At 35.7% G+C, this 57,671-nt stretch carries 54 protein-coding genes (1 of these 54 only partly in view); all 54 read right to left on the bottom strand.

Annotated features, from left to right (window positions below; genetic code table 11):
- Positions 1-828, bottom strand: the 5' portion of a protein-coding gene (locus tag CW357_RS02750; protein ID WP_119414359.1) for a 2-oxoacid:ferredoxin oxidoreductase subunit beta. 39 nt of this gene lie to the left of the window's left edge; the window shows 828 of its 867 coding nt (coding positions 1-828); it begins with the start codon at positions 826-828; the stop codon falls past the left edge of the window.
- Complete coding sequence (locus tag CW357_RS02745) at positions 815-2,566, bottom strand: 2-oxoacid:acceptor oxidoreductase subunit alpha (protein WP_119414358.1); 1,752 nt, start codon at positions 2,564-2,566, stop codon at positions 815-817. Before CW357_RS02745 ends, CW357_RS02750 begins: the two co-directional genes overlap by 14 nt.
- Before the next feature lie 466 nt (positions 2,567-3,032).
- Positions 3,033-3,299 (bottom strand): stage V sporulation protein S, encoded by a 267-nt coding sequence (locus CW357_RS02740; protein WP_119414357.1) that lies wholly within the window; start codon positions 3,297-3,299, stop codon positions 3,033-3,035.
- Positions 3,300-3,386: 87 nt separating this feature from the next.
- Positions 3,387-4,184: a TIGR00282 family metallophosphoesterase gene (locus tag CW357_RS02735; RefSeq protein WP_119414356.1), complete on the bottom strand. Its 798-nt coding sequence runs from the start codon at positions 4,182-4,184 to the stop codon at positions 3,387-3,389.
- A 132-nt stretch (positions 4,185-4,316) separates the two neighbouring features.
- On the bottom strand, positions 4,317-5,870 hold the full coding sequence (gene rny, locus CW357_RS02730) for a ribonuclease Y (protein ID WP_124217362.1): 1,554 nt from the start codon (positions 5,868-5,870) through the stop codon (positions 4,317-4,319).
- Positions 5,871-6,193: 323 nt separating this feature from the next.
- Positions 6,194-7,249: a recombinase RecA gene (gene recA / locus CW357_RS02725; RefSeq protein ID WP_119414355.1), complete on the bottom strand. Its 1,056-nt coding sequence runs from the start codon at positions 7,247-7,249 to the stop codon at positions 6,194-6,196.
- 175 nt (positions 7,250-7,424) lie between these two features.
- On the bottom strand, positions 7,425-8,681 hold the full coding sequence (locus tag CW357_RS02720; RefSeq protein WP_124217279.1) for a competence/damage-inducible protein A: 1,257 nt from the start codon (positions 8,679-8,681) through the stop codon (positions 7,425-7,427).
- Between the two features lie 121 nt (positions 8,682-8,802).
- Entirely contained in the window at positions 8,803-9,381 is a 579-nt protein-coding gene (gene pgsA, locus CW357_RS02715) for a CDP-diacylglycerol--glycerol-3-phosphate 3-phosphatidyltransferase (RefSeq protein WP_124217278.1), read from the bottom strand.
- Positions 9,382-9,428: 47 nt separating this feature from the next.
- Positions 9,429-10,349, bottom strand: a complete 921-nt coding sequence (locus CW357_RS02710; protein WP_119414352.1) for a helix-turn-helix domain-containing protein — start codon at positions 10,347-10,349, stop codon at positions 9,429-9,431.
- Between the two features lie 17 nt (positions 10,350-10,366).
- On the bottom strand, positions 10,367-11,167 hold the full coding sequence (locus CW357_RS02705) for a DUF3388 domain-containing protein (RefSeq protein WP_124217277.1): 801 nt from the start codon (positions 11,165-11,167) through the stop codon (positions 10,367-10,369).
- A 181-nt stretch (positions 11,168-11,348) separates the two neighbouring features.
- Positions 11,349-11,606: a DUF3243 domain-containing protein gene (locus CW357_RS02700; RefSeq protein WP_124217276.1), complete on the bottom strand. Its 258-nt coding sequence runs from the start codon at positions 11,604-11,606 to the stop codon at positions 11,349-11,351.
- 42 nt (positions 11,607-11,648) lie between these two features.
- Positions 11,649-12,377, bottom strand: coding sequence for an elongation factor P 5-aminopentanone reductase (gene ymfI / locus CW357_RS02695; protein WP_119414349.1), 729 nt, complete (start codon positions 12,375-12,377; stop codon positions 11,649-11,651).
- Entirely contained in the window at positions 12,377-13,708 is a 1,332-nt protein-coding gene (gene yfmH / locus CW357_RS02690) for an EF-P 5-aminopentanol modification-associated protein YfmH (RefSeq protein WP_119414348.1), read from the bottom strand. Before yfmH ends, ymfI begins: the two co-directional genes overlap by 1 nt.
- The gene (yfmF, locus tag CW357_RS02685; RefSeq protein ID WP_124217275.1) at positions 13,708-14,976 is read right to left on the bottom strand and encodes an EF-P 5-aminopentanol modification-associated protein YfmF; all 1,269 of its coding nucleotides are present in this window, start codon (positions 14,974-14,976) and stop codon (positions 13,708-13,710) included. Before yfmF ends, yfmH begins: the two co-directional genes overlap by 1 nt.
- A 180-nt stretch (positions 14,977-15,156) precedes the next feature.
- On the bottom strand, positions 15,157-16,116 hold the full coding sequence (locus CW357_RS02680; RefSeq protein ID WP_119414346.1) for an ABC transporter permease: 960 nt from the start codon (positions 16,114-16,116) through the stop codon (positions 15,157-15,159).
- A 1-nt stretch (position 16,117) separates the two neighbouring features.
- On the bottom strand, positions 16,118-17,164 hold the full coding sequence (locus CW357_RS02675) for an ABC transporter permease (protein WP_124217274.1): 1,047 nt from the start codon (positions 17,162-17,164) through the stop codon (positions 16,118-16,120).
- A complete protein-coding gene (locus CW357_RS02670; RefSeq protein ID WP_124217273.1) occupies positions 17,164-18,702 on the bottom strand; it encodes an ABC transporter ATP-binding protein in 1,539 nt (512 codons plus the stop codon). The genes CW357_RS02675 and CW357_RS02670 overlap by 1 nt, the downstream gene beginning before the upstream one ends.
- A gap of 282 nt (positions 18,703-18,984) precedes the next feature.
- Positions 18,985-20,049 carry a BMP family lipoprotein gene (locus tag CW357_RS02665; RefSeq protein ID WP_124217272.1) on the bottom strand — a complete coding sequence of 355 codons (1,065 nt, stop codon included), beginning with the start codon at positions 20,047-20,049 and terminating at the stop codon, positions 18,985-18,987.
- Between the two features lie 65 nt (positions 20,050-20,114).
- Complete coding sequence (locus CW357_RS02660) at positions 20,115-20,843, bottom strand: GntR family transcriptional regulator (protein ID WP_119414342.1); 729 nt, start codon at positions 20,841-20,843, stop codon at positions 20,115-20,117.
- Positions 20,844-21,132: 289 nt separating this feature from the next.
- Positions 21,133-23,472: an FtsK/SpoIIIE family DNA translocase gene (locus CW357_RS02655; RefSeq protein ID WP_124217271.1), complete on the bottom strand. Its 2,340-nt coding sequence runs from the start codon at positions 23,470-23,472 to the stop codon at positions 21,133-21,135.
- Positions 23,473-23,623: 151 nt separating this feature from the next.
- A complete protein-coding gene (locus tag CW357_RS02650; protein ID WP_124217270.1) occupies positions 23,624-25,291 on the bottom strand; it encodes a ribonuclease J in 1,668 nt (555 codons plus the stop codon).
- Between the two features lie 120 nt (positions 25,292-25,411).
- Positions 25,412-26,302 carry a 4-hydroxy-tetrahydrodipicolinate synthase gene (dapA, locus tag CW357_RS02645; RefSeq protein ID WP_124217269.1) on the bottom strand — a complete coding sequence of 297 codons (891 nt, stop codon included), beginning with the start codon at positions 26,300-26,302 and terminating at the stop codon, positions 25,412-25,414.
- Positions 26,303-26,315: 13 nt separating this feature from the next.
- Positions 26,316-27,356 carry an aspartate-semialdehyde dehydrogenase gene (locus CW357_RS02640; RefSeq protein WP_124217268.1) on the bottom strand — a complete coding sequence of 347 codons (1,041 nt, stop codon included), beginning with the start codon at positions 27,354-27,356 and terminating at the stop codon, positions 26,316-26,318.
- A 79-nt stretch (positions 27,357-27,435) separates the two neighbouring features.
- Positions 27,436-28,023, bottom strand: coding sequence for a dipicolinate synthase subunit B (locus CW357_RS02635; RefSeq protein WP_124217267.1), 588 nt, complete (start codon positions 28,021-28,023; stop codon positions 27,436-27,438).
- A gap of 1 nt (position 28,024) precedes the next feature.
- Entirely contained in the window at positions 28,025-28,825 is an 801-nt protein-coding gene (locus CW357_RS02630) for a dipicolinate synthase (protein ID WP_119414336.1), read from the bottom strand.
- Positions 28,822-29,091 carry a YlmC/YmxH family sporulation protein gene (locus CW357_RS02625; protein WP_119414335.1) on the bottom strand — a complete coding sequence of 90 codons (270 nt, stop codon included), beginning with the start codon at positions 29,089-29,091 and terminating at the stop codon, positions 28,822-28,824. The genes CW357_RS02630 and CW357_RS02625 overlap by 4 nt, the downstream gene beginning before the upstream one ends.
- Before the next feature lie 81 nt (positions 29,092-29,172).
- Positions 29,173-30,402 carry a M16 family metallopeptidase gene (locus CW357_RS02620; protein WP_124217266.1) on the bottom strand — a complete coding sequence of 410 codons (1,230 nt, stop codon included), beginning with the start codon at positions 30,400-30,402 and terminating at the stop codon, positions 29,173-29,175.
- A gap of 110 nt (positions 30,403-30,512) precedes the next feature.
- Complete coding sequence (pnp, locus tag CW357_RS02615; protein WP_119414333.1) at positions 30,513-32,621, bottom strand: polyribonucleotide nucleotidyltransferase; 2,109 nt, start codon at positions 32,619-32,621, stop codon at positions 30,513-30,515.
- Positions 32,622-32,827: 206 nt separating this feature from the next.
- Positions 32,828-33,097, bottom strand: a complete 270-nt coding sequence (rpsO, locus tag CW357_RS02610; protein WP_119414332.1) for a 30S ribosomal protein S15 — start codon at positions 33,095-33,097, stop codon at positions 32,828-32,830.
- Between the two features lie 161 nt (positions 33,098-33,258).
- Positions 33,259-34,206, bottom strand: a complete 948-nt coding sequence (locus tag CW357_RS02605; RefSeq protein ID WP_119414331.1) for a bifunctional riboflavin kinase/FAD synthetase — start codon at positions 34,204-34,206, stop codon at positions 33,259-33,261.
- An 11-nt stretch (positions 34,207-34,217) separates the two neighbouring features.
- Entirely contained in the window at positions 34,218-35,132 is a 915-nt protein-coding gene (gene truB, locus CW357_RS02600; protein ID WP_119414330.1) for a tRNA pseudouridine(55) synthase TruB, read from the bottom strand.
- Positions 35,133-35,252: 120 nt separating this feature from the next.
- Entirely contained in the window at positions 35,253-35,603 is a 351-nt protein-coding gene (rbfA, locus tag CW357_RS02595; protein ID WP_119414329.1) for a 30S ribosome-binding factor RbfA, read from the bottom strand.
- Between the two features lie 19 nt (positions 35,604-35,622).
- Positions 35,623-35,901 carry a DUF503 domain-containing protein gene (locus tag CW357_RS02590; RefSeq protein ID WP_124217265.1) on the bottom strand — a complete coding sequence of 93 codons (279 nt, stop codon included), beginning with the start codon at positions 35,899-35,901 and terminating at the stop codon, positions 35,623-35,625.
- Positions 35,901-38,174, bottom strand: a complete 2,274-nt coding sequence (infB, locus tag CW357_RS02585; RefSeq protein ID WP_124217264.1) for a translation initiation factor IF-2 — start codon at positions 38,172-38,174, stop codon at positions 35,901-35,903. The genes CW357_RS02590 and infB overlap by 1 nt, the downstream gene beginning before the upstream one ends.
- 14 nt (positions 38,175-38,188) lie before the next feature.
- Positions 38,189-38,500 carry a YlxQ family RNA-binding protein gene (locus CW357_RS02580; RefSeq protein WP_119414326.1) on the bottom strand — a complete coding sequence of 104 codons (312 nt, stop codon included), beginning with the start codon at positions 38,498-38,500 and terminating at the stop codon, positions 38,189-38,191.
- Entirely contained in the window at positions 38,497-38,775 is a 279-nt protein-coding gene (gene rnpM / locus CW357_RS02575; RefSeq protein WP_119414325.1) for an RNase P modulator RnpM, read from the bottom strand. The genes CW357_RS02580 and rnpM overlap by 4 nt, the downstream gene beginning before the upstream one ends.
- A gap of 74 nt (positions 38,776-38,849) precedes the next feature.
- Positions 38,850-39,995, bottom strand: a complete 1,146-nt coding sequence (gene nusA / locus CW357_RS02570; RefSeq protein WP_119414324.1) for a transcription termination factor NusA — start codon at positions 39,993-39,995, stop codon at positions 38,850-38,852.
- 20 nt (positions 39,996-40,015) lie between these two features.
- The gene (gene rimP, locus CW357_RS02565; protein ID WP_119414323.1) at positions 40,016-40,498 is read right to left on the bottom strand and encodes a ribosome maturation factor RimP; all 483 of its coding nucleotides are present in this window, start codon (positions 40,496-40,498) and stop codon (positions 40,016-40,018) included.
- A 129-nt stretch (positions 40,499-40,627) separates the two neighbouring features.
- The gene (locus CW357_RS02560) at positions 40,628-44,962 is read right to left on the bottom strand and encodes a PolC-type DNA polymerase III (RefSeq protein WP_119414322.1); all 4,335 of its coding nucleotides are present in this window, start codon (positions 44,960-44,962) and stop codon (positions 40,628-40,630) included.
- A 121-nt stretch (positions 44,963-45,083) separates the two neighbouring features.
- On the bottom strand, positions 45,084-46,790 hold the full coding sequence (locus CW357_RS02555) for a proline--tRNA ligase (RefSeq protein ID WP_119414321.1): 1,707 nt from the start codon (positions 46,788-46,790) through the stop codon (positions 45,084-45,086).
- A gap of 39 nt (positions 46,791-46,829) precedes the next feature.
- Complete coding sequence (gene rseP, locus CW357_RS02550; protein ID WP_119414320.1) at positions 46,830-48,089, bottom strand: RIP metalloprotease RseP; 1,260 nt, start codon at positions 48,087-48,089, stop codon at positions 46,830-46,832.
- A 40-nt stretch (positions 48,090-48,129) separates the two neighbouring features.
- The gene (gene dxr / locus CW357_RS02545) at positions 48,130-49,275 is read right to left on the bottom strand and encodes a 1-deoxy-D-xylulose-5-phosphate reductoisomerase (protein WP_124217263.1); all 1,146 of its coding nucleotides are present in this window, start codon (positions 49,273-49,275) and stop codon (positions 48,130-48,132) included.
- 14 nt (positions 49,276-49,289) lie between these two features.
- Positions 49,290-50,084 carry a phosphatidate cytidylyltransferase gene (locus tag CW357_RS02540; RefSeq protein WP_119414318.1) on the bottom strand — a complete coding sequence of 265 codons (795 nt, stop codon included), beginning with the start codon at positions 50,082-50,084 and terminating at the stop codon, positions 49,290-49,292.
- Between the two features lie 6 nt (positions 50,085-50,090).
- Positions 50,091-50,876: an isoprenyl transferase gene (locus tag CW357_RS02535; RefSeq protein WP_119414317.1), complete on the bottom strand. Its 786-nt coding sequence runs from the start codon at positions 50,874-50,876 to the stop codon at positions 50,091-50,093.
- Between the two features lie 282 nt (positions 50,877-51,158).
- The gene (gene frr / locus CW357_RS02530) at positions 51,159-51,716 is read right to left on the bottom strand and encodes a ribosome recycling factor (protein WP_119414316.1); all 558 of its coding nucleotides are present in this window, start codon (positions 51,714-51,716) and stop codon (positions 51,159-51,161) included.
- On the bottom strand, positions 51,716-52,441 hold the full coding sequence (pyrH, locus tag CW357_RS02525; RefSeq protein WP_119414315.1) for a UMP kinase: 726 nt from the start codon (positions 52,439-52,441) through the stop codon (positions 51,716-51,718). Before pyrH ends, frr begins: the two co-directional genes overlap by 1 nt.
- 92 nt (positions 52,442-52,533) lie before the next feature.
- Positions 52,534-53,418, bottom strand: a complete 885-nt coding sequence (gene tsf, locus CW357_RS02520; RefSeq protein ID WP_119414314.1) for a translation elongation factor Ts — start codon at positions 53,416-53,418, stop codon at positions 52,534-52,536.
- A 96-nt stretch (positions 53,419-53,514) separates the two neighbouring features.
- The gene (rpsB, locus tag CW357_RS02515; protein WP_119414313.1) at positions 53,515-54,240 is read right to left on the bottom strand and encodes a 30S ribosomal protein S2; all 726 of its coding nucleotides are present in this window, start codon (positions 54,238-54,240) and stop codon (positions 53,515-53,517) included.
- Between the two features lie 151 nt (positions 54,241-54,391).
- Positions 54,392-54,913, bottom strand: a complete 522-nt coding sequence (locus CW357_RS02510) for a hypothetical protein (RefSeq protein WP_119414312.1) — start codon at positions 54,911-54,913, stop codon at positions 54,392-54,394.
- Between the two features lie 8 nt (positions 54,914-54,921).
- Positions 54,922-55,230: a hypothetical protein gene (locus tag CW357_RS02505; RefSeq protein WP_119414311.1), complete on the bottom strand. Its 309-nt coding sequence runs from the start codon at positions 55,228-55,230 to the stop codon at positions 54,922-54,924.
- Between the two features lie 90 nt (positions 55,231-55,320).
- Positions 55,321-56,094 carry a FliA/WhiG family RNA polymerase sigma factor gene (locus tag CW357_RS02500; protein WP_299509659.1) on the bottom strand — a complete coding sequence of 258 codons (774 nt, stop codon included), beginning with the start codon at positions 56,092-56,094 and terminating at the stop codon, positions 55,321-55,323.
- A gap of 88 nt (positions 56,095-56,182) precedes the next feature.
- Positions 56,183-56,536: a hypothetical protein gene (locus tag CW357_RS02495; protein ID WP_124217262.1), complete on the bottom strand. Its 354-nt coding sequence runs from the start codon at positions 56,534-56,536 to the stop codon at positions 56,183-56,185.
- Positions 56,536-57,036 (bottom strand): chemotaxis protein CheD, encoded by a 501-nt coding sequence (locus CW357_RS02490; RefSeq protein ID WP_119414308.1) that lies wholly within the window; start codon positions 57,034-57,036, stop codon positions 56,536-56,538. Before CW357_RS02490 ends, CW357_RS02495 begins: the two co-directional genes overlap by 1 nt.
- A gap of 1 nt (position 57,037) precedes the next feature.
- Positions 57,038-57,670 (bottom strand): chemotaxis protein CheC, encoded by a 633-nt coding sequence (locus CW357_RS02485; RefSeq protein ID WP_119414307.1) that lies wholly within the window; start codon positions 57,668-57,670, stop codon positions 57,038-57,040.
- Position 57,671: the final 1 nt, after the last annotated feature.

The raw sequence follows: 57,671 nt of genomic DNA, 5'->3' as shown, positions 1-57,671 counted from the left end.
TTTAATCATGATATCAGCTTTATTTAATGGTTCTTCATGATATCCAATTACTTTTTCTTGGTAAGAAAGTTCATCATCATTTTGATAAATGATTCCAGTAACAAGACCTTCGTGTTCCATTACTGTTTTCATCGCTTCTGCACGATTTGATGAATCGTAGCCTTCAATACTTGAAAGTTTTGTAATATGTTCTTTGAACCAATCATATGTGTTCACTTTATTGTAAGTTACGCACGGGCTAAATACATTGATAAATGAGAATCCCTTATGCTTCATACCTGCTTCAATAATTGCTGTTAGTTCTTTCAAGTCTGTTGAGAAACTTTGTGCAACAAATGTAGCTCCAGAAGAAAGTGCTACTTCTAATGGTTTTAATGATGGTTCAATTGCACCACCTGGTGTTGATTTTGTGACAAAGCCAGCAGCTGAACGAGGTGATGTTTGACCTTTTGTTAATCCGTAGATTTGGTTATCCATCACGACATAAGTGATATCGATGTTGCGTCGGATTGAATGGATTGTATGTCCCATACCGATTGCAAAGCCATCTCCGTCACCACCTGTAGCAATAACGTTTAAATCACGATTTGCCATTTTTAATCCTTGTGCGATTGGTAATGCACGACCGTGGATACCGTGTAAGCCATATGAATTGATATAGCCTGATAAACGACCTGAACAACCTATGCCTGAAACTACTGCTAGTTCATGTGGTTGAATGTCAAGATTTGCTGCAGCACGTTGAATTGCTGCTTGCACTGAAAAATCACCACATCCTGGGCACCAGTTAGGTTTAACTGTATTACGAAAATCCTTAAATGTTACCATCAGTTAGCAACTCCTTTACGCGGCCAAGTAATTCCAATGGTAGGAATGGTGTACCGTCATATTTTGTTAAGTTTATAATTTTATCGTGGTGTCCCATGTTCAATTTCATAATATTAGCTAATTGGCCAGTTGCATTATTTTCAACAACAATAACTTTTTTAGCATGATCGATTAATGGTTTCATTTCTTCAACAGGGAATGGATGGATCAATCGAATATGTGCATGATTTGTTTTAATACCTTCAGCATCTAGCATTGGGCGAATTTCTTCAATTGCACCTTTGGTAGAACCAAAACCTACTAAAAGAACATCAGCCTCTTCGTTTGGTGCATCAGTAAATACCGGTGTATCAAAATGAACATATTGTAATTTACGGAAACGTTTGTCCATTTGTTTCTTACGATTTCCAGCTGCTTCAGAAGGTTTTCCTTCTTCGTTATGTTCTACCCCTGTAACATGGTGAATACCATATTTTTGACCAGGAACTACACGTGTAGAAATACCATCTTCCGTTACTTCATATCGTTTGAAGTATTGTTTATCTTCTAATTCTGGAAGTTCATCCAAGTTTAATTTACCACGGTTAATCTTGATTTTAGAGTAATCGAACGGTTCTACTGTTTGTTTACCAAGTGAAAGTTGTAAATCTGAAAGAACAATTACTGGTAGTTGTAATTCGTCTGCAATATTGAATGCTTGAATCATATCGTAAAACGCTTCTTCACCAGTTGACGGTGCAATAACGACTTTTGGAATTTCACCATGTGTACCATACAACATAGCCATTAAGTCAGATTGTTCTTGTTTTGTTGGAAGACCAGTTGATGGACCACCACGTTGTGTATCTACAACAACAAGTGGTGTTTCTGTCATTCCTGCTAAGCCAAGCGCTTCCATCATTAATGATAAACCAGGACCTGCAGATGCTGTAAATGCACGTACACCACCGTAGCTAGCACCAATGGCCATAGTAGCAGCTGCAATTTCATCTTCTGTTTGAATCACAGTACCACCAAATTTAGGTAACTTTTTAATTAGGTATTCCATAATTTCAGAAGCTGGTGTAATAGGGTATGCACTCATTATACGAGAGCCTGCAGCTAATGCACCTAGAGCAATTGCTTCGTTACCAATCATAAATAATCTGTGTTTACCATCGCCAGGTTCAAGTTCAAATTTACCAACTTGTTCCTTTAATAACTCATTCATCATTTGATGACCTTTTGCAATTGCTTCCATATTCTTTTGAACTACTGCTTCACCTTTACGGCCAAAGATTTCGTTAACAACACTTTGGAAAACTTCATCTTTAAGGTTCATAAGGGCTGCTGTTGCACCTATTGCAACCATGTTTTTCATAAGTGAAGTTCCTAGTTCAGTTGCAATTTCAGTAAATGGAACAATATATAGTTCTGCTAGGCAATCTTCAGGTTTTACAGGTTTAAATTTAGCATCTGCTAAAATAACACCATCTTTTGTTAGTTCTTTATAGTTAACCTCGATTGTTTCTTGGTCAAATGCTACCAAAATATCTAAGTCATCTGGAATCGTATGTACAGTTGACGTACGTACGTTAATTTTATTATTCGTATGGCCACCTTTAATGCGGGAAGAAAAGTGACGATAACCATATAAGTGGTAACCTAAACGGTTCATCGCTGTAGAGAAAATTTCTCCAGTACTTTCAATACCTTCCCCTTGTTGCCCACCGACTTTCCAAGAAAGCTGATGTAACATCGATCAACATCTCCTTAATATATCACGTATAAGCTTTTTATCCTTCATAAGTTTATCACGAACATGCAGATGAAACTATTGTTATTAAATGATTTCTCCTAAAATCAGACCTTTGACGGAAAAGTCCGTTCATAAATTTTCAATAAACTACTTTCTTTTTATGTATTATTTTTAATCAAAAACAGAAAAAAATACCGAAGTAATTATCCGGTATTTTTATTTATTATTTAATTCAATTTTATCATGTAATATTTTTCATCATTTTGAACCAATGAGAATTCACATTAAGTGTATTTATGAATGCGCTTTTTAAGTAATGATCATTCTTACTATAAAATTTTTCACAATTTAGCGGCTTGCACCTCGTGTCAATTTGCTCCCTCATTCGAAAGAATAAAGGAGCTTTCGACTCAGGCAATCCAGTGCTCTTCAAATCAGAGCAAGCCGCCTTCTCTTTTATTATTTACTATCGTCCTTTTTTTTCGACGAGCAATTTTAATGCTGTACGATCTTCACCAGCTATTAAAATATCCGTAAATGCTGGTGAACATGTTAAATCAGTACCACTCGGAGCTACAAAGCCTCTCGCAATTGCGATTGCTTTCACAGCCTGATTGAGGGCACCTGCCCCAACTGCTTGCATCTCTGCATATCCTTGCTCTCTAATCACTGCCACTAATGCACCTGCTACGGAATTTGGGTTGGAGCGAGACGATACTTTCAATGAATCCACAACTATTCCTCCCTTAGTTTGAAAAATCGGGGACATTTTGATTGTCCATGAAGCATTGTATGCTCACCCTGCATAAAATAGACTAGTTTAAGGAACGAAAGGATAATCAGCATTTATATAAATACGTTCAAAGTATTTAGCTTTACCAGATTTGTTATCAAGTTCAACATAAAAGCCACTAAATACTTCTCTGCCTTGTTTTGGTACTTCAAATCGTGTTGGCATATTTGTTTTAAAACGATATATAACTTTATCTTTGTTCATGCCCAGTACTTCATCGTACGGTCCTGTCATACCTACATCAGAAATAAATGCAGTTCCCCCTGGGAAAATACGAGCATCAGCTGTTTGAACATGAGTATGTGTACCAACTACTGCTGAAGCTTTTCCGTCTAAATTCCATCCTAATGCAATTTTTTCACTAGTTGTTTCTGCATGAAAGTCTATGAAAACAAGCGGAGATATTTTTTTTGCTTCCTCTACTAATTCTTCTGCTTTAGCGAATGGATCTCCATGAGGCGGTAAAAATGTTCGACCATGCAAATTAATGACTGTTATCGTTTCGTTATTTTTTGTGACAGATACCATTCCTTTACCTGGTGCTTCATCCGAAAAATTAGCTGGTCGAATTAAATAATCTGCATCATCAATAAAGTCGAAAATTTCTTTTTGGTCCCATGTATGGTTTCCCATTGTTATTACATCTACGCCCATCATAAGTAAATCTTGATAAATTCCTTTAGTTATACCTCTACCTGCAGCTGCATTTTCACCATTTGCTATAACAACATCTACATTATATTTTCTTTTTAGGCGAGGTAAGTATGATTCAACTGCATCTAAGCCAATATCCCCTACGATGTCTCCAATAAATAGTACTTTCATTTCATCCACTCATTTCCATAACAAAAGGCTTCTCGACCGTAGTACTAAGAAGCCTTTTGTCCATTAAATTATATAAATATACAAAATCATTGATTTTGGCTTTTAAATATACAAAACTTGAAGTACTAAATTCTACTTAGCATATTCAACAGCACGAGTCTCTCGAATAACTGTAACTTTAATATGCCCTGGATAATCTAGCTCATCTTCAATTTGTTTACGAATATCACGGGCTAAGCGATGTGAAGCTAAGTCGTCAATTTGATCTGGACGTACTATAATACGAATCTCACGTCCTGCTTGAATAGCATATGACTTTTCTACGCCTTCATAAGATTCTGAAATTTCTTCCAATTTTTCCAATCGACGAATATAATTTTCTAATGTTTCACTACGTGCACCCGGTCTTGCTGCTGATAACGCATCGGCAGCAGCTACTAAAACTGCTATAACAGATGTTGGTTCTGTATCACCATGATGCGAAGCAATACTGTTAATAACTACAGGATGCTCATGATATTTTGTTGCTAATTCTACACCAATCTCAACATGACTACCTTCTACTTCATGATCGATGGCTTTACCTATATCATGGAGTAAGCCTGCGCGTTTTGCTAAAGTTACATCTTCACCTAATTCAGCTGCCAATAGTCCTGCTAAATGAGCAACTTCTATAGAGTGTTTTAAGACATTTTGACCATAACTTGTCCGATACTTCATTCTACCAAGAATTTTCATTAAGTCTGGGTGTAAATTATGAATTCCAACTTCAAATGTAGTTTGTTCCCCAGTTTCGCGGATTTGTTCGTCTATTTCTCGACGAGATTTTTCCACCATTTCTTCAATACGAGCTGGGTGGATACGACCATCTTGTACAAGTTTTTCTAATGTAAGACGAGCAGTTTCGCGTCTAATAGGGTCAAATCCTGATAGGATAACTGCTTCTGGCGTATCATCGATTATTAAATCGATACCAGTTAATGTTTCAAGTGTGCGGATATTACGTCCTTCACGTCCTATAATTCGACCTTTCATCTCATCGTTTGGTAAGTTAACGACAGATACAGTCGTTTCTGCAACGTGGTCTGCTGCAAAGCGTTGAATGGCAAGTGATAAAACTTCCCTTGCTTTTTTATCAGCACCCTCTTTTGCACGTGTTTCAGCTTCTTTTGTCATTACGGCAATATCAGTTGATAACTCGCTTTCTACTTGTTTAAGAATAATTGCTTTTGCTTCATCACGAGATAATGCTGAAATGCGTTCAATTTCGGATTGTTGTTTAGCAACAAGTTCTTCCACTTTGCTTTCCATCTGTACAATATGCTGTTGTCTTTCAGTTAGAGCTTCTTCCTTACGCTCTAATCCTGTTTCTCTCTTATTCAGAGCGTCATCCTTGCGATCAAGATTTTCTTCTCTTTGCAATAACCGATTCTCTTGTTTAATAATTTCAGACCGGCGTTCACGGATGTCATTTTCTGCTTCAGTTCGAAGTTTGTGAGTTTCATCTTTTGCTTCAAGTAGTGCTTCTTTCTTAAGAGCTTCTGCTTCTCTCTTACCTTCTTCAATAATAAGTTCTGCAGCACTCTTTGCACCGTTCACTTTTGATTCATTCACTTTTTTCATGACGAAATAGATAACAGCGGCACCGACGATAATTGCTAGCAAAGCGGAGAAGATGATTTCCATCATACAAATACCTCCTCTTGCTGTTTTCATACTCTGTTTCAGTCGGCTTTACATTGATCATTCAATATAGTGCCAATTTCATTTCAATTTTAGAAATAATACAATTTAATTGTATAGTTGATATATTGACCTGTCAAGGATTCACAGTTTTTGGATGTATTCTAATCTATCTGTATCAACTTTTGAATCTTTATGTAGCATAAAGTTGTTATTTAAATCAATTAAAAATGTAACGAAAATTTTAAATTATCAAACTTAAAGGAGTGCATAAAGATTTTCTTTCTAAAAAAGGTCCTTCAAATTTGAAGGACCTTTAGAAAAATCTATTCTTCATCAAATAATGTTGGATCAACTTCAGAGTCTTCTAAGTTAGCGTCTGTAATCTCTCCATTTTCAGCAATACCTGATGCAACACGGATTTTCTGAGCTATTTCTTCTCTAATTTCAGGATTTTCTTTTAAGAATTGTTTTGCATTTTCACGTCCTTGACCTAGGCGTTCATCATCATAGCCATACCAAGATCCGCTTTTTTGTACAATATCCTTTTCTACACCGATATCAAGAATTTCGCCTTCTTTTGAAATCCCTTCACCATACATGATATCCACTTCTGCAGTTTTAAATGGCGGTGCTACTTTGTTTTTCACAACTTTAATCTTTGTACGGTTACCAACCATTTCGTTACCTTGTTTAATGGTTTCTGCACGACGAACTTCTAAACGTACAGATGCATAGAATTTTAGTGCACGTCCACCAGGAGTAGTTTCAGGGTTACCAAACATAACACCAATTTTCTCACGGACTTGGTTGATAAAGATTGCGATCGTATTTGACTTATTAATAATCCCTGATAGTTTTCGTAAAGCTTGTGACATTAAGCGTGCTTGAAGACCCATATGGGAATCACCCATTTCGCCTTCTATTTCTGCCTTTGGAACGAGTGCAGCAACTGAGTCGATAATAATAATATCAATCGCTCCACTTCGTACTAATGCTTCTGCAATTTCTAAAGCTTGTTCACCAGTATCTGGTTGAGATAATAATAATTCATCAATATTGACGCCAAGTTTAGAAGCATAAACAGGATCAAGGGCATGTTCAGCATCTATGAATGCTGCTTGTCCTCCATTTGCTTGTACTTCTGCAATTGCATGTAATGCTACAGTAGTTTTACCTGAACTTTCAGGTCCATATATTTCAATGACACGACCACGAGGGTAACCACCAACTCCAAGTGCTGTATCAAGCGCTAAAGAACCACTTGAAGATGTAGAAACTCTACGGTCTGCCTGTTCTCCTAATTTCATAACAGACCCTTTACCAAATTGCTTTTCAATTTGCTTAAGGGCCATATCCAATGCCGCTTTACGTTCGTCCAATCTAGTTCCTCCTTTAAAATGAGTTGTCTTATATTTCTGTTTCTACTATACTTCTTTTTTGAGAAAAACACAAGAAAAAAGCGAACGTTTATTCGTCAAAATTAAATTACTATTTAATAATGATTACTTAAAAATTCACGAAATACATATTTTAATAGTCTTTTTAATATCGAATTTATTTTTTGACATATCCTTTTTCTGCTAACAGATGGATTAAATAATGGAATGCAAATTTAACAGCACGTAGGCGATTTGTATTACGCATACCCGTCAATTGTAATTTGTAAGTAAGAGGTGGGTCTTGGTCAATCGCAATACCAATCCACACTGTTCCTGCAGGTTGATCGCCATGAGCTTCAGGTCCTGCAGCACCTGTTAAACCTACACCGATATCCGTGCTAAATTTTCCTTTAACAAGTCGTGCCATTTCTCCAGCACATTCAGCACTTACAACACCATAGTTTTCTAAAATTTCTTTTGGCATTCCTAATTGCTCTTGTTTAACCTGTTCTGTATAGGTTACCATCCCACCTAATAATGATTGGCTAATTCCCGGATTTGCAGCAAGCTCTGATTGGAATAATCCAGCTGTTAAACTTTCTGCTGCTGAAATTGTTAAATTATTCGCAATGAGCATTTCTGCTGCTTTGCTTGATAAAGAATCATCATCTTCCCCGTACAGATAATCTCCAACTCGCTCTATGATTTCATTTTTAGTTTTATTGATCAATAACCAAGCTTTTTCTTCATTTTCAGCCTTTGCAGTAATACGCAATGTTACTTCACCATCAGATGCAAGAGGCGCAATTGTTGGATTTGATTGTTCATCTAACAAATCTTGTATACGCACTTCCAATTCTGCTTCACCAATGCCATAAAAACGCAGTACATGTGATACTATTTTGTTATCTTCATGTAGGCGCTCTGCAAGCTTTGGTTTTGCTTCGAATTGAAACATTGGCTCAATCTCTTTTGGTGGTCCTGGTAACAACATATATATTTTGTTATGAACGTCATAAATCATACCCGGAGCCATTCCGTTCTTGTTAGTCAATACTTGGCTTCCCTTTAAAACTAAAGCTTGTTTGCGGTTATTATCAGTCATAATTCGATTTTGTTTTGCAAAGAAATCTTCAATAGATTTCATCGCCTCTTCGTCTTCTACGAGATCTACATTCAAGTGTTTTGCAATTGTTTCTTTCGTTAAATCATCCTTAGTAGGTCCTAAGCCACCAGAAAAGATAAGTAGGTCTGAACGGGATTCCGCAATTTGAATCACTTCTTTTAAACGTGCTGCATTATCCCCCACAACCGTATTATAATAAACATTAATACCCAATTCTGATAATTGACTCGAAATAAAGCGCGCATTTGTATTGACAATTTGCCCCAACAACAATTCTGATCCTACAGCAACAATTTCCGCATTCATCAATTATTCCCCCTTTTGTGTAGAAAAAAATGGCTCATTCGTTTGAATAAATCAAACGCCACAAAAGTGGTTGCGAAACGAAAATATTATCTTTCGTCATGCAAAATGAGCCAATATTACTTTATTTTGATTCTAATAAAATTTTGCGGTTTAACCAGAAGTAATCAACACCTGACCAAACTGTAAAGAATAATGCTACATATAGCATAATTGTTCCGAATGGAATACCCCTCATTGCAAAGATAATGTTATCCATTAATAAGGATGCAATTGCAATGATTTGTGTCCATGTCTTAATTTTGCCGAGTTGGTTAGCGGCTACAACTTCACCTTGTTCCGCACAAATTAAACGTAAGCCTGTTACAGCAAATTCACGGCTAATAATAATGATAATGACCCATGCTGGTGAAGCGCCCATTTCTACTAATAAAATGAAAGCAGATGAAACTAGCAATTTATCTGCTAATGGATCTAAAAACTTCCCTAGGTTTGTAACTAAATTGTACTTTCGTGCATAATGTCCATCAATCCAGTCTGTTACAGAAGCGATGATAAATATCAAAGCACCTACAAAATGTTCAACTGGTAATGTAGCACCTAATATAGACATATTACCCCAGCCAAAGTCTAACACCATCATCAATACGAAAATAGGTATTAAACAAATTCGAGAGACTGTGATTCTATTAGGAATATTCATTTGTTTCACCTTTCTTAACAAAGGAAAAAGTCATCCTGTTCAGATGACTACTTTTCTTCCTCAAATTTAATAACGATATTTTGAGTATAACGTTCTGCAGGAGTTGCTGCAAATTTTATCTTTTCATCATTTACATATACTGTACCATTAGCTGAAGCTCCAAGTCTAACACGAACGCTTTTCTTACCTGTTGCATCTACGTCAATCTCGTCACCATCACTATACATTTGATCAGCCTTAAATGAGTCAGATTCACTTGAGATCTCTTTACCTGTTTCATCTTGAATACCAACCCATGTACTACCCATAACTTTTACTTTCACCTTAAAGTCTTTCGCGCCTGTAAGAGTATAAGTAGTTGTTACACTATCATTTTCTAAAACACCTTTCGAAATTTTTTGTTTAGTTTTTTCTTCTGGTGAATCAGTTTTATCGGTTGTTTTTTCTTTTGCGCTAGTTTCCGTTTTAGTAGCTTCTTTATCCTTATTACTATTTGTCTTGACGTTTGTTGATTCTACCTTAACATCTTCTTGTTTAGGCTCATCCACAACTTCACTGCTTGAATTATGTTGTTTTAAAAACCAAATTGCAGCAATAATAATGATGATAAATAAGGCAACAATGATTTTTGGCATCCAATCAGAACTTTTCTTAGCTGTCTTTTTTGCTAAAGTTCTACGTTGTTGTGGCTGTTGAATGTTAGTTGTTGCAGTTACATTTTGCACTGTATTATTGGCCGGAATTTCCGATTTAAACGTTTCTAATAATTCATTACTATCTAGTCCTACTGCTTCCGCATATTGCTTAATAAATGCACGAACATAAAATGTTCCTGGCATAATACTATAATTACCTTCTTCAATAGCTGATAAATAGCGCTTTTGAATTTTGGTAATTTCTTGTAAATCATCCAGACTATAGCCTTTTGACACTCTCGCTTCCTTTAAACGAGCTCCTAATTCTGTCAATTGTAAACACCTACCTGTTAAAAATTAAATCCTCCAAAACCACCGAAACCATCCGAATCTTGTAAAAAGCTATTATTTCGCTCTAATACTTCGTATGTAATTTCTTCATCTGGATGATGTCTTAATTCGATAATATAATCAAAGTCATCTATTGTATATTCGGAATGCTGCACAAACATATCAGGGTGCTCAATCACGATAATCGCTGGCAATTGCATAATTTCACGAACTAATTGTTGATGTCGCTCGTCCGATGAACGTCTAGTAACAACACCATCTAATATAAATACGTTATTACTATTAAATTCATCTCCAAGTAGTCTATTGCGCACTGTTTGTTTAATCATAGTTGATGATAAAAATAACCAGCGCTTATTTGCACAAACACTTGCAGCAACAATTGATTCCGTTTTTCCAACTCGAGGCATTCCACGAATTCCTATTAACTTACGACCTTCTTTTTTATAAATTTCAGCCATAAAATCGACAAGAATCCCTAGTTCATCTCGCACAAAGCGAAATGTCTTTTTTTCATCTGCTTCTCGTTGAATATATCTGCCGTGTCGAATAGCTAAACGATCTCTTGTAGTAGGTTGTCGAAATTTGGTGACTTTAATCATTTCCATTGTCGAAACAATACTTCTAAATCGTTCAATTTGTTCCTCTTTTTCAGCTCGTAGAAGCATACCTCTTCGAATTTGGTCGACACCATTTATCGTAACTATATTAACCCTAAGCATACCTAATAATGATGCGATATCACCTAATAATCCGGGGCGATTGATTTGTATTTCATATTCAAAATACCATTCTCTCACATACAACGATCCCTTCTATTATAAAACGCATAAAACATATATATGTTCCATAATAGCTGATTTTTCTATAGATGAAAAGGGAAAAAGAAACGGGATGCATTAAAAGTTTAAAAAACACTTTTAATCATTCCCGAGACTTTTATAAAGACAATTTATTTTAACTCTTATATTAAATAAGTTTTTACTGCAAATTTTTATTTTGAACTAATTTAACGACACAATTCGCCAATGCTTCTTTCTCATTTTCAGAAGCAACGCCCCATAAATCAGAAAGTACACGTTCTTGTTCATTTTTCGGATCAACATTGTTGGCTAAGTATTCACCAATTTGTACCGCTGCTTTTTGAATTACTTGATTTGTCATACCAGATTGTTCAGCTTGAGCCACATTTTGCCCTAAAAACGATGTCCATTGTTGCCAATTTTCTAAAATAGGCATAGAACCCCTCCTTTACACAATAAGTATGTGTAAAATCAGTTGTTATATGTACCAGCCGCCGTTAATTCTCAAGATTTGTCCTGTTATATAATCAGCCTTTCCAGATTGTAAAAAGGCTACTAGGTGTGCTACTTCTTCAGGAGATCCAGCACGTTCTAATGGAATTTCAGCCAAGAGTTCACGCATTTCTTCGTCATTTAAATGTCCATTCATTTTTGTATCGATTAATCCCGGAGCAATTGCATTTACACGGATTCCATTAAAAGATACCTCTTTTGCATAAGCTTTCACAAAAGAGTGAATGGCTCCTTTAACGGTAGAATATAGTGTTTCTCCCGCTCCACCTGCTTCACCCCATATAGAACCAATCATTGTAATATAACTTACTTGATGTTGTCTTAATTTTGCTGACAACATACCAATAATTTGTATAGGTGTCTGAACATGTACTTTCCAAAGTTCAGTCATTTCTTTAACAGTTGTATCTTCCACTAGTTTATAAAGCGCTTGACCACTAGCTATGACAATTGCTTCTAATGAAAACACAGACTGTACAATCGTAGTTGCTGCTGATTCGGATGTTAAATCTGCCTGAATAATCATGAATTCTTGTTCCGGATAAGACTGCATCATTTCTTCAAGTAAACTTTGCACAACTTCACTATGGTGATTGTACTGCAAATAGAGTGACCAACCATTTTCCGCTAGTTCACGACAAATGGCACTTCCGATTGCTCCGGAAGCGCCTAATACTAATGCAAATTTTTTCATTATGCTTTTTTACCTTCTGCCTTTGAATTGTTTTTAGTATTATTGGCTAGTGGTAAAATTTTAAAGACTGTTTGTTGAGATTCTCCTTGCAGAGATTTAAAAGCTTGTTGGACGTCAGCTAAAGTTAGTTCTTCAATTGCCGAAACAGAGTCAAACAGGTTCATATCATTGAATTTATAACGTGTAAATTGATTTGCTATATATTCAATGGAGTTAAGAGCTCTTAAATTAAAGCCTATTCTACGGCGTTTTACACGTTCCAATTCCTCTTCACCAAATGGCCATTTCTCTTCTGTTTTCTTCAATTGCTCTTTTATAGCTTGTATCAATTTGTCAGGTTGATGTGTATCTGAACCTATCATTGCAAAGCCAAATCCATGTTCTAAAGAAAAATCGTAAGAGTAAGATTCATCGATTAAACCTTCTTCATACACTTTTGTATAAAAATCTGAGGATCTTCCAAATAAGATATCCAATGTCAAACTAATTGCAAGCTCATGTTTTAACATTTCTCGTCCTGATAGATTTGTTTCCTTTGCTTTAAGTCCTACAGAAACTTTTGCTTTCGAAACATCCATATTCAATGTACGTTCAGGTATAGCAACTTCAGATGGTTCATCTACTTCAATCCGCTTAATCGGAGTAGGCTTTGCAAATTCTTTCTTATCTTGGTTTTCACGAATAACTTGCATCATTTTTTCAGGTTCTAATGAGCCAATTGCAAATAGCAACATGTTTGAAGGATGATAGAAAGTATGATAGCAAGTATATAAATGTTCTGCCGTAATTTTATCTATCGATTCGACAGTTCCTGCAATATCAATTTTTACAGGATGTTCTTTAAACATATTTTCGATAGTGCCAAAATATAAACGCCAATCAGGTTGATCGTCATACATCGTAATTTCTTGACCAATAATCCCTTTTTCTTTGTTGACGGTTTTTTCTGTAAAATAAGGTTCCTGTACAAAATTTAATAATGTCTCAGTACTTTCATAAATATGATTCGTTGAAGAAAATAGATAAGCAGTTCTTGTAAATGAAGTAAAGGCATTTGCTGATGCACCATACTCACTAAACTTTTGGAATACATCTCCATCCTCTTTTTCAAACATTTTATGTTCTAAAAAGTGTGCTATGCCATCTGGAACTGTAATTGCTTGTTGTTCACCAAGCGGAACAAAAGAACGGTCTACAGATCCATACTTAGTTGTAAATGTGACAAATGTTTTTGAGAATCCTTTTTTCGGCAAAATGTAGACGTCTAACCCATTTTCAAGCTTTTCATAATATAATGTTTCATCTAGTTGATCAAAGCGAATTGTTTCCATTATTTTTCGTCCTCCATTCCACTCAAGAAATAGACGGTTTCTTTGTGCATTTGTTTAGCCATAGCCACAACGTCTTCTTTCGTTACAGCCTGCCATTTCTTTTGCCAATCTTCTACATTGAAATCTTCATCCAAATCTTTATATTGGTCATATATTTCAATTTGACCACGTGCAGAATCTAATGCTTCTTTTAATTGGTTTTGAAGCATTGCTTTTGTTTGTGTCAGTTCCAAATCTGTTATTTCGCCATTTTGCATAGAGGCTAATTGGTCATCAATCAATTGAATCACTTTCTGCTCATTTATAGCATCAATTCCAGACGTTACATAAACTAAACCATATTGTGCAGAATATGAACTTGAACAATAATACGCCATACTTTCTTTTTCACGAACATTCATAAACAATTTAGAATGTGGATATCCTCCAAAAATACCATTAAAGATTTGCATTTTTGGAAAATCTGCATCTTTGAAAAATACCGGTATTGAATAGCCAATATGCAGTTTTCCTTGTCGCATATCTTGCTTTTCTTTCACATAATCATCAGTTGGTTCAATTTTTGGTAAATCTTTTAGTTTAAATGTTGTTTCTCGCTTTCCAAATGGTAGTGCTTTTTTTAGATCCTCTACCATTTTATCTTCATCTATATCTCCCACTACGTAAATATCAATCGCATCTTCTGTAAGCATACGGTGATATGTATCAGTAAGTGATTGAGGTGTAATCGCTTCAATAGCTGGAATTGTACCATTAGCAGAAATAGATGCTGGGTGATTTGGCGCTAAAATTTTTGTTAAGCGATTTTGTGCATAGCGTGATTTATCATCAAATATAGATTGAATACGTTCCTTGACCATTTCTTTCTCACGAGAAACGATATTCTCTTTAAAAGTTCCACCTTCTAAATTCGGCTCAAATAGTACTGTATGCATTAAATCTAATACTTTACCTAGTACATCACCTTGTTTTAAGTATTGGTCATTTACCGTTTCAACATTTAAAATGACAACATGTTCGTTTCCTTTTTTACTTGTATCTAAATACAAAACTGTTCCATATAAATCATCTAAATACATACGCATACTAGCAGTAGATGGGAATTTGGCATTACTGTGTTGCAATACATTTGTTAAAACAGTTCTTTCCGCTGCCTCCTCTACCTCTAAAGGTCTTCTAAATTTCAGTGAAAAATTCACTGTTTTAAATTGATCAGTTACTCTTGTATGAATATGAACGTCTTTAGCTACTTCTATAGTGTTAAACATTCAAACCCCTCCTATCTACTTAATATAACAAACCATTACCCCAACTATACATGTCAATTGAATAAAATTGCAACTAAAGTAAAAGCAAGTCAATGCATGGCCCTTTAGACATAACAAAAAAGGCCGAGAAGTTGGCTCGGCCTTTTCATAATAATTAGTGATTGCACATGAATTGAAAGATTATCGTTTACCTTTAATATAAGGTTCACCTGATGCTTTTGGTGCTCTTGCTTTACCGATAAATCCAGCTAAAGCAAAGATTGTTAAAAGATAAGGTAAGATTAACAATATCACTTCAGGAACATCTTTGATCACAGGAATAGAAGCACCAGCAATACTCAATGATTGTGCTAATCCAAAGAATAATGCTGCACCTAGAGCACCAAGTGGATGCCATTTCCCAAAAATCATTGCTGCAATGGCAATGAAACCTTGTCCGCTAATAGTACTCTGACTAAAGTTACCTGCAATTGCTTGTGCATAAATTGCACCGCCAATACCACCAAGTGCACCAGAAATCATAACAGCTACATAACGCATTTTCGTAACGTTAACACCCATTGTATCTGCAGCCATTGGATGTTCCCCTACAGCTCGTAAACGCAAACCAAATGGTGTTTTGTAAATAATGTACCAAGCTATAAACGCAACAACAATCGCCAAAATAGACGTACCATAAACATCTGTGAAGAACATTTTCCCTAAAATTGGAATGTCTTTCAAGACTGGGATATCAAATCGTGAAAAACGTTCTGCTATAGAATCTGTTTGACCTTTGTCATAGATCATTTTTACACTAAACACTGCTACAGCTAGTCCCAACATGTTTAGAGCGACACCAGCAACCGTTTGATCTGCTCGGAATGACACAGCTGCAACAGCTAGAATTAAAGAAAATACAATTCCGATTACCATTGCTATAACTAAACCAATCCAAGGTGTAAGTCCACCAAAAGTATCTGCAAATGTTAAGTTAAAAACGATACTACTGAAGGCTCCTATAATCATTACGCCTTCTAGTCCGATATTAACTACACCTGATCGTTCCGTGAATACCCCGCCTATTGCAGTCATAATTAATGGAGCCGCATAGAAGATAGCAGAAGGAATAATGAAATATAACACTTCTAAAAAACTCATGTTATTTTTCCTCCTTTTTTTTCTTACTTATACGTTCAAGTGCTACTCGAATGATATAACCTGAAGCAACAAAGAAAATTATCAATGCGATAACGATTGATACAATTTCTACTGGAATCCCTGCTTCATTTGGCATATTTAGACCACCATTTTTTAATGAACCAAAAAGCATTGCTCCAAGCAATACACCAAATGGTTGGTTAGCACCAAGTAAAGCTACTGCGATTCCATCAAAACCGATACCAGTAAACGCCGTCATCTTCGAGATATTACCGAAAGTACCTAACGCTTCCATCGCGCCGCCAAGACCAGCGAAAATACCTGAAATCACCATTGCTAGAATAATATTTTTGCTAACATTCATACCCGCATACTCTGATGCATGTTGGTTAAATCCAACAGATTTTAGTTCGTAACCGCGAGTTGTCTTTTCTAATATGAACCACATGATAATAACTGCTAAAATTGCAATGATAAAACCCCAATGCAAACGGGAGTAGTCTGTAATAGATTCTAAAAATGGCGAGCGTAATGAAGCAGTCTCATGGATTTTCTCTGTTTTTTCGCCATCAGATAACGTTGCAATAGTTGCATTTACAACATGTAATGCGATATAGTTCATCATAATCGTCACGATTACTTCATGAACTTGTAATTTTGCTTTCAATAAGCCTGGGATAAATGCCCATAATCCCCCAGCAACTGCTGCTGCTAATAATGCTAGTGGGATATGAACAATCTTAGGAAGATCAAATGCATAACCAACATATGCAGCTGCTAACCAACCTACCATTAACTGTCCTTCCACACCAATATTAAATAAACCTGTGCGGAATGCAAAAGCTACTGCCAAACCAGCAAATACATATGGCGTAATTTGACGAATTGTTTCACCAATATTATAGGTGTTACCAAAAACACCATTCCATAATGCAATATAACCATCTACTGGGCTAAATCCACTAATAGCCATTACAATTGCTCCAACAATAATACCCAATAAAATTGAGATAAGAGGGACTAGAATATTTGTCAATCGTTTAGACACTATTCGTCACCTACCTTTTTTGAATCTTGATGTAATTTTTGTCCAGCCATTAATAAACCGAGTTCTTGTTCTGATGTTTCGTGCGGTAGCACTCTATCAATAATTGACCCATCATGGATGACAGCAATACTGTCTGATACATTCATCACTTCATCTAATTCAAATGATATTAATAACACTGCTTTTCCTTTATCCCGTTGTTCAATAAGACGTTTATGAATAAATTCAATCGCCCCTACATCTAAACCACGCGTTGGCAATGCTGCTATTAATAATTCTGGGTCTCGCTCAATTTCACGACCGATAATTGCTTTTTGTTGGTTACCACCTGACAATGCACGTGCAAGTGTCATCTCGCCTGGTGTACGCACATCATATTCATGAATAATTTTTTTTGCAAAATCATTTACTTTCTTATAATCTATAATACCTGCCTTAGAAATAGGTTTTTGATAGTACGTTTGTAAAACTATATTATGGCTAATAGGAAAATCGAGTACAAGTCCATGCTTATGTCGATCCTGAGGAATATGACCGATTCCTGCCTCTGTAATTTTACGAGGTTTGAAACCAGTTATATTCTTACCTTTTAAAGTGATTGTTCCTTTTTTCACCTTGCGAAGACCAGTAATTGCTTCGATTAGCTCTGACTGACCATTTCCGTCTATCCCAGCAATCCCAACAATTTCTCCAGCTCGAACGGTAAGATTTAAATTTTTAACCTTGTCGACACCACGATTGTCTGCAACAGTTAAATTTTGGATATTTAATACAACATCAGTCGGTTTTGCTTCCACTTTTTCAGTCTTAAATACAACTTGTCTTCCAACCATCATTTCGGCAAGCTGATCTGGATTTGTATCAGCAGTTACAACTGTACCTATCCCTTTACCTTTGCGTATTATTGTAACGCGATCTGAAACTTCCATAATTTCTTTTAATTTGTGAGTAATTAAAATGATAGATTTGCCTTCATCAATAAGACGTTTCATAATCTGCATCAATTCTGTAATTTCTTGAGGTGTTAGTGATGCTGTAGGTTCGTCGAAGATTAAAATTTCAGCGCCTCGGTATAATGTTTTTAAAATTTCCACACGTTGTTGCATACCGACTGAAATGTCTTCAATTTTAGCATTTGCATCTACATTTAAACCATATTTTTCAGATAGTTCTTGTACTTTTTTTGCCGCATCTCGAATATTGATGGAACCCATCTTCGTAGGTTCACTACCTAAAATGATATTTTCTGTCACCGTAAAATTCTCAACTAACATAAAATGTTGATGAACCATTCCGATTCCAAGATCATTGGCTTTGTTAGGGTCAGTAATCTTAACTTCCTTGCCATGAACTTTAATGGAGCCTGCTTCTGGTTGATATAAACCAAAGAGCACATTCATCAACGTCGATTTCCCTGCACCATTTTCTCCTAATAGTGCATGAATCTCTCCTTTTTTTAGCTGAAGGGTGATGTTATCATTTGCTACGAAATCCCCGAATTGTTTTCGAATTCCAAGCATTTCTATCACATATTCCAATGTGTTCACTCCCTTGGACACTATAAATTTATGGTTGTCATTAATAAATTAACAAAGGTTAAAAAAATTAACACAAGAAGGACTTAAATACACAAATAATTTTTCAGAATATTAATCCAAAACTATATTTTAGAACAACTACATATAATCGTGAATAAGATGGTATATTCTAAAAATTTACTATAATTTAAATTCCTTCGTCTGTTAATTAGAAACTAAAATACATCATAAAGACTAGCATAAGCTAGTCTTTATGATGATGTTAAACCTGATGGTTAAACCTTATTTTTCTGGTTTTTCAGGAACTGTAATTTCACCTTTAATAATTTTTTCTTTGTATTCATCGATTTTCTTTTGTGTATCACTAGTAATTACACCGTGAGAATCTGCTAAATCAACACCATTATCTTTTAAGCCCAAAGTAATAGTTTTACCGCCTGGGAATTTGCCATCTTTTGATTGTTTTGCAACATCTTCTGCAGCAATATCAACACGTTTTAATACAGAAGTGAAAGTAACATTTGTTTTGTCATCTACTTTACCTTCATCGTATTGGTCACGGTCAACACCGATTACCCAAACATCAGCTTTCGGATCTTTTTTCTTACGTTCTTTTGCTTCAGTGAATAAGCCATTACCTGTACCACCTGCTGCGTGGAAGATGATATCAGAACCTGAATCATACATACGTTTTGCAATAGCTTGACCTTTTGCAGCGTCGCCAAATGAGCCTGCATATTGAACATCAACTTTTACTTTTGGATTTGCAGCTTTAGCACCTGCTACGAAACCAGCTTCGAATCCATCAATAATGTCACTTTCCATACCACCGATGAAGCCGATTTTGCCAGTTTTAGATTGTAATGCTGCAGCAGCACCTGCTAAATAAGAAGCTTCATTTGCTTTGAACATAATAGAAGCAACATTATCTTGTCCTTCAACTACTGAGTCGATAATAGCGATTTTAGCATCTTTTTGTTGTTTAGCTACTTCAACTACTGAATCATGTAGTTGGTAACCTACTGCAAATACTAAATCAAAATTACGGCGAACTAAGCTATTTAGGTTAGTGTTGTAATCACTTTCAGATGCAGATTGTAAGTAATCATAACCATTGTTACCTTTAGATAATCCATTATCTTTACCGAATCTTTCGATCCCTTCCCAAGTAGATTGGTTAAATGAACGGTCATCAATACCGCCAGTATCAGTTACCATTGCTACTGAGAATGACTTTTTATCATCCTTTTTAGTATCGCTTGCATTGTCGTCATTACCACATGCTGCTAATAAAGTACCAGAAGCTAGAAGTGCAGAAAGAGCTAAACCAATTTTACGCTTTTTCACTTGAAATCCCCCTAAAAAGTAAAGTTAATTTGTAGATTCGATAGCAGGAATGAGTACGTGTTTTTTTACACACGTTTTCGAACCACATGGAAACTGAATTTATCAGCTCTGAAGTAGTTACGTGAATACAGCACCACACGATCGTTATCATCATAATGGAGCTGTTTTAAAACTAAAAGCGCTGTTTCACGCCCACATTGTAATATTGGAGATACTTGATTGTGATAGCCAATTGGATCTATAAATGTAACAGCGTATGCTACATGTATATCTCCTGACTCTTCTAATGCTGAAAAAATAGAAGAATTATGTCGAGACGAGAAGTTTTTAGGCAAATATTTTGCAGGTACTTGGTCCACACAATACACAACAGGTTCTCCATTTGCTGTACGTACACGTTCAATCGATATTAAAGGTTCATCTTCATCACATTGGAAACGTTTAATATCCTCTTCTTTTGGAAGCAACTCAGTCGTACTAATATAGTTTGTACCAGGCTGCATTCCCGCCTCCTCAATCATAGAGGAGATACTTGATAGTTGTTCAATTCCAGACGTAAATAATGGTTTTGGATTTACAAATGTACCTACACCATGTCTTCGAACAATGATATTTTCTTCTTCCAACAATCTAAGTGCTTCACGAAGTGTTGCACGGCTTACTCCAAGTGATTTGGATAATTCAAATTCTGAAGGCAGTTTTTCATTTTCTTTATATACACCTTGTTCTATATCTGCTTTTAAATGATCAATCACTTGAAGATAGAGATGACGATGATCAGACTTTATTGTCAAACAAACCACCACCAGAAATTAAAGATCAGACATCAGACGTAAAACATTCCTACTAATCAGAAACTACTATACCATTTTTTTTTCTTTAAATAAATAACTTTTGCGAAAACTGTGTTAAAACAGATATTTTTTTTCATTGCTTGTAGTAATTTTTGATAACAGTTTAATAAATAAATGATAAATTATACTTAAGTCTCACATAATGGAATTTTTATCGTCTTCTTTAATTTCCTTTTAACCTTGTGTTTTCTTTATCCATAAAATACTTTGTTAGCTAACGATATAGTAATTATTTACCAATCAATACTTCCCTTGGCTTACTCTTTTCAGCAGGTCCAACAATACCTCTTTCCTCCATTTGATCCATAATGCGAGCAGCTCTAGCGTAACCTATTTTGAGCTTTCTTTGTAAGAAAGAAACGGAAGCCGTATCTTGTGCAGCCACTAATTGTACTGCATCTTCATATAATTCATCTGTATCATCTAAATCTGGAACTTCCTCTTCATCAGAAGGAATCATTTCTTCTTGATACTGTGCCTTTTGTTGTGCAATAACAAAATCTACTATTTGTTCAACTTCATGATCAGAGACAAATGCCCCCTGTACACGTACCGGTTTCGACTCACCAGCAGGTAAAAATAGCATGTCCCCTCTACCCAACAAACGTTCTGCGCCACCCATATCTAATATGGTACGAGAATCAATAGCAGAAGAAACAGCGAAAGCGATTCTTGATGGGATATTCGCTTTAATAATACCTGTAATAACATCAACACTTGGTCTTTGTGTAGCAATGATCAAATGAATACCTGCAGCACGAGCCATTTGTGCAAGTCTTGTAATCGAGTCTTCTACATCACTTGAAGCAACCATCATCAAATCAGCCAATTCATCTACAATTACTACGATAAATGGCATTTTCGGGTGTTTTTCTCCATTTGCTTCATTAAATCTATCAATATGCTCGTTATATCCCTCTATATTACGTGTTCCTGTATGTGAGAAAAGATCATACCGTCTTTCCATTTCTGCAACGACCTTTTTCAATGCTTGTGATGCTTTGCGAGCATCTGTTACAACTGGAGCTAGTAAATGAGGAATACCATTATAGACGTTTAATTCGACCATTTTAGGGTCAATCATCATCATTTTAACTTCATGTGGCTTTGCTCTCATCAAAATGCTTATAATAATTGCATTGATACAAACGGATTTACCACTACCAGTCGAACCAGCAACTAGTAGGTGAGGCATTTTGTTCAGTTTTGCCAATTTCGCGTCACCAGTAATATCTCTACCTAGACCGATTAATAGCTTTTCATCTGGTCTATTATTTTGTTTAGATTCTAATACTTCCCTCAGACTGACAATAGCGACTTCTTTATTTGGCACTTCTATTCCTACTGCAGACTTGCCTGGAATTGGCGCTTCAATACGAATATCTTTTGCTGCAAGTGCTAAAGCTAAATCATCTTGTAATCCAACGATTTTGCTAACTTTAACACCTCGATCAGGTAAAACTTCATATTCAGTTACTGCTGGACCAAGATGAACTTGTGTTACAGTTGCTTTGACACCAAATGATTGAAAAGTTTGCTCCAATTTACGTGCATTTCCCTGTATTAACTCAAACTCACCACTTTGGTCAGTATGTGGTGGAAGTTTTAAATTATTCATAGACGGTAATTGATAGGATTCGTTTTCGATTACATCAGATGTAAGTATCGATGACGATTCTACTGGTTGCGCAGTTTCCTCTTGTTCATGAGAGCTTGTAGGTTCTGAGTCTACAACTTCTTGTTGAACTCTTTGTGAGAATGCTGAGATAATTGGTTCTCTTCGTTCTTCTATAACTGAGTCGACTGCAGTTGCTGCTTGATGCTCTTCATCAGGAATACTGGTTTCAGATTTCGCTTTTTTCCTATTTTTACGTGTATTTTCTTTTTTCTCATTCTTTTTCTTCTTGGCTTCTTTGCGTCGACTTACCGTATTATTAGATTCTTCTCTCATTTGTAAAATTATTTTTTTGATTGTTGGCCATTTACTAGCTAAATACGGAAGAAGCGCTTTTCCGGTAATCAATACAATACCTATTAACACCATTAACCAACCTGCAATATTGGCTCCTGCAGAATCAAATAAAGCGTAAAAACAAGCGAATAATAAAGCGCCTATTATCCCTCCGCCTAACGCATGGCTATGCTTTACAATTCCATCACTGGTGATTAAAATCCGCCAAGTTTCTTTTAATACAGAATTACTTTGAATAGCATTTCCCTTGTACAACTGTTCAAACAATGCAATATGGCTAAACAAAGTTAAACCACCAGTTATTAATAAAATCCCTATAATTAGTCGATTTTTCAGACTCGGTACTGTTCTTTTGACCATTAATAATAGAGCGCTTACCACCAATAGAAATGGAACAATGACTGCCCAGTTTCCAAAGAGGAATAAGGATAACCATTGTAATGACTTACCAACAATTCCGTATTCAAAAAATATAATGATAGCAAATCCAATTAGTATTAACCCAATAATTTCATACTTCAAAGGATGAGTTTCCTTTTTTGCTTTTGATGTTGACGCTTTTTTTGTTTTAGCTGTCCCCTTTTTTGCTATTGTCATGACTCCACCTACTTTCTTTCGTTCTATCAAATAGCTCTGTAGAACTTCAAAGAATCTATTGAATCCCTTTCATCAAATATTTTATATATTGAAAGGAAAAAAGGATTTCCTACCAAAGAGAGGTAAGGAAATCCTTTTCGTCCGCTTAATTTTAATATTCCATAATAATAGGGATAATCATTGGGCGGCGCTTTGTTTTTTGGAATAAATAAGAGTTAAGCGTGTCACGGATTTCTTGTTTTATATTTGTCCATTCATATGATCCTTTATTCACATATTTTTCGACAACTTCTTTAACTAAATTAGAAGATTCACTTAATAACTCTTCAGATTCTCTTACATAGACAAATCCACGTGATAAAATTTCTGGGCCTGATGCAATTTTCTTAAGTTGGCGGTTAATCGTAACAACGACGATAAATATACCGTCTTGACTAAGTAACTTTCGATCACGTAATACAATGTTACCAACATCTCCAACGCCAATTCCATCTATAAGTACATTGCCAGCAGTAACTCGTCCACTCATACGCATTTTACCGCCTTTATATTCGACGATGTCTCCCTTATCAGCAATAAAGATTTGTGACTTAGATAAACCTGTTTGTTGTGCTAATTTAGAGTGAGCGATTAGCATGCGATATTCGCCTTGAATCGGGATAAAATATTTTGGCTTCATAAGATTTAACATCAATTTCAAATCTTCTTGGGCTCCATGTCCTGATACATGTACTTTTTTATCTGCAGATAATACTTTAGCGCCTAGCTTTGCAAGACTATTCATCGTATCTGCAATTTGAACTTCCATACCTGGCGAAGGTGTAAATGTTATTAAAACGGTGTCTGTAGATTTAATACGGATATCACGGTGGTGTTTACGGATAATTTTTTCTAATCCTTCTAGTGGTTCACCTTGGTTACCAGTAATTATTGCTACAATTTCATCATCTGGATAATCATTCATTTTGTTGACAGAAATAATTCGATCCTGATCTACAGAAAGATATCCTAAACGCATTCCTATTTCAAAGGCATGTTCTAAACTACGACCGACAACAGCTATTTTACGATCAGCTGCTGTAGCCTGGTCAAATACTTGTTGAATTCTTATGAAGTTTGATGCATAAAGTGCAACTAAAATTCTTCCTTCAGCTTTATGGAAAGTTTTTGCTAACTTTTCTCGAATGACAATTTCAGGAATTGTATATCCTGGTCGTTCAGCTTCAGTAGAATCAGACATTAAGATAAATACACCTTCTTCACCCAAATTAGCCATTTTAGCTATATCCGGTTTATATTTACCTTGTGCTGATTGGTCAAATTTGAATTCTCCAGTGTGTACAATCGCACCTTCTGAAGTATGGAAAGCAATACCTAATGAGTCTGGAATACTATGAGTTGTATGGAAGAATGTCGCATAGGTAGATTGGAAATTCATACGACTCTTACTTGTCACTTCAAAGAATTTTACAGGATATGGTGCAGGTAAATCTTTTAAATGTTCTTTAGCTAATGCGATTGTTAACTTAGAACCGTATACAGGTGCACTAACTTTTTGTAAAAGATATGCTATTGAACCAATCGCATCTTCATGCCCATGAGTAAGGAAAATACCTTTTACACGAGATTTGTTTTCCTCTAAGTATGTCATATCAGGAATAACGTAATCTATTCCTAACATTTCATCCTCAGGAAACATAAGTCCACTATCAACGACAAATAGCTCTTCATCGATTTCAACGACATACATAGCTTTGCCGATTTCACTAACGCCACCTAGTGGAATGACGCGAATAACTTCATTTTTTGTTTTTGCCACTTGATTTCCTCCTAAAATAATCCCGAACACAAACCACTTACTCCCATTATATAGATAGTTGTGAGTTTTCACAAACAAAAAAAAAGAATGGGCTAAGTTGCCCATTCCAAAAAAAATTTTCTAAAATTGTTTTTGTCTTTCCAGGTATTCATGCCATGCAAAATCGTAGGCTGCTTTTTCCTCATCAGTTAACTTAGCAATTGGTAATCTGACATATTCTGAGCCAATTCCTAATTTCGTTAATGCATATTTAAGAGTGGATGGACTTGGTGTTGCAAATAATGAACGAATTAACGGTAATAATGCTTGGTGAATAGTAGCTGCTTTTTCAAGCTGACCTTCTTTAAATGCTTTGATCATTTTTTGCATATCATTTCCAACTATATGTGCGGCAACGGAAACAACACCGTCTCCGCCTATGGAGAGTAATGGTAAAGTCAAACCATCATCACCTGAATATACTTGAAAATTCTTTGGTGTATTAGAAATAATCTCAGCCATCTGATCTAAACTTCCGCTCGCTTCTTTAACAACTTGAATATTTGGAATTTTACTTAACTGTATAATTGTCTGCGTTTGTATATTCACTACTGAACGTCCCGGAATATTATATAGCATAACAGGAAGTTTTGTTGAATTGGCAATAGCTGCAAAATGCTCATACATGCCCCGTTGACTAGGTTTGTTGTAATATGGTGCAACTAACATAATGCCGTCAACACCAGCAATTTCAGCCTCTTTTGTTAAATCTATTGAAGCTTGTGTATGATTACTTCCAGTACCTGCAATAATAGTGGCTCTATTATTGACTTTCTTAACAGTAAAATCAAATATAGCTACCTTTTCATCATGTGATAATGTCGGTGATTCACCTGTCGTACCACAGACTACTATGCAATCCGTTCCATTAGCTATTAAATGTTCAATAACATCTGAAAGCATTTCAAAGCTGATAGTGCCATCTTCACGAAACGGTGTAATCATAGCAGTAGCGATATTACCAATATCCACTTATTTTGCCTCCTTAGATTAATCCATCTTCAATCATTTTTTCGGCAATTTGAATAGAGTTTAATGCTGCTCCTTTTAACAAGTTATCTGAGACAACCCAAAGATGGAACGCATTATCTTTTGCTAAATCTTTTCGGATACGTCCTACAAATACTTCATCTTCGCCTTCCGTAAAAATAGGCATTGGATATACTTGAGCTGTTATATCATCTTGTACAATGATACCAGGCGCTCCTTGAAGAACATTTTTAATATCTTCAGTAGTAACACCTGATTGTTCGATTTCAATATAAACAGACTCTGAATGTCCAGCTACTACAGGGACACGTACACAAGTTGCTGCAACTGGAAGATCTTGTGCGTGCATAATTTTTTTTGTTTCATTTATCATTTTCATCTCTTCATAGGTGAACCCGTTTTCCGTGAATACGTCAATTTGAGGGATAACATTACGAGCGATTGGATAATGTTTTTTATCACCTTTTACAGGTAGAATATGTGCTTCAACATCTTTTGGATGATCAAATTTCAAGCTTTGTTCTTTTAGTTCTTCTATTGCACTTATACCTGATCCTGATACGGCTTGATATGTAGAGACGATTAAATTTTTTAGACCATACGCTTGACGAATCGGCTCTAAGGCTGCAACCATTTGAATTGTTGAACAGTTTGGATTTGCAATAATTCCTTTATGTTCGGCAATATCTTGTGGGTTTACTTCTGGAACTACTAAAGGAACTTCCGGATCCATACGGAACGCACTTGTGTTATCTATAACAACTGCTCCACGTTCTGCTGCAGCTGGTGCTAATGCCTTTGAAACTGCTCCCCCTGCACTAAATAAAGCAATATCTACTCCTTCAAATGCTTCTGGAGTAGCTTCTTCAATAGTGTATGTTTGACCATTAAATGTTAGTTCCTTACCAGCAGAACGCTTAGATGCTAATAGTTTTAACTTACCTACTGGAAAATTACGCTTAGCAAGTTGTTCCATCATTTTTGTTCCTACTGCACCTGTAGCTCCAACTACTGCTACTGTATATTCTTTAGTCATCATACATCTCTCCTCAACTAATCTTTCGATAATGGCGCTATTGTATCACAATTTATAGAATATTTATATAATTTTTAAATTATTTAGTATATTGAATTATTAAAGGCTGTAATTGTTTCTTTTCTAAAGATGCCTTTACTGTGTCAGCTAACTGTGTAAAATCCGAAATCAACGAATTCGGCTTGTTAATAGGATCATCTTGACCAAAAGGAATAAAAAAGATATTTTTTGTATTTAATAATTTCATAACATTTACTCCATTTAAACCAAGAGCATCATTTGTCGAAATTCCTAATACTACAGGACTCCCATTTCTTAATGTTGCTTTTGCTGCCATCAATACTGGCGAATCTGTTGATGCATTTGCAAATTTACTAATAGAATTCCCAGTCATAGGTGCTATGACCATACAATCTAATGGATTTGAAGGTCCAAAAGGTTCTGCTTCTACTATACTTTTAATGACTTTATGCCCTGCTAGCTTTTCGATTTTCTCAATCCACTCGTCACCTGTTCCAAAACGTGTTGCTGCCGTTAGTACCGAATGCGTAATAATCGGTACAACCGTTGCTCCTAAATCAGTTAGCGAGGTGATTTTAGGTATAACATCAGCATAAGTACAGTGTGATGCAGTAATTCCTAGTCCTACGCGTTTTCCATCTAACATATCATCCCTCCCTTAATTCGTTGTTTTTTCGTATGATTACTTGTGCCAATAAATCCGCTGCATCCTGTGGAAAATACTTTCCTGGTAGTCCTGGTAATAATGTATAATTGATATCACTTTCTATATTTAGACATCCTGGTGCTGAAGCTAAATCAAAAATCTTAGTTTCTTCATCTAATTGTTGATGGAAATCTTCATTTAACCATTTATTTGGTATTGTATTGATTAAATAATAATGTTCTTTAATATTTTCAGGGATTAGTTGGGAAGCAACATAACCATAAGCAATTGCTTCTTGAATTTGACTATTTGAACGTGCTAAAATATGCACATTTGCGCCTAATCTGTGTAACATGAATGCGAGCATTTTAGCGACTCTTCCAAATCCCGTAATATAAAAGGATTTTCCATAAACAGAAGCGGATTCAAGTTCATAAAAAGCACAAAGCATCCCTTCTGATGTTAGTCTTGCATTTAGCCATATATAAGATTCATCTTGTAAATAATGGATAATATGTTTCTCATCTAAATATCGAAGTTCTTGCTGTAAACTTTGATTGCTTTTTCCAACGAATATCGCTGTCTCTTTTGGTAATGATTCAAAAGCAAATTTAGGTAAATCAACTGCATGGATCGGCAATACAATTCTCTCTGGCCTTTCCGTCATTATTATTTGCTGTATCTCATCATTCCATTGATCTGTATATTTATAAATAACATTATTGAAATCCAGCGAAAGTTGTAACGCTAACTCTTTAAAACGTAAATCCTTTCCTAATATCAGCCATGATTCTGTACTCATTTTGTATACCCCGATGTTAAAGGTTGCGTCTTATTAAATAAGATACGGTCTTCACCAATCAACGAAATTTCCGTCCATGGAATAAACGATTGCGCCTTAGGTTCTTTTTGTTTAAAAGGTAGTTTAACACCTTTATTTACTAATTCAAAACCATAGATTTGCCCTGTTTTCGCATTTAGTAAACATTCGGTCTCTGAGAGCAACCCACATCGTACACCATCTTTAATCTGAATCAACTCTTTCTCTGCAAGCTCTGATAAGAGCATTCAATCCCTCCTTTTTCCCGTATTAACAGTGTATGAAGTCGAAGCTTTTCCCGTGCATAAAAAAAGCTAAGGAGATAATTCTTATATCCCCTTAGCTGGTTGAATAACTGATCGAGCAAATGGTTTTGTTAAAAGCCTTTGTATCACACGATTTACACTTTCTTCATCTACTGCATATAACTCTTTTAACGTTTGCTCTACAGTTTTTTCTTCACCATAAAGCAGCTCGTTTTTAGCGTTGCGATTCATAAAGTCATTTGATGTTTCGAGCCCTAATAATAAATTACTTTCTAACTGTTCTTTAGCATACTGTATTTCGATTGGTGATACTCCGTCTTTTACCATCTTCTCTGTAATTTTTAGTATTGTTTCCTCAAGCACCGTAAGTTTTTCTGGTGAAGTCCCCCCATAAATCATAAAAGCACCTGCATGTTCATATGCAGAATAATAAGAGAAAATGGAGTATGCTAATGCTTGCTCCTCTCGAATTTGCTGAAATAATCTAGAGGATGTTGTATCACCTAAAATATTGTTTACGACTAGTAAGCTTACTAAATCCGGATCTTTTACTGTTAAACCTTCAAATCCAATCGCTATATGTGATTGCTCTGTATTACTTTCTTTTTCTATATTCCCTGCTCTAAATACAGGTGGCGCTTTAAGAACTTTCGAATGATGGCTTTTGTTTTGAAATTGGTCAAATAAAGAGATGATTTTATTGACTAGATCATCTGATACATTTCCCGCAACAGAAATTACAACTTTATCTGGCGTGTAATTTTCGTACATATAAGATTCAATCTTTTCTTTCGTAAATGTTTCTAACGTTTCTTCTGTTCCAAGTATTGGTGCGCCTATTGGATGATTAGGATACATAGTATTCCAGAGGCGTTCATCTACATCATCATCAGGTGTATCTTCCACCATTGCCATCTCTTCAAAAATAACTTGTCGTTCTTTTTCAATATCCGCATCAGTAAATTTCGAATGGAAGAACATATCTGCTAATATTGTAATGGCTTCCTCAGCATGATGATCAAGCGTCACTGCATAATAGCAAGTATTTTCTTTCGATGTAAAAGCATTTAATTGTCCTCCAATTCGATCAAAGGATTCTGCAATTTCTTTAGCTGTTCTACTATATGTACCTTTAAATAGCATATGTTCGATAAAATGGGTAAGCCCATTTTCTTCTGGGCTTTCGTTTCCAGATCCAACATTGACCCAAATCCCCATTGATACAGAACGCACATAGGGTAACTTTTCCACTAAAATACGTACACCGTTTGGACATGTATATTTTTTTACCATGTAATATCCTCCTTAATGTAAAAACGAGGCTGCAGTAGTAGAGTTCTATTACTGGCAACCTCGTGATTTTATTTTGTAATGATGATGCGATAGCTATAATATTTCCGCTATTATTTTTCTTGACGTTCTTTTTCTTCTTTAAGCACTGCTTTACGAGATAAATTAACGCGACCTTGGCGATCGATTTCGATGACTTTTACTAATAATTCATCGTCAATTTTCAATACATCTTCCACAGCTTTTGTACGTTCTTCTTGAATTTCAGAAATGTGAAGTAAACCGTCTTTTCCTGGGAAAATTTCAAGGAATGCGCCGAATTTTTCAATACGTTTTACTTTACCCATATAGTATTCGCCAACTTTTGCTTCGCGAACAATATTTTCAATGATGCCTTTTGCACGTGTAATCATTTCTTCATCTGAAGATGAGATGAAAATAGTACCATCTTGTTCAGTATCAATCTTCACGCCAGTTTCTTCGATAATTTTATTGATTTGTTTACCACCAGGTCCGATAACATCGCGGATTTTATCTGGATTAATATGAATACTTTTGATTTTTGGTGCATATTTTGAAAGATGTTCTCTTGGGCCAGAAAGTGTTGCAAGCATTGAATCGAGAATAATCATACGACCACGTTTTGCTTGAACTAAAGCTTCATGGAGAATTTCACGAGAAAGTCCATCAATTTTAATATCCATTTGAAGTGCAGTTACACCTTTAGCAGTACCTGCTACTTTAAAGTCCATATCACCAAGGTGATCTTCCATACCTTGGATATCTGTTAAGATTGAATAATAATCGCCTTTTTTGACAAGTCCCATTGCAATACCAGCTACAGGCGCTTTAATTGGAACACCTGCATCCATAAGTGCAAGACATGAGCCACAAATACTTGCTTGTGAAGTAGATCCATTAGATTCCAACACTTCAGATACACAACGAATAGTGTAAGGGAAGTCTTTTTCATCTGGAATAATTGCTGATAATGCACGTTCACCTAGAGCACCATGACCAATTTCACGACGACCTGGTGCACGAATTGGACCAGTTTCACCTACAGAGAATTGTGGGAAGTTATAATGGTGCATGAATCGTTTAGACTCTTCAACTCCAAGACCATCAATAATTTGTACGTCGCTTAATGCGCCTAAAGTACAAATAGATAACGCTTGAGTTTGTCCACGAGTGAATAAGCCTGAACCATGAGCACGTGGTAGTAAGCCTACTTCAGAAGATAATGGACGAATTTCATCCAATTTACGGCCATCAGGGCGGATTTTTTCTTCTGTGATTAAACGACGCACTTCTTCTTTTACCATTTTATCTAAAATTTGATTTACTTGTTTTAAAGTATCTTCGTCTGCTTCTTGTTCTTCAAATTTCGCTACAACTTCTGCTTTAACAGCTTCAATTGCTTCATCACGAGCATGTTTTTCGTGAGTTTGGATAGCTGCATTCATTTTTTCTTCATATTCAGAAGTAATAGATGCAGTTAGTTCTGGATCTAATTCATGAAGAACTACTTCGATTTTTTCTTTACCAGCTTCAGCAGTTACTTTTTCTTGGAATGCGATCAATTTTTTGATTTCTTCATGACCGAACATGATTGCTTCAAGCATAGTTTCTTCTGGTACTTCTAACGCACCGGCTTCAACCATATTAATCGCATCTTTTGTACCTGCAACTGTCAAATTGATGACAGAGTCTTTCCATTGTTCAACTGTAGGGTTCACAATGAATTCGTCATTAATCATACCTACTTGAACGCCAGCAATTGGTCCATCAAATGGAATGTCAGATACCATAAGCGCTAATGATGATCCAAGCATTGCTGCCATTTCAGTACTACAATCAGCATCTGCTGACATTACCATAGAGATTACTTGTACTTCGTTACGGAATCCGTCCGGGAAAAGAGGACGAATTGGACGGTCAATTAATCGAGATGTTAATATTGCTTTCTCAGAAGGACGTCCTTCACGTTTGATAAAGCCTCCTGGAATTTTACCAGCAGCATATAATTTTTCTTCATAGTTAACTGTTAATGGGAAGAAATCTGCTTGTTTAGGTTGTTTAGACATCGTTGCATTACATAATACAGCCGATTCTCCATAACGAACCATAACCGCCCCATTAGCTTGTTTTGCGAGCTGACCAACTTCAATTTGTAAAGGTCGTCCTGCCCATTCATAGGTAAAAACCTTTTTTTCGTCCATGTATTGAACTCCTCTCTTAAAAAGAAAACCTAATGACATATATATTTATGTTATGTAGTTACTTGTAGTTTATCAAAAATTATTATGCATTGCGAAACATTTCTCTAAATTCAACTTCTATTAGGATCTAGGAGGTTGTATTTATAGATGGAATTATAGAAGCATAAAGAAAAAGCGGGACAAGCCCGCTTTCACAAAAGTGCATTTTATCGACGTAAGCCGAGTTTTGTAATGATTTCACGGTAACGTGGTACGTCATTTTCACGTAAATATTTTAATAAGTTACGACGACGTCCAACCATTTTGAATAAACCGCGACGAGAGTGGTGGTCTTTTTTGTGAACACGTAAATGTTCGTTTAAGTTGTTAATCTCTTCCGTAAGGACAGCGATTTGAACTTCTGGTGAACCAGTATCACTTTCGTGTGTACGGAATTCAGCAATGATTTCGTTTTTACGTTCTTTTGTTAGTGCCATCCTATTCACCTCCTAAAAATTGAAATATCCCCAATTACTGAGCAACACGTTGGTGATTCGATGTGCCAAGTAAAGGTTTAGTGATATGCGCAAACAAATCACTTTAAAAATATTAACATAAAGATGATGCTCATGCAACTATATTTAATTGGTTAAGTGAATTAGCAATGACTTAAATATTCCATTGCACTTTCTTTATCTAATTCAATTTGTGCCTTTAATGAATCTATCCCATCAAATTTTTTCTCGCCACGAAGATATTTATACCAATCCACTTTAACTTCTTCACCGTAGATATTCTTATCAAAGTTATTAATAAATACTTCAATAGTTAAATTCTTTTCATCAGGATTTTTAAATGTTGGTTTATACCCTACATTACATACGCCATCATGCCATTCATTTTGCACTTGTAATCTTACAGCGTATACGCCAATAGCAGGGATGAATGTTCCTTCAGCTTCTTGTACATTCGCAGTTGGAAAGCCAATTTGACGGCCACGTTTATCTCCGTGTACTACGATACCAGGAATTTGATAAGGTCTTCCAAGAAGTTCACGTACTAACTCCATATCTCCTTCTTTTAAGGCATGTCGGATACGTGTTGAACTAATCTTATCAGAATCCTGTTGCTGTTTTTCAACTATAGATACTTCGTAATCTCCATTACTCATTTCATGTAAATCCTTCATCGTACCACGTCCCATTGCACCAAATGTAAAGTCGAATCCTGCTGTAACATGTTTAATCGTTAAATTGCGAATAAATATATCAACAAATTGTTGTGGACTTAACTTAGCAAAGTCAGAAGTAAATCGGACAACAAACACAGTATCTACTTCAAGTTCTTCTAGTATTTCTAATTTTTGTTTTAAAGGCGTAATATAAAATACCTGTTCCTTACGTTGTCCTAACACAATCGATGGATGTGGATCAAACGTCATAACGGCTAATTTTAAATTTTTTTGCTCTGCTTGTTTCTTTGCTTGTTTAATAACAGCTTGGTGCCCACGATGAACCCCATCGAAGAATCCAATTGCTAAAGAATATGGGCCCTCGATTTTATCTGAACTGATTTGATAAGGGTACATCAGTTGAATAACTTTCATGCGACTGCCTCCTAATCAACTTTAGGGAACATTTTTTCTGGTTTCATAAGTCCCTTTTTCTCCGGATGCTTTACATAGACAGCAACCGCTTTGTCATTTTCCATATAAACTATTTTATCATGTTCTTCAAGAGAAGGATGCATTGGTAATACTTGACCATTTATAATTTTCTTATGATTTTCCGCTGTAATTTCAAACTGAGGGTAATCTATTAATGCATATTCTAATGGCTTAATACATTCGTTTAACTGACCATTTTCCATTAATTCCTGCAATTGAGCTAATGTGACACAATCCTCTTTTGTAAATGTACCAGATTTTGTGCGTACTAAAGAGGCCATATGCGCAGGATAGCCTAGAGCCTCACCTATTTGAACAGCTAATGTTCGAATATAGGTTCCTTTACTACAAGCAATGCGAACAGGGAAAGTAATTGTCTTTCCAAAATAATCTTGACGATCATCTAGTAATTGTAAAGAATAGATTGTTATTTGACGTGTAGGACGTTCAACTGTCTCTCCTTGTCGAGCATATTCATATAATTTGCGTCCATTTACTTTAACTGCCGAAAACATAGGCGGCGTCTGAGAAATTACCCCTGTTAATGAGTTTAGCGCATTTAATAGTTGCTCACGAGTAATATGCTTCTCTGTTGAATCTTCCTCTACAACTTCACCTTCCGCATCTTCTGTTGTGGTAGTTGTCCCAATCTCGATGATTGCTTCATACTCTTTTCCAGCATCAGTTAGATATTCAGCTAGTCTTGTAGCATTACCTATACAAATAGGCAATATGCCTTCAACACCAGGATCTAATGTTCCTGTATGGCCTACTTTTTTGGTATGTAAGATTTTACGTATTTTAAATACGCAATCATGAGAAGTCATACCTCGTTCTTTCCATAATGGAAGAATACCGTGCTGCATGAATGTTCACACCTTTACTTATAAAATACTTTAAAGTTAAACACTCTAATTTAAGAGATGTTGTCTTCGATAATTATATTAGAAAAAGCCTGCAAAAAATGAATCTGCAGGCTTTTTCGATTATTGCTCTTGTGAATCGTTAAGTTGACGTAACAATGTGTCAATTCGATTACCGTACTCAACAGATGAGTCAAACTCAAATGAAATTTCGGGTGTAATTCGTAAACGAATACGATGGCTAATTTCAGAACGAATAAAGCCTTTTGCTTTTTCAAGACCTTTCATAGTATCTTGACGTTCTCTTTCAGTACCTAAGCAAGTAATATATACAGTTGCTTGTTGTAAGTCACCAGTCACATCTACGTCTGTTACAGTAACAAATCCTACTCTTGGATCTTTTAACTTTCGGCTAATGATATCCGCAAGTTCTTTTTTCATTTGTTCTGCAACACGGTTAGAGCGCATTGACATAATCGTTTCACCTCAATTTCTATAAAAACTCTTGATGTATATTGAGACATTGCCATTCGGGATAAGATTCTAAAAAGGCAATTGCGCGTTTCAGTTCTTTTTCAGCCGCTTGTTGGGTAGAAGCAACAGAAACAAGTGCTAAGAGCGTTCTTTGCCAAACATCTTGATGATCAATTTCCGCTATAGAGACATTGTATTTTTGTTTTGTACGAGTAATCATACGTTGTAATACAGCTCTTTTCTCTTTTAGCGAATGCGCAGAAGGGATGATAAATTCACACTCTGCATAAACGATCATTAGCGTTTAATCTCTTCCATAATAAATGCTTCAATTTCGTCTCCAACTTTAATATCGTTGTAGTCTTTAACGGTAAAGCCACATTCGTATCCTTTTGCCACTTCTTTGGCATCGTCCTTGAAACGTTTTAAGGAATCTAATTCCCCTTCAAAGACAACAATACCATCACGGATGACACGAACGCCACTATCACGTGTTAACTTACCTTCAGTGACATAACCACCAGCAATTGTACCCACTTTTGAAACTTTAAATGTTTCACGAATTTCTGCAGAACCAATTACTTTTTCTTCGAATTCAGGATCAAGTAGACCTTTCATCGCAGATTCAATTTCTTCGATTACTTTATAAATGATTTTGTGAAGGCGAATATCTACACCTTCTGCTTCAGCAGCGCGTTTTGCATTAATATCAGGTCGTACATTGAATCCAATTACAATTGCATTTGAAGCTGCTGCAAGTGCGATATCTGATTCAGTAATTGCACCAGCACCCGTGTGAATGATTTTTACATTTACGCCTTCTACATCAATTTTCATCAATGAAGCTGCCATTGCTTCAACAGTACCTTGTACATCAGCTTTTACGATTAGATTTAACTCTTTCATATCGCCTTGTTTCATTTGTTCAAACAAGTTATCTAATGTTACACGTTGTTTTTCTGAACGTTGAGCTTGAATTGCAGTAGATTCACGAGCTTCACCAACTTGACGAGCTGTTTTTTCATCTTCAAAAACAACGAATCGATCGCCTGCTTGAGGCACTTCATTTAAACCAGTAATTTCAACTGGTGTTGATGGACCAGCAGATTTTACACGTCGACCCAAGTCATTGACCATCGCGCGGACACGACCGTATGTATGACCTACTACAATAGGATCACCAACGTTTAATGTACCGTTTTGTACTAATAATGTAGCAACGGAACCGCGTCCTTTATCTAATTGTGCCTCAATAACTGAACCTAATGCACGACGTTTAGGATTTGCTTTTAGTTCTCCTACTTCAGAAACTAGCAAAATCATTTCAAGTAATTGATCGATTCCATCACCTGTAAGTGCTGAAATTGGTACAAAGATTGTATCGCCACCCCAATCCTCAGGAATTAGTCCATGTTCAGTTAATTCTTGCATAACACGGTCAGGGTTTGCAGTAGGTTTATCCATTTTGTTTACCGCTACAATAATTGGAACTTCAGCAGCTTTTGCATGGTTAATCGCTTCAATTGTTTGAGGCATAACACCATCATCAGCAGCAACAACTAAAATTGTTAAATCTGTAATTTTGGCTCCACGTGCACGCATTGTTGTAAATGCTGCGTGTCCTGGTGTATCTAGGAAAGTGATTTTCTTACCTTTTACAACAACTTGATAAGCACCGATATGTTGTGTAATACCACCGGCTTCTCCTTCAGTTACTTTTGTATTACGAATAGAATCAAGTAATGTTGTTTTACCATGGTCAACGTGTCCCATAATTGTTACAACTGGTGGACGTTCTTGAAGATTATCTTGGTCTTCATTTTCGTCTTCTTCAAAATAAGTATCTAAATCTGTAATATCTATACGTACTTCTTCTTCTACTTCAACACCGTAATCAGCACAAATTAGTTCGATGGCATCTTGATCCAATTCTTGGTTAATCGTTGCCATTACACCAAGCATAAATAATTTTTTAATAATTTCAGAAGGTTCACGACCTAATTTTTTTGCTAATTCGCCAACTGATAAAGATTCAAAGAAAGTAATTTTTTCTGGTAATTCTTTTTTAACTGCAGGTTGTGGAGCTGGTTGCGGACGGTTTTTACGACGTTGTCCGCCATGAATGCCCGGTTTTCTTCTTTGGTTGAAGTTACGATTGCCACCTTGAGCATTTCCGTTTCGTCCACCGCGATTTTGGTTATTGTTACTATTTTTCGAATGACTTTGATTATTATTATTATTATTAGAATTATTTTTTGGTTTTGAATGATCTTTTGAGGTCGAATTATTATTCATGGTACTTCCTTGGGTATTTATTTGTTTTGTTTGAGCAGGACTATTTTTTCTTGCTACAGGACGAGTTCCTGGCTGTCCCTTTTGTTCACTTTTTTGTTGAGTGGTATGATTACTCTTTTTCTTTGAAAATATACCATCCAATTTGCCTATTGCGTCTTTTTCTAACATTGACATATGATTCTTTACGTCAATATGGAGCTTTGATAATTGTTCTATAACTTCTTTACTTGACTTATTTACTTGTTTCGCATATTCATGAACTCGTAATTTTGTCATGCATTCACCCCCGGTTAGATTTCGTTGAGTAGCTCAGACAGCTTTTTAGCAAATCCACTGTCCATAATAGCTACGGAAACTCTCGCCTCCCTACCAATAGCGTGTCCGAGAAAATCTCTTGTTGCAAACTCATGTAGCTCAACGTTAAAAGAATTACATTTATCTTGCATTTTTTTTCGTGTATTTTTCGAAGCATCCGTAGATAAAATCACAAGTTTTGCGTTTTGTCCTCGGACTTCTTTAATAACTTGTTCTTCTCCGGTAACGATTTTTCGTGCACGAGCTGCTAAACCCAATAAATTAAAAATTGCTTGTTGTTGATTCATGCCTTTTGTTCCTTACGAACGATTGCCAATAAATCATCAAATACTTCATCAGGAATTTTCACTTCAAGTTGACGTTCAAAGATATTTCTTTCTTTTGCCATTTTAATTGCATTTTCAGATTTTGAAACGTATGCACCACGGCCAGATTTTTTACCTGTTAAATCAACTGTTACTTCTCCCTCTTTCGAACGGACAACACGAATCATTTCTTTTTTGGGAAGCATTTCTCCTGTTGCGATACATTTTCTTAAAGGTACTTTACGATTGATCGGCATCAGAACTCACCTTTCTTCTGGCGTTAAGAGTTAATGAATAGGATATAAAATCCTACTAATTATTTTCACTCTTCTTATTCTTCGTCGTCTTTATATAAGTCCACTATTACATCTTCGTTATTATCATTTTCTTCATCGATATCTTTATAAACATCAGTTTGTGCTTCTTGGCGAGGATAAATTCCTAACTCTGTAGCATCTGTTTCACTTTTAATATCGATTTTCCAACCAGTAAGTTTTGCAGCAAGTCTTGCATTTTGACCGCGTTTACCAATTGCAAGTGATAATTGATAATCTGGTACAACAACTGTTGTTGACTTTTCTTCTTCGTTCACTTGTACATCTAGTACTTGAGAAGGGCTTAACGCATTGGCTACAAATACAACAGGGTCTTCTGACCATTCCACGATATCAATCTTTTCATCGTGTAATTCATTGACAATTGCTTGAACACGTGCACCTTTTGCACCTACACATGATCCAACTGGATCTACTTCTTCATTATGAGCTAATACAGAAATTTTAGAGCGATCTCCAGCTTCACGAGCGATAGATTTGATTTCTACAACACCTTCGAAGATTTCTGGTACTTCAAGTTCAAATAGACGACGTAGTAAGCCTGGATGAGTTCTTGAAACAAATACTTGTGGTCCACGTGAAGTTCGTTCAACTTTCGTAATATAAACTTTGATACGATCATGTGGTTTATATACTTCACCAGGAATTTGTTCGTTTTGAGGAAGAACCGCTTCAATTTTACCAATTCCTACATAAATGTTACGAGGATCTAAGCGTTCTACAACACCATTAATAATGTCATCTGCACGGTCTACATATTCTTCGTACACAATACCACGTTCAGCTTCACGGAAGCGTTGTGTAACAATTTGTTTTGCAGTTGTAGCAGCAATACGACCAAAGTTACGAGGTGTTTCTTCTTCTTCCACGATATCGCCTATTTCATAATTAGGGTTGATTTTTTTCGCTTCTTCTAAAGAAATTTGTAGACGTTCATCATCCACTTCATCAACAACATCTTTACGAGAGTATAAATGCATTGTACCTCGTTCTAAATTTAAGTCTACGCGGACATTTGCTGCTTGGTTATAATTCTTTTTATATGCATTAATAAGTGCTGCCTCAATTGCTTCGACGATAACCTCTTTTGAGATACCTTTCGCTTCAAGTGCATTAAGAGCACCGACTAATTCCTTACTCATTGACTATTTCACTCCTAAAGTTAACGTTCTGCTGAAAAATCGATTGCTAAGCGAGCTTTTGCAATTTTATCTTTCGGTATTAGAACTGTAATTTTTCTTGTTTTAATCTGTACAGCTAGCTCAGCGCCTTGGTCTGTATACGATTTTAAATACCCTTCAAATTCTTTCATGCCATTAATGGCTTCATATGATTTAATATGCACAAATTGACCGATTGACTTTTCAAAATCTGCATCTTTTTTAAGTGGACGTTCTGCTCCTGGAGAGGAGACTTCAAGAAAATAATTTTGTTCAATTGGATCAACTTCATCCAATTTAACACTTAATAATTCACTTACTTGTGCGCATTGTTCAATGTCAATGCTTCCTTCAGGAGTATCCACATAAACGCGTAGAAACCAATCACGACCTTCTTTGACAAATTCTACTTCAACTAACTCAAGATTCAAGCTTTCTACAATTGGTGTTACGAGTTGTTCTACTTCAGTTGTAACTTTGCTCATACAATCCTCCTGCCTTACTAAGTTGTCATAACAACAGAAAAGAGCGGGAAATCCCACTCTTTTGCTGTCGTACTATCAACAAATAATTGACTAAATAATAACACAATCGAGTAGCAAATGCAACTAACCCTAGAAAAGGGATAGCTGGTTAGCATCTGGCATTCCTTCTAAACAACCTAATTTATCCATATACTCTATCAATGATTTTGAAACGCGGCCTCGAATTTGTAAATCTTCTTTAGAAAGGAATTCTCCTTCTTCTCTAGCTTTTACAATCGAATATGCTACGTTATTTCCTAAACCTGGTATTGAGTTAAATGGTGGTATTAAGCTCTGACCATCAATTACAAATTCAGTTGCTTTAGAACGATACAAATCTACCTTTTGGAATGACATTCCACGTTCGCACATTTCAAGCGCTAACTCTAAAACAGTCAACAAACTTTTTTCTTTTGTTGATGCTTCTAAACCTTTCGCTTCAATTTCTTCAATATGCGCACGAATCATTTGTGGACCATTGACCATAGCTATTAAATCAAAATCATCAGCACGTACAGTAAAATAAGCACAATAATATACAATCGGGAAATGTACTTTAAAGTATGCGATACGAACAGCCATTAATACATAGGCAGCAGCATGGGCTTTCGGGAACATATATTTTATCTTTTTACATGACTCAATATACCATTCTGGAACGCTTTCTTTTCTCATGGCTGCTTCCATTTCTTCTGTTAGCCCTTTCCCTTTACGAACATGTTCCATAATTTTAAACGCTAAAGATGGTTCAAGTCCTTGATAGATTAAATAAACCATAATATCATCACGACAACCGATAACTTCAGATAAAACACAAGTTCCATTTTCGATTAACTCACTTGCATTTCCTAACCAAACATCCGTACCATGTGATAAGCCTGAAATTTGAACTAATTCTGAGAAAGTGGATGGTTTAGTTTCTTCTAACATTTGACGTACAAATCTTGTACCAAACTCAGGTATTCCAAGAGTACCTGTTTTACAATTAATTTGTTCAGCTGTAACTCCTAGAGATTCAGGACCAGTGAAAATTTTCATCACTTCTGGATCGTCTGTTGGAATTGTTTTAGGATCAATACCTGTTAAATCTAGAAGCATACGAATTACTGTCGGGTCATCATGTCCAAGAATATCAAGTTTTAAAACATTATCATGAATAGAGTGGAAATCGAAGTGTGTTGTTCGCCACTCGGCATCTTGTGCATCTGCTGGGTATTGGAATGGTGAAAAATCGTAAATATCCATATAATCTGGTACAACGATAATACCACCTGGATGCTGACCAGTAGTTCGTTTTACGCCTGTACAACCTTGTACAAGTCGATCCACCTCTGCACCACGAAGATTCATATTATGATCTGCAGCATATCCTTTTACATAGCCATAGGCGGTTTTCTCTGCAACTGTACCTATAGTTCCGGCACGATATGCATAATCCTCTCCGAACAAAACTTTCGTGTAGTTATGTGCACGAGGTTGATAACTACCACTAAAGTTTAAGTCGATATCAGGAACTTTATCCCCTTTGAACCCTAGGAATGTTTCGAACGGAATATCATGTCCATCTTTTTTGTAATGTGCACCACATTCAGGACAATCTTTGTTAGGTAAGTCAAATCCTGAACCTACAGAACCATCATTAAAGAATTCAACATGTTGGCAATTTGGACAAATATAATGTGGCGGTAATGCGTTTACTTCTGTGATTTCCATCATTGTGGCAACAAGCGACGAACCTACAGAACCACGCGAACCTACCAAATAACCATCACTTAACGATTTTTTTACAAGCTTATGTGCGATTAAATAAATAACTGAGAAACCATGTCCAATAATTGATCCTAGTTCTTTTTCAAGACGCGCTTCTACAATTTCTGGAAGATTAGGTCCGTAAATTTGATGAGCCATATTATAACTCATTTCACGAACAGTTTCTTCTGCCCCTTGAATACGAGGTGTATATAATTTGTCTTTTACTGGTACCACGTCACCAATCATGTTGGCTATTTTTTGTGTATTAGTAACAACGATTTCTTTCGCTATATCATCACCTAAAAACGCAAAATCTTGGAGCATTTCGTCTGTTGTTCTTAAGTGAACTTTTGGTAGTTCGTAGCGATTTAATGGATTAGCCCCACCTTGTGAACGTAGTAGGATCTTGCGGAATATCGCATCATTTTCACTTAAATAGTGTACATTTCCTGTTGCAACAACTGGTTTGTCCAATTTCTTTCCGATTTTCACGATTTTTCGAATGATATCTTCTAAATTCCATTCATCTCTGATCAACTCAGCCTCAATTAATGGTGCATAAACGTCTTTTGGATGTACTTCTAAATAATCATAGAATTTAGCAACTTCCATTGCTTCATCCATCGACTTTTGCATAACTGCCGTGAAAAACTCACCTTTATCACAAGCTGTTCCCACTAATAATCCTTGTCGATATTTTTGTAAAGAGGAACGTTTAATCCGAGGTACTCTGTAAAAAGTTGATACATGTGATTCACTTACTAACTTAAACAAGTTCTTTAAACCATCATTATCAATAGCTAAAATAGTACAGTGTGTTGGACGAGCTCTTTTATAAGCATCTCCTCCACCTATATGCTTATTAAAATCATCATGATATTTTATATCGTGTTCATCGGCTTCTTTTAATAAATGCAATAATAGATAACCTGTCGCTTCAGTATCATAAATGGCACGGTGATGTTGAGTTAAATCAATATTGAACTTTTTACATAAAGTATTTAAACGGTGATTTTTCATCTCCGGATGTAAAAAACGGGCAAGTTCAAGTGTATCAATAACAGGATGATGAAAACTATCTATTCCTGCTTTTTTATATGCCTCATATAAGAAACCAATATCAAACGTTGCGTTATGCGCTACAACAATACTATCGCCAATAAAATCATGGAATTTCGCAATCATATCGACTACTTCTGGAGCATCTTTGACCATATCATCCGTTATGCTCGTTAATTCTATTGTAGTTGCAGAGAGTGGATGATGCGGATTAGCAAAACTTTCAAATGTATCAATAACTTCTCCGTTCTTAATCTTTACTGCTGCAAGTTCAATAATCGTATCATATGCTGCTGATAATCCTGTTGTTTCCACGTCGAATACGACAAATGTATCTTCTTCAAGTAATCGATGTTGATCATCATAAGCAATTGGCACTCCATCGTTAACCAAGTTTGCTTCTACACCATAAATAATTTTTATCCCATGTTTTTTGCCTGCATTATATGCATCTGGGAAGGATTGGACGGCAGCATGATCGGTAATGGCTATTGCTGGGTGTCCCCATTTAGCCGCTTGACCTACAAGAGAATCGACAGATGATACAGCATCCATTTGACTCATTGGTGAATGTAGATGTAGCTCCACACGTTTTTCATCATCAGGAGCTTTGTCCAGTTTGACTGTTGGTTTAATCTCCATTATATCTTGTGCCATTACGATAAGATCGCGTACAAAAGTATCATTTTGAACAGAACCACGTACTTTTACCCACATACCCTTTTTAGCCATTTGCATAAGTGCTGCATCTTCTTTATCTCGAGAAAACATTTTGACTAAAATAGAGTCCGTGTAGTCAGTTAATTTGAGCGTTAATAATGAACGTCCACTTCTTAACTCTTTCACTTCAGCATCAAATACAAACCCTTCAATGACAACACGACGTTCTTCATCTTGGATTTGATGAATTTCCATCAAGGCTTCATCTGGTTTGATAGGAATCCCCAATTGGAATGGACGATTTGCTATTTCATCTAAATCTGTATGCTCTTGTTTTTCCTGTTCTCGTTTTTGCATATCCATTACTGCTTGCTGTGCAAATTCAGCTTCTTCTTTTCGGCGTTGTTCGAGGAATGCTTGTTGTTGGGCAGCTAAGTCTTCTGTTATTTCTTTTAATTGAAAGTCAACAGCCATATACGGAAAACCAAATTGTTTATAAGCATTTGAAATAACTTCAGCATATTTCGTCTTCAATGTCCTCATTTGAAAATCTTGTTGACAATTCAGCATTAGTTTTTGACCGTTCCATTGTGGGAATTGTTTTGCTAACTCTTCTCTTAATGGTGGGGACATTTCTTCAATATCCTCAACAATCTTGAGCCAATAATCAGAGATTAGCTGTTCAGATATGTCTTGTTGAATAGTTTCTATATCAACAAATACACTTGCAATTCGTGAAAATGCCGCATCTAACCTCATTTGAAAATCTTGAAATACTCTAAAAGGTAATATATTTTGTAATTTCAATGAAAAGCGCCAAACACGATCCTTTTTGTGTACAGTCATGCGTGTCATTTCAGCATCTGTAAAAAAGGGCATATATACATCTTCAGTCATGTTGATTTGTTGTAATAAAAGCTGAAATTTTAGTTTTGAATCTTGTTCGTTTGCCATCTTTCCACCTACTTTCTTAAATTTTCTATTTTAACAAGCTTCTTCTTTTACTTTTTTAAATAAAGAAAAGAAAGCACAAATGTACTTTCTCCTCTAAAAGAACTTGTTTTAATCGCAAATATTATTCAGCGTGAAAAAAGTTATTTAAACGATCAACTAGTTCTTCTTTCGCCCATTCAAAAGTTTCTCCTGTTTGTCGGAATTTCACTTCAACAATTCCTTCAGAAGCTTTTTTACCAACTGTTACTCGAACTGGTAAACCGATTAAATCGGCATCTGCAAATTTAACGCCTGCACGTTCTTTACGATCATCATATAAAACTTCATAGCGATATGATTGTAGTAGTTTGTATAAATCTTCTGTTAAGCCTTTTTGAGCTTCGTCTTTTTCATTGACAGAGATTAAATGAATATCATATGGTGCTATTTGTTTTGGCCAAGCAAATCCGTAGCTATCTTGGAATTGCTCTGCAACTGCTGCCATTACACGAGAAACACCAATTCCATAACATCCCATGATAAATGGTTTTGCACGACCATTTTCATCTAAGTAAGTTGCTTTCATAGATTCACTATATTTAGTGCCTAATTTGAAGACATGTCCAACTTCAATACCTTCTGCAAATTTAATCGTTCCTTTGCCGTCTGGAGTTGGATCACCAACTTGTACAAATCTTAAATCTTCATATCGGTCAATAGCAAAGTCTCTTCCAGGGTTAACATTTACATAATGATAACCATCTTCGTTTGCACCGCATACACCATTGCGAATTGATTTAATAGCATTGTCAGCTATTACTTTCACATTAACTGGTAGTTTCACTGGACCAAGTGAGCCTACATGGCTATTTAGTAATTTGAAAATAGCATCATCTTCAGCTAATTCAACAGATTCTGCATTTAGTGCATGTTTTAGTTTAATATCATTGATTTCATGATCACCACGTGCAAGCACAACAACTAATTCATCATCAACATTAAATACTAATGTTTTAATGCATTGTTCAGCTTTCACATTTAGGAAATCAGTAATTTCGTCAATTGATTTTTGATCTGGTGTAGCTACCTTTTCAAGTGCTTTCATTTCTTCACCTGAATGAGTATAATCTACGTTTACTTCAGCCATTTCGATATTAGCTGCATAGTCTGTTTCATCAGAATACGCAATTGTATCTTCACCAATTTCTGATAACACCATAAATTCATGTGTATCAGTACCACCAATTGAACCAGAATCTGCAATAACTGCACGGAATTTTAAGCCAAGACGAGTAAAGATGTTATTATATGCTTTTACCATAGCTTGGTATGTTTCATCTAAGCTTTCTACACTCGCATGGAAAGAATAAGCATCTTTCATCACAAATTCACGACCACGTAATAAGCCAAAACGAGGACGTTTTTCATCTCGGAATTTAGTTTGAATTTGATATAAAGTTAATGGTAATTTTTTATAAGATTTAATCTCATCACGTACTAATGATGTAATAACTTCTTCGTGTGTTGGACCAAGCGCAAATTGACGGTCATGGCGATCAGATAATCGCATTAACTCTGGACCATAGGCTTCCCAACGTCCGGATTCTTGCCATAATTCTGCTTGTTGCAATGATGGCATTAGTAATTCAACAGCTCCAGCTGCATCCATTTCTTCACGAACAATTTGTTCTATTTTTTGTAACACTTTTATACCTAGAGGTAAGTATGAATATACACCACTTGTATTTTGACGGATAAAACCTGCACGTAATAAGAGCTGATGAGACTTAACGTCTGCATCAGCAGGTACTTCGCGCAAAGTAGGGATAAATGTTTTGCTTTGTTTCATTATAAAAACCTCACTTTGAGCTATATTAAATTTTTTAGATTAAAAGAAGAAACGTTGGATATCATTCCATGTTACTGCAATCATGAGAAGCATTAAAAGGACAATTCCAACAAAATGAACCATTCCTTCTTTTTGGCGATCAACTGGTTTACCACGAACAGCCTCGAATCCAAAGAATAATAATCGACCACCATCCAATGCTGGTAATGGTAATAGATTCATTATTCCTAAGTTAATACTTAATACTGCCGCCCAATTCATAATATTGATCACACCGTATTTTGCAACTTCTTCAGTTGCCTTATAAATACCAACAGGACCAGATAATGCATCAATTGTAAATCCGCCAGTGATTAAAGCACCAAGAATTGTAAAGATTTTAATAATCCAATTATATGTTTCGGTAAAACCAAATGAGATAGCCTTCAATGGACTTTTTTCAACGGGACTTTGATATTGAACACCAATTTGTCCTATAGTTTGTCCATCAATTTTCTTCTTTGTTGGCGTTACTTTTACAGTATCACTATCACCATCTCGGTTAATGTTCAGTGTTAACTCTTTTTCAGGATTTTTTTGAATAGCATCTGATAGTTCCTGCCATGTTTCAATCGATTTACCATTGATTGCAGTTACTAAATCGCCTTTTGCTAATCCAGCAGTTGATGCAGGACTATCTTTTACAACTCCCGCAATAACCGGTTCATATGTTGGTACTCCAGTCATGAAAGCTATGACGATAAACACAATGATTGAAAGGATAAAGTTAAATAATGGACCTGCAAAAATAGTCATTGCGCGTTTTCCAACAGATTTCGAATTAAACTGTCTGTCATATGGCGCAATTATTAATTCACTACCATTCTCTTCAATAACTGCATTGCGAGCTATGCTGTAACGGACAAGTTTTTCATCCTCGTCATATCCTTCAATCCATAAATCTTTCTGAAGGTCTGCCTTTTCTACTTCTAAAAAAAGCATATCAGGTAATTGCTTATTTTGATTTAAAACAATTTTTGTAACTTCGTTTTGATTGTTTAACAACATTCCGATTCGATACCCGGGTTGAAGCTCAACCACATCAGCATCGTCTCCTGCCATGCGAACATAGCCTCCCAATGGCAATAAACGTATCGTATATAGTGTTTCGCCTTTGTTAATCCCTAATATTTTAGGACCCATACCAATAGCAAATTCTCTCACTAATATACCTGAACGTTTTGCAAAGATGAAGTGACCTAGTTCATGGAAAAATACGATGGAACCGAATACTACGATAAATGCAATGATAGATTGCATGTAACCCCACCTTCTCAAGCATTATAAAATGACACTACTGCTATTTTAGCATGCTTTGGACTGTTTTTCTCGTTTCTTTATCAACATGCAAAATAGTTTCTAAATCTGGGTGCTGAATATTGACGTGATCGTTCATCATTTTTTCGATAATGTCCTCAATTTCAAGGAATTTAATTTTTTCTTGCAAAAAAGCACCGACTGCAGCTTCATTTGCTGCATTCATCACCGTTAAAATTGTACCACCCATTCTTCCTGCATGATAAGCAAAATCTAAACAACGGAAACGTTTTAAATCTACATGTTCAAAATGTAATTGGCCTATTTTTGCTAAATCTAATCTTTCCGCAGTAGATCGTGGTAATCTTTCAGGATAGCTAAGTGCATATTGAATAGGTGTACGCATATCCGGCGTTCCTAGTTGAGCCATTATACTTGTATCATGATATTCAACCATAGAGTGAATAATGCTTTCTCTATGGATTAAAACATCTATTTTATCATAAGGCATATCATATAATACTGCTGCCTCAATGACTTCTAACCCTTTATTCATCAAAGTTGCAGAGTCAATGGTAATTTTAGCACCCATAGACCAGTTTGGATGATTTAATGCTTCTTTAATGGTGACATTTTTTAAATCCTCACGTGTTTTGTCGCGGAAACTACCACCTGAAGCAGTTAAGATTAAACGAGATATGGATTTACGATTTTCACCTTGCATTGATTGCCAAAGAGCTGAATGTTCACTATCAACTGGTAAAATCGGTGCTCCGTATTTTTTTGCTTCACTCATGACTAAATGTCCAGCAGTCACAAGAGTTTCTTTATTTGCAATGGCAATAGCTTTCTTTTTACGAATCGCTGCTAATGTTGCTTCAAGACCAATACTTCCTAGAACTGCATTTAACAAAACATTTGACTCGCTAAAAGTAGCTACATCCACTAATCCCTTAGAACCAAAAGTAAAATCGATTTGTGGGAACTCTTTAGATAGATTATGTGCATCTTCTTCTAATTGCACAGATACTAACTTAGGTTTAAATTCTCGAATAATTTCCTTTGTTCTTTCGATATTTTTACCAGCTGCAAATGCTACGATTGCAAACTCATCTGAGTGGTCTCTAACAATATCTAATGTTTGTAAGCCAATAGAGCCTGTTGCTCCAAGTAAGCTAATTAATTTCATTTAAAAGATCTCCCTTATCCAATAAAGTGCAAAAAGTAAAGTAATGGTAATACAAATAATAGACTATCAAAACGATCTAATATCCCACCATGACCTGGAAGTATTTTTCCAGAATCTTTTACACCATAATGACGTTTAATAGCTGATTCTACTAAATCGCCTAATTGTCCAAATATTGAAGCCACAATTGATACTACAATTAAAGCAATCCATGATATATCCAAATTAGCAATCCATTGGAATATAATTGCTGAGATTAATGCAACTACAATTCCTCCAACAAATCCTTCAATCGTCTTTTTAGGTGAAATTTCGGGCCACAATTTATTTCTCCCTAGTTTTCGACCAATGAAATATGCTCCTGAATCGGTTGTCCATACTATCACTAAAGCGTATACAACATACGCTAAGCCTTCCTCTCTTGTAGCGATAAAGAAGTGAAAACCAATCCCTACATATAGAGCACTTGCTAATAAGAAACCTACATCATCAAATGTAAATTTATTTTTCACTAAAACAGTATATATAAGCAATAATATTGCACATATAAATAGATACTCAATTCTAGAATATTTCGTAATATCCTGAATCTGTTCTGACCAACTATTCGGCATTAATATTATAAATAATGATAATAATGAAATGATTCCTGGCACCGAAAATAACGAAATCCCTCTCATTTTCAACACTTCAAATAACCCTACTGCTGCCATTGCATATATCAAAATGGTAAATGGTAATTGTCCATAGATAACGAATGGAATAAACAGTGCAGCGGCAATAACTGCCGTAATGATACGCTGTTTCACTCTTTCTTATTCTCCTTTCAATCCCCCAAATCGGCGATTGCGCTTTTGATAATCGATTACTGCCTCATATAATTGTTCAGCTTTAAACTCTGGCCAGTGTACATTCGTAAACCAAAACTCTGTATAAGCAAGCTGCCATAATAAGAAATTACTTAATCGAAATTCGCCACTTGTGCGGATAAGCAAATCTGGGTCTCCAATTTTTGAAGTCATTAGTTTTTCTGAAATTGTTTCTTCTGTTATTGCAGTCGGTTCTAGCAATCCATCTTGAACCATTTCAGCAATCTGTTGCACAGCAAGTACCATCTCTCGGCGACTTCCGTAATTAAAGGCAAAATTCAACACCATTCCTGAATTATCTTTGGTCTTTTCAATTGCATTTTGAACTGCACGGCTTGTACTTTGAGGTAAGCCATCCATTTCACCAATCATTTCGACACGAATATTCAATTCCATCAGCTCTGGTAAAAAGTCTGCCAAAAACTCTTCCGGTAAACGCATCAAAAATTCTACCTCAGTAGATGGTCGCTTCCAATTCTCTGTCGAAAAAGCATAAAGTGTAATGGCCTTTATCCCAATTGCATTTGCAGCAATTGTAATTCGGCGGATATTATGCATACCTTCCCTATGACCGACAAATCGCGGAAGGGCACGTTGCTTTGCCCAACGTCCGTTACCATCCATAATAATTGCAATATGGTTGGGCACTTGTTGTTTACCAATTTTTTCAATTTGTTTTTGCACTGATTGGTCTAGTTTATCTGATTTTCTCCATCCGAGTTTATCTAACATTTAGAATCCTCCACTAACTAACAAATCGGAACATATACTCCCTAATATCATATCAAAAAGAAGAACTTTTTTCCTTATTCTTAATAAAAAAGACGTCCCTGTAGTTATAGGACGTCTTACAAAACACAAGGTTCTAAAAAATAATTACGACTAATCGCAATTAATTTCAGGCTTTAAATAGTATGGTCCAATCAACTCTTTCACCAAGACATTTTACCTTTAGTAGTCGAATAATCGGACAACTTTCTATACAGAAAGTCTTTTCAATGTACTATCTAAAAATTAAACAGACATAATTTCGTTTTCTTTTTCTTTTGCAATTTGATCAAGTTTAACAATATTAGCGTCAGTTAGTTTTTGGATATCATCTGAAAATCCACGTAAATCGTCTTCTGTAATTTCGCCAGCTTTTTCTAATTTTTTATATTCATCATTAGTATCGCGACGTACATTACGTACAACAACTTTTGCTTCTTCTGCTTCTTTTTTCACTTGCTTAACAAGTTCTTTACGACGTTCTTCAGTTAGTGCAGGAATAGTTAAGCGAATAACATTACCATCATTTGTTGGTGTAATACCGATATCTGATTTAAGTAATGCTTTTTCAATATCGCCTAAAATTGTTTTGTCGTATGGTTGGATTACTAAAAGACGAGCTTCTGGAATAGAGATACCAGCCAATTGATTGATTGGTGTTGGTGCGCCATAGTAATCGACACTAACATGATCTAGTAATGATGCATTTGCTCGGCCAGCACGAATAGATGCTAATGCGCGAGTAAATGCTTGAATTGCTTTCGTCATTTTTTCTTCAGCTTTTTTCATAATTTCTTGTGACATTATGAATTCCTCCTAACTACTGTTCCGATAGTTTCGCCTAATACGGCGCGTTTAATATTACCGTTTTCTGTAATTGAGAATACGATTAATGGAATATCATTATCCATACATAATGTGGATGCTGTTGAATCCATAACCTGTAATCCTTGTTGAATTACTTCTAAGTATGTTAGATTATCATATTTTACTGCATCTGCATTAGTTTTAGGGTCTGCAGAGTATACGCCATCTACGTTATTTTTAGCCATTAATATGACATCTGCATTGATTTCAGCTGCACGTAAAGCTGCTGTTGTATCTGTAGAGAAGTATGGGTTACCTGTACCAGCTGCGAAGATTACAACACGTTTTTTCTCAAGATGACGTACTGCTTTTCTTCGAATATAAGGTTCAGCAACTTGTGTCATAACGATTGATGATTGAACACGAGTTGGTACACCTAAATTTTCAAGTGAATCTTGAAGAGCTAATGCATTCATCACTGTTGCTAACATGCCCATATAGTCCGCGTTAGCGCGTTCCATACCCATTTCAGCACCAATTTTACCTCTCCAAATGTTACCACCGCCGACAACTAGCGCTACTTCAACTCCTAGGTCAACAACTTCTTTAACTTGTTCTGCTACTGATTTTACAATTTTAGGTGATAAGCCAAAGCCTTCTTCTCCAGCAAGTGCTTCTCCACTCAGCTTAATGACTACTCTTTTGTACTGTGGCATACTCATTGGAACCTCCATCATGCTTTTTTCTTTAAAAAGAGGGAACACGAAAAGTTGTGCTCCCTACATTTTATATATAAATATTCAATAAATCTCTATTATTTACCTTTAACTTGGCTCATAACTTCTTCAGCAAAGTTATCTTCACGTTTTTCAATACCTTCGCCTACTTCATAACGTACGAATGAAGTAAGTTTAGCGCCTGCTGCTTTAACATAGTCGCCAACTTTTTGATCTGGGTTTTTAACAAATGCTTGGTCAAGAACACAAATTTCTTCGAAGTATTTACGTAGACGACCTTCAACCATTTTAGCAACAATGTTTTCTGGTTTGCCTTCGTTTAATGCTTGTTCAGTTAAAACTTTACGTTCGTGAGCAACTTCTTCTTCAGAAACTTGATCGTGAGCGATATATTTAGGGTTTAAAGCTGCGATGTGCATTGCAACATCTTTAGCAACTTCTTCATCAGTAGTACCTTCAACTACAGCTAGTACACCAATACGTCCACCCATGTGAAGGTAAGAACCAAATGCATCAGCATCAGTTTTTGAAGCTACAGTAAAACGACGAAGAGTGATTTTTTCACCAATTGTTGCGATTGCTGAAGAAATATGTTCAGAAACTTTCGCACCATTGTCCATTTTAGATTCTAAAGCTTCTTCTAATGTAGCTGGTTTTGAAGCTAATAGGTGATCTGCTAATTCTTTAACTAAAGTTTGGAAACCTTCGTTTTTAGCAACGAAGTCAGTTTCAGCATTTACTTCTAAAAGTACTGCGTCATTACCTTTCACTTCGATGAATGTTGTACCTTCTGCTGCGATACGGTCAGCTTTTTTACCAGCTGCAGCTAAACCTTTTTCACGTAGGAAATCTACTGCTGCTTCCATATCTCCATCAGTTTTTACTAATGCTTTTTTACAATCCATCATACCAGCACCAGTTTTTTCACGTAATTCTTTAACCATTTTTGCAGTTACTGCCATTGATAGTTCCTCCTTTAAATACTATATGAAATTAATTATTCTCAAAAAAAGGTGATAAGAGGGTTTAGCCGCTTATCACCTGTTTCTAATCAGAAATTACTCAGCTGCAACCTCTTCAGCTGGAACTGTTGCTTCTTCTTCACCTTGTTTAGATTCGATTAAAGCATCTGCCATTTTAGAAGTTATTAATTTTACAGCACGAATAGCATCGTCATTTGATGGAATAACGTAGTCGATTTCATCTGGGTCACAGTTTGTATCAACCATTGCTACTAATGGAATGTTAAGTTTGCGAGCTTCTGCTACTGCAATACGTTCTTTGCGAGGGTCTACAACAAACATTACGTCTGGTAGATCATGCATGTCACGGATACCGCCTAAGAATTTAACAAGACGTTCGTGTTGTTTTTTAAGTTGAACAACTTCTTTTTTAGGTAGAACTTCAAAAGTTCCGTCTTCTTCCATTTTTTCGATTTCTTTCATACGTGCAACACGTTTTTGAATTGTACCGAAGTTTGTAAGAGTACCACCTAACCAACGTTGGTTGATGAAGTAGTTACCTGAGCGTTCTGCTTCTTCTTGAATAGCTTCTTGAGCTTGTTTTTTAGTACCAACGAAAAGAACTTTACCACCATCTTCGCCAACTTGACGCATGAAGTCGTAAGCTTCTTCTAATTTTTTAACTGTTTTTTGTAAATCGATAATGTAGATACCGTTACGTTCAACAAAAATGTATTTTTTCATTTTTGGGTTCCAACGGCGAGTTTGGTGACCGAAATGTACACCAGCTTCTAGTAATTGTTTCATTGAAATTACTGACATTTGTATTTCCTCCTGATATGGTTTTTTGTCCTCCGCATTCGTCATCTGTAGGAGCAACTCAACTAAGAGCACCTTCTCCTTGCATCAGAATACGTGTGTAATGTAACACCATTTGATAATATATCACAACGCCTTGTCCTCTGCAACTACTTTAATGCTGAAATTTTAATAATAATTCAATTTCAGTCTTTCCTTTTTGCATTAATTTAGCAATTTCTTCAATATCTTTACCATTACGATATAATTCTTGAATTTGCTGTTCTACTGTCAATGATGCTGTAGTGGAATTTGTTTTCTCTTTATCAGCAGCAGGTTCATTTTCTGTAGTAGTAGCTGCTACCGTTGAATTAGGACTATTTTGATAAGCTTTAGCTACCATATTTCGAGGCATATTAAAAGTTGTTTTTATATAGTCTTTATGTTCTTTACCATCGTTTACATTTTCTTCTTTTTCGTATTTTTTATTCATCATTGTTAGTTCTTTAATTAAGCGGTCATTTTCATCACGCATTTCTGCTAAATAAACCCCTATAGCATTGTCCATTTCGTCTTTCAATCTAGATTGACTTTTTTCTACATCCTTCAATTTAGATAGTTTAGTATACAATAAAATGATGAAATAAAAGCTTAATACTTGTCCTATAAATAAAAATAATAATATCGTTGCTACCATGATAACTCCTATCCGCTAAAATCGACAAAATGTCCTTTAAAAGGGTGTTGTGCCTGCTCAAGCGGAGAAGATTTCTGTTCTTTCTTATGTTCATGCTGATTGTCATTTTCTTTTTTATTTGAGGGATCTTCTTCGCTTATTTGAGCAGATTTATCAGATTTCAAAACAGTTGTTCTGTTTTTCTCTAGTTGTTTTTGTAACGCATTATTAGCGAATTCCTGACCGGCATTCACATTTTGTTGTTGTTGTTCTGCTAATTTTCCTGCCTCAAAAGTTTTTGGTAAGGCTATTTGCAATTCCACACCTTTTAAGCTCATAAATTTGCCTCCTGTGAAATCGACTTCGGACTTTACTGCTTTCAAAGTGCTTTACTAGCTTACACGGTTATATGGATGCTCACGTTAAAACTATACATTCTCCATTTCTGCTGACAATAGATTTCTTAATTTAAAAAGTGCCTTTGAATGGATTTGAGAAATTCGAGATGTAGACAAATTTAATAGTTCTCCAATTTCAGTTAACGTTAACTCCTCTGTATAAAATAAACTTAGCACCTGCTGTTCTTTTTCGTTTAAATCTTTTATACATTCAACTAAATCTTCTAATAATTCAGCTTGTACAACTTCCTGTTCTGGCGTCCGAATTTGATCGTCTCTGATGACAAAAGATTTTCCCTCTGAATCATCTTGTTCCGAAGAATATTCATCCATTGATAGAACGTTAGACATAAAATGTTCTTGCATAGTTTGATAAATATCATCTGTATCTACGTCTAATGCCTTTGCAACTTCTTCTGGTGTAACATGACGTTGTAATTGTTGTTCTAACATTTCAATTTGCGATTCTAATTTTTTGGCTTTTTCTCTAGCAGAGCGAGGTAGCCAATCTTCCTTTCGAAGTCCATCGATTATTGCGCCTCGAACACGAAAAGAAGCATATGTATCAAACTTTAGATCTCTCGATAGATCAAATTTGTTAAGTGCATCAAATAATCCCATCATGCCAAGGCTTGTCAATTCATCTCTAGATACATTTTTGGGTAAACCTGTACTAATGCGTTGAACGTGATAAGAGACGAGTGGCGTATATTTTTTTATTAACAAATCTCCCGCACGAGGATCACGTTCAGCTACCCATCTTTGCCAAAGCTGTTGTTCTTCTTTTGAAGTTGGTTGCATCATCGAGACCTCCTCGTTGTATTTTCTAATTCAAATTAATTATATCAAATCACTATTAATAAAGGGAGCTAAATTCAGCTCCCTTTCGAAATTATTCGTCATTTTCCAACATTGTTTTGACAGATTTCGCTAATTTTTCTGCTTGATCTTCAGTAATTTTCTCATCAGTTTTTTCTTTCTCTAATTCCTCAGCAGTTTCACTTTTAGATTGAGCATTCTCATTTTCATCAGTTCCTTGTTCTTGCTCCAATTCCTCTGAAGGATTCTTCATAACAAATGCAATGATAAATCGTACCAAATATGTTACAAAAAATACAACAATCGCAAAAACAAATGATTTAACAATAATACTTGTTGGTGTATTTAATGATTGGAACGTCATAAAAAAATAGATTGTAAAAGCAATAACTGCTGCCCAACAATTGTATAAAAATGAGCCTACCATTAGATTTCTTTCACTCCTTGGTTTACTGTACGTATATGTAAAATAGAAGTCGTAGTGTCAAACTCTATTGTTCTACCACTACTTCCACCAACATCCTCTGAAACGATTGGTATTGATAGACTTTTTAATTGTTGTTTAACTGCTTCCACATTTCTAGGCCCAATTCGCATAGAGTCACTATTAGAGGCAAATTGGAACATTTGGGCCCCTCCAGCAATTTTTGCTTTCAATTTATATAATTGGGCCCCTTTTTGTTTCAGTTGATTCACCATAGCAGGTATTCCTGTATCGGCAAACTTTGCTTCATTTATCGAATCTCCACGACCTAATTTTGACTCTGGAAGCATAACATGAACTAAACCAGCCATTTTCTTTGATTCATCATAAATAACGACACCTACACATGATCCTAAACCTGAAGTTCTAATTGAATTTGGTGATATTGCAATAGCCATTTGGGCAATTCCTACTTTTACTACTTGAGTATCACTTATTAGCATTTTAAGAGACACCTAAAGCTTTAAAAATGGTTTCAAATGAATCTGGATCTGGGAGTAAGAAAAAATGCCCTCTTACCGTTTCTAAGTCGCCCATATGTTCTTCATAGATTGTCGTATCAATTACTATTACATGATCACCAATTTGCGAAACTTCAACAAGTCCAAAACTAATAATTGCTCCAAACATATCAACAGCTAAAGCAGGTGGAGTCGGATAAATTTTTAGTCCCGTAAAATCTGATAATGCAGATAAATAAGAACCTGATAATATGTTTCCAAGCTCCTGCATAGCTGATAAACCCAATTCTGAAACATTTTCCTTTTTAAAATCAAATAAATCATCATGGGTCAATTTACGAATAAAATGATTTGCTTGCTCTACAGGAAGAATAAAAAACATTCCCCCCTTGGCATCTCCTTCAATTCGTAGATAAATTCCTGCTACTACACTTTCTGCCCCTCCAGCAAATTCCATCATCTCATCAAATGACACCATTTGTACTTTTGGAACTCGCATGTCAATTTTCGTATTTAGCAATCCAGAAAGGGCTGTAGCAGCATGAGCAGCCCCTATATTGCCGATTTCCTTTAAAACATCTAAATGTAAAGACGTAATCCTATTATAAAATGGCATT

The sequence above is a fragment of the Rummeliibacillus sp. TYF005 genome, from assembly GCF_003844195.1.
GTDB lineage: Bacteria > Bacillota > Bacilli > Bacillales_A > Planococcaceae > Rummeliibacillus.
This window is presented reverse-complemented; position numbering and strand designations above follow the sequence as displayed.

What these genes read in the sequence shown, in the direction of transcription:
- CW357_RS02745 (WP_119414358.1), bottom strand. Translation starts at nt 2,566, where the DNA reads ATGTTACATCAGCTTTCTTGGAAAGTCGGTGGGCAACAAGGGGAAGGT.
- CW357_RS02735 (WP_119414356.1), bottom strand. Translation starts at nt 4,184, where the DNA reads ATGAAAGTACTATTTATTGGAGACATCGTAGGGGATATTGGCTTAGAT.
- rny (WP_124217362.1), bottom strand. Translation starts at nt 5,870, where the DNA reads ATGGAAATCATCTTCTCCGCTTTGCTAGCAATTATCGTCGGTGCCGCT.
- CW357_RS02720 (WP_124217279.1), bottom strand. Translation starts at nt 8,681, where the DNA reads ATGAATGCGGAAATTGTTGCTGTAGGATCAGAATTGTTGTTGGGGCAA.
- pgsA (WP_124217278.1), bottom strand. Translation starts at nt 9,381, where the DNA reads ATGAATATTCCTAATAGAATCACAGTCTCTCGAATTTGTTTAATACCT.
- CW357_RS02700 (WP_124217276.1), bottom strand. Translation starts at nt 11,606, where the DNA reads ATGCCTATTTTAGAAAATTGGCAACAATGGACATCGTTTTTAGGGCAA.
- ymfI (WP_119414349.1), bottom strand. Translation starts at nt 12,377, where the DNA reads ATGAAAAAATTTGCATTAGTATTAGGCGCTTCCGGAGCAATCGGAAGT.
- yfmH (WP_119414348.1), bottom strand. Translation starts at nt 13,708, where the DNA reads ATGGAAACAATTCGCTTTGATCAACTAGATGAAACATTATATTATGAA.
- yfmF (WP_124217275.1), bottom strand. Translation starts at nt 14,976, where the DNA reads ATGTTTAACACTATAGAAGTAGCTAAAGACGTTCATATTCATACAAGA.
- CW357_RS02680 (WP_119414346.1), bottom strand. Translation starts at nt 16,116, where the DNA reads ATGAGTTTTTTAGAAGTGTTATATTTCATTATTCCTTCTGCTATCTTC.
- CW357_RS02655 (WP_124217271.1), bottom strand. Translation starts at nt 23,472, where the DNA reads ATGACAATAGCAAAAAAGGGGACAGCTAAAACAAAAAAAGCGTCAACA.
- CW357_RS02640 (WP_124217268.1), bottom strand. Translation starts at nt 27,356, where the DNA reads ATGACTAAAGAATATACAGTAGCAGTAGTTGGAGCTACAGGTGCAGTA.
- CW357_RS02635 (WP_124217267.1), bottom strand. Translation starts at nt 28,023, where the DNA reads ATGTTAGATGGAAAACGCGTAGGACTAGGAATTACTGCATCACACTGT.
- CW357_RS02630 (WP_119414336.1), bottom strand. Translation starts at nt 28,825, where the DNA reads ATGAGTACAGAATCATGGCTGATATTAGGAAAGGATTTACGTTTTAAA.
- CW357_RS02625 (WP_119414335.1), bottom strand. Translation starts at nt 29,091, where the DNA reads ATGCTCTTATCAGAGCTTGCAGAGAAAGAGTTGATTCAGATTAAAGAT.
- CW357_RS02620 (WP_124217266.1), bottom strand. Translation starts at nt 30,402, where the DNA reads ATGGTAAAAAAATATACATGTCCAAACGGTGTACGTATTTTAGTGGAA.
- pnp (WP_119414333.1), bottom strand. Translation starts at nt 32,621, where the DNA reads ATGGACGAAAAAAAGGTTTTTACCTATGAATGGGCAGGACGACCTTTA.
- rpsO (WP_119414332.1), bottom strand. Translation starts at nt 33,097, where the DNA reads ATGGCACTAACAAAAGAACGTAAAAACGAAATCATTGCTGAATTCCGT.
- CW357_RS02605 (WP_119414331.1), bottom strand. Translation starts at nt 34,206, where the DNA reads ATGAAAGTTATTCAACTGATGTACCCTTATCAAATCAGTTCAGATAAA.
- truB (WP_119414330.1), bottom strand. Translation starts at nt 35,132, where the DNA reads ATGCAGCACGGTATTCTTCCATTATGGAAAGAACGAGGTATGACTTCT.
- rbfA (WP_119414329.1), bottom strand. Translation starts at nt 35,603, where the DNA reads ATGTCAATGCGCTCTAACCGTGTTGCAGAACAAATGAAAAAAGAACTT.
- CW357_RS02590 (WP_124217265.1), bottom strand. Translation starts at nt 35,901, where the DNA reads ATGATCGTTTATGCAGAGTGTGAATTTATCATCCCTTCTGCGCATTCG.
- infB (WP_124217264.1), bottom strand. Translation starts at nt 38,174, where the DNA reads ATGACAAAATTACGAGTTCATGAATATGCGAAACAAGTAAATAAGTCA.
- CW357_RS02580 (WP_119414326.1), bottom strand. Translation starts at nt 38,500, where the DNA reads ATGAATCAACAACAAGCAATTTTTAATTTATTGGGTTTAGCAGCTCGT.
- rnpM (WP_119414325.1), bottom strand. Translation starts at nt 38,775, where the DNA reads ATGCCGATCAATCGTAAAGTACCTTTAAGAAAATGTATCGCAACAGGA.
- nusA (WP_119414324.1), bottom strand. Translation starts at nt 39,995, where the DNA reads ATGAGTAAGGAATTAGTCGGTGCTCTTAATGCACTTGAAGCGAAAGGT.
- rimP (WP_119414323.1), bottom strand. Translation starts at nt 40,498, where the DNA reads ATGAGCAAAGTTACAACTGAAGTAGAACAACTCGTAACACCAATTGTA.
- CW357_RS02560 (WP_119414322.1), bottom strand. Translation starts at nt 44,962, where the DNA reads ATGGCAAACGAACAAGATTCAAAACTAAAATTTCAGCTTTTATTACAA.
- CW357_RS02555 (WP_119414321.1), bottom strand. Translation starts at nt 46,790, where the DNA reads ATGAAACAAAGCAAAACATTTATCCCTACTTTGCGCGAAGTACCTGCT.
- rseP (WP_119414320.1), bottom strand. Translation starts at nt 48,089, where the DNA reads ATGCAATCTATCATTGCATTTATCGTAGTATTCGGTTCCATCGTATTT.
- dxr (WP_124217263.1), bottom strand. Translation starts at nt 49,275, where the DNA reads ATGAAATTAATTAGCTTACTTGGAGCAACAGGCTCTATTGGCTTACAA.
- CW357_RS02535 (WP_119414317.1), bottom strand. Translation starts at nt 50,876, where the DNA reads ATGTTAGATAAACTCGGATGGAGAAAATCAGATAAACTAGACCAATCA.
- frr (WP_119414316.1), bottom strand. Translation starts at nt 51,716, where the DNA reads ATGTCACAAGAAATTATGAAAAAAGCTGAAGAAAAAATGACGAAAGCA.
- pyrH (WP_119414315.1), bottom strand. Translation starts at nt 52,441, where the DNA reads ATGAGTATGCCACAGTACAAAAGAGTAGTCATTAAGCTGAGTGGAGAA.
- tsf (WP_119414314.1), bottom strand. Translation starts at nt 53,418, where the DNA reads ATGGCAGTAACTGCAAAAATGGTTAAAGAATTACGTGAAAAAACTGGT.
- rpsB (WP_119414313.1), bottom strand. Translation starts at nt 54,240, where the DNA reads ATGTCAGTAATTTCAATGAAACAATTACTAGAAGCTGGTGTACATTTC.
- CW357_RS02510 (WP_119414312.1), bottom strand. Translation starts at nt 54,913, where the DNA reads ATGGTAGCAACGATATTATTATTTTTATTTATAGGACAAGTATTAAGC.
- CW357_RS02505 (WP_119414311.1), bottom strand. Translation starts at nt 55,230, where the DNA reads ATGAGCTTAAAAGGTGTGGAATTGCAAATAGCCTTACCAAAAACTTTT.
- CW357_RS02500 (WP_299509659.1), bottom strand. Translation starts at nt 56,094, where the DNA reads ATGATGCAACCAACTTCAAAAGAAGAACAACAGCTTTGGCAAAGATGG.
- CW357_RS02495 (WP_124217262.1), bottom strand. Translation starts at nt 56,536, where the DNA reads ATGGTAGGCTCATTTTTATACAATTGTTGGGCAGCAGTTATTGCTTTT.
- CW357_RS02490 (WP_119414308.1), bottom strand. Translation starts at nt 57,036, where the DNA reads ATGCTAATAAGTGATACTCAAGTAGTAAAAGTAGGAATTGCCCAAATG.
- CW357_RS02485 (WP_119414307.1), bottom strand. Translation starts at nt 57,670, where the DNA reads ATGCCATTTTATAATAGGATTACGTCTTTACATTTAGATGTTTTAAAG.